51 protein-coding genes and 1 pseudogene (2 of these 52 only partly in view) are annotated in these 57,046 nt (G+C 63.6%); 34 read left to right on the top strand and 18 right to left on the bottom strand.

Features of this window, described 5'->3' with window-relative positions:
• Positions 1-571: the end of a CoA-acylating methylmalonate-semialdehyde dehydrogenase gene (locus GM668_RS06195; protein WP_155438057.1), read on the top strand. The gene continues 938 nt to the left of window position 1, outside the view; only the last 571 of its 1,509 coding nucleotides appear in the window; its start codon lies off the left edge, out of view; it ends in the stop codon at positions 569-571.
• A 9-nt stretch (positions 572-580) separates the two neighbouring features.
• Here the strand turns inward: GM668_RS06195 and GM668_RS06190 are convergent, their stop codons facing one another.
• Positions 581-1,180 carry a phosphatase PAP2 family protein gene (locus tag GM668_RS06190; RefSeq protein ID WP_170305510.1) on the bottom strand — a complete coding sequence of 200 codons (600 nt, stop codon included), beginning with the start codon at positions 1,178-1,180 and terminating at the stop codon, positions 581-583.
• 99 nt (positions 1,181-1,279) lie between these two features.
• The gene (locus tag GM668_RS06185; protein WP_155438055.1) at positions 1,280-1,966 is read right to left on the bottom strand and encodes a TetR/AcrR family transcriptional regulator; all 687 of its coding nucleotides are present in this window, start codon (positions 1,964-1,966) and stop codon (positions 1,280-1,282) included.
• Positions 1,967-2,098: 132 nt separating this feature from the next.
• On the opposite strand from GM668_RS06185, the gene GM668_RS06180 reads away from it, so the two are divergent.
• Complete coding sequence (locus GM668_RS06180; RefSeq protein ID WP_155438054.1) at positions 2,099-3,769, top strand: AMP-binding protein; 1,671 nt, start codon at positions 2,099-2,101, stop codon at positions 3,767-3,769.
• A gap of 3 nt (positions 3,770-3,772) precedes the next feature.
• On the opposite strand, the gene GM668_RS06175 is transcribed toward GM668_RS06180, so the two are convergent.
• Complete coding sequence (locus GM668_RS06175; RefSeq protein WP_155438053.1) at positions 3,773-4,786, bottom strand: AraC family transcriptional regulator; 1,014 nt, start codon at positions 4,784-4,786, stop codon at positions 3,773-3,775.
• A gap of 206 nt (positions 4,787-4,992) precedes the next feature.
• Between GM668_RS06175 and GM668_RS06170 the strand changes: the two genes are divergently transcribed.
• From GM668_RS06170 to GM668_RS06140, 7 genes are read left to right on the top strand one after another with little or no spacing between them, the layout of a single operon-like run.
• Complete coding sequence (locus tag GM668_RS06170; RefSeq protein ID WP_155438052.1) at positions 4,993-6,498, top strand: CoA-acylating methylmalonate-semialdehyde dehydrogenase; 1,506 nt, start codon at positions 4,993-4,995, stop codon at positions 6,496-6,498.
• Between the two features lie 15 nt (positions 6,499-6,513).
• The gene (locus tag GM668_RS06165; RefSeq protein ID WP_155438051.1) at positions 6,514-7,674 is read left to right on the top strand and encodes an acyl-CoA dehydrogenase family protein; all 1,161 of its coding nucleotides are present in this window, start codon (positions 6,514-6,516) and stop codon (positions 7,672-7,674) included.
• Positions 7,674-8,456: an enoyl-CoA hydratase gene (locus GM668_RS06160; protein WP_155438050.1), complete on the top strand. Its 783-nt coding sequence runs from the start codon at positions 7,674-7,676 to the stop codon at positions 8,454-8,456. The genes GM668_RS06165 and GM668_RS06160 overlap by 1 nt, the downstream gene beginning before the upstream one ends.
• Positions 8,456-9,607, top strand: a complete 1,152-nt coding sequence (locus GM668_RS06155; RefSeq protein WP_229498969.1) for an enoyl-CoA hydratase/isomerase family protein — start codon at positions 8,456-8,458, stop codon at positions 9,605-9,607. Before GM668_RS06160 ends, GM668_RS06155 begins: the two co-directional genes overlap by 1 nt.
• A 15-nt stretch (positions 9,608-9,622) precedes the next feature.
• Positions 9,623-10,510: a 3-hydroxyisobutyrate dehydrogenase gene (mmsB, locus tag GM668_RS06150; protein ID WP_155438049.1), complete on the top strand. Its 888-nt coding sequence runs from the start codon at positions 9,623-9,625 to the stop codon at positions 10,508-10,510.
• A 2-nt stretch (positions 10,511-10,512) separates the two neighbouring features.
• Positions 10,513-11,262 carry an electron transfer flavoprotein subunit beta/FixA family protein gene (locus GM668_RS06145; RefSeq protein WP_155438151.1) on the top strand — a complete coding sequence of 250 codons (750 nt, stop codon included), beginning with the start codon at positions 10,513-10,515 and terminating at the stop codon, positions 11,260-11,262.
• Between the two features lie 11 nt (positions 11,263-11,273).
• Complete coding sequence (locus tag GM668_RS06140; RefSeq protein WP_155438048.1) at positions 11,274-12,203, top strand: electron transfer flavoprotein subunit alpha/FixB family protein; 930 nt, start codon at positions 11,274-11,276, stop codon at positions 12,201-12,203.
• Between the two features lie 38 nt (positions 12,204-12,241).
• Here the strand turns inward: GM668_RS06140 and GM668_RS06135 are convergent, their stop codons facing one another.
• The 5 genes from GM668_RS06135 to GM668_RS06115 form a co-directional block, all read right to left on the bottom strand.
• Complete coding sequence (locus GM668_RS06135; RefSeq protein ID WP_170305509.1) at positions 12,242-13,654, bottom strand: aspartate kinase; 1,413 nt, start codon at positions 13,652-13,654, stop codon at positions 12,242-12,244.
• A 58-nt stretch (positions 13,655-13,712) separates the two neighbouring features.
• Positions 13,713-14,759 (bottom strand): porin, encoded by a 1,047-nt coding sequence (locus GM668_RS06130; RefSeq protein ID WP_155438046.1) that lies wholly within the window; start codon positions 14,757-14,759, stop codon positions 13,713-13,715.
• A gap of 153 nt (positions 14,760-14,912) precedes the next feature.
• The gene (locus GM668_RS06125) at positions 14,913-16,238 is read right to left on the bottom strand and encodes an MFS transporter (protein WP_155438045.1); all 1,326 of its coding nucleotides are present in this window, start codon (positions 16,236-16,238) and stop codon (positions 14,913-14,915) included.
• A gap of 77 nt (positions 16,239-16,315) precedes the next feature.
• The gene (locus GM668_RS06120; RefSeq protein ID WP_170305508.1) at positions 16,316-17,251 is read right to left on the bottom strand and encodes an NAD(P)-dependent oxidoreductase; all 936 of its coding nucleotides are present in this window, start codon (positions 17,249-17,251) and stop codon (positions 16,316-16,318) included.
• A gap of 8 nt (positions 17,252-17,259) precedes the next feature.
• Positions 17,260-17,955 carry an RraA family protein gene (locus tag GM668_RS06115; RefSeq protein ID WP_155438044.1) on the bottom strand — a complete coding sequence of 232 codons (696 nt, stop codon included), beginning with the start codon at positions 17,953-17,955 and terminating at the stop codon, positions 17,260-17,262.
• A 111-nt stretch (positions 17,956-18,066) separates the two neighbouring features.
• Between GM668_RS06115 and GM668_RS06110 the strand changes: the two genes are divergently transcribed.
• Positions 18,067-18,966 (top strand): LysR family transcriptional regulator, encoded by a 900-nt coding sequence (locus tag GM668_RS06110; RefSeq protein WP_170305507.1) that lies wholly within the window; start codon positions 18,067-18,069, stop codon positions 18,964-18,966.
• Here the strand turns inward: GM668_RS06110 and GM668_RS06105 are convergent.
• Positions 18,948-21,440, bottom strand: coding sequence for a TonB-dependent receptor (locus GM668_RS06105; protein ID WP_155438042.1), 2,493 nt, complete (start codon positions 21,438-21,440; stop codon positions 18,948-18,950). The two genes, GM668_RS06110 and GM668_RS06105, sit on opposite strands and share 19 nt — an antisense overlap.
• Before the next feature lie 261 nt (positions 21,441-21,701).
• On the opposite strand from GM668_RS06105, the gene GM668_RS06100 reads away from it, so the two are divergent.
• On the top strand, positions 21,702-22,058 hold the full coding sequence (locus GM668_RS06100) for a hypothetical protein (RefSeq protein ID WP_155438041.1): 357 nt from the start codon (positions 21,702-21,704) through the stop codon (positions 22,056-22,058).
• 9 nt (positions 22,059-22,067) lie between these two features.
• Here GM668_RS06100 and GM668_RS06095 read toward each other — a convergent pair whose 3' ends face one another.
• The 8 genes from GM668_RS06095 to GM668_RS06060 all read right to left on the bottom strand — a co-directional run bounded on the left by GM668_RS06095 (position 22,068) and on the right by GM668_RS06060 (position 32,114).
• Positions 22,068-22,940, bottom strand: coding sequence for a cupin-like domain-containing protein (locus GM668_RS06095; RefSeq protein ID WP_155438040.1), 873 nt, complete (start codon positions 22,938-22,940; stop codon positions 22,068-22,070).
• Positions 22,937-24,745 (bottom strand): AI-2E family transporter, encoded by a 1,809-nt coding sequence (locus GM668_RS06090; RefSeq protein WP_371868642.1) that lies wholly within the window; start codon positions 24,743-24,745, stop codon positions 22,937-22,939. Before GM668_RS06090 ends, GM668_RS06095 begins: the two co-directional genes overlap by 4 nt.
• Before the next feature lie 73 nt (positions 24,746-24,818).
• The gene (locus GM668_RS06085; protein ID WP_155438038.1) at positions 24,819-26,594 is read right to left on the bottom strand and encodes a sensor domain-containing phosphodiesterase; all 1,776 of its coding nucleotides are present in this window, start codon (positions 26,592-26,594) and stop codon (positions 24,819-24,821) included.
• A 123-nt stretch (positions 26,595-26,717) separates the two neighbouring features.
• Positions 26,718-27,170 (bottom strand): GNAT family N-acetyltransferase, encoded by a 453-nt coding sequence (locus GM668_RS06080; protein WP_155438037.1) that lies wholly within the window; start codon positions 27,168-27,170, stop codon positions 26,718-26,720.
• A gap of 8 nt (positions 27,171-27,178) precedes the next feature.
• On the bottom strand, positions 27,179-27,868 hold the full coding sequence (locus GM668_RS06075; protein WP_155438036.1) for a LolA family protein: 690 nt from the start codon (positions 27,866-27,868) through the stop codon (positions 27,179-27,181).
• Positions 27,869-27,983: 115 nt separating this feature from the next.
• The gene (locus tag GM668_RS06070; RefSeq protein ID WP_155438035.1) at positions 27,984-30,212 is read right to left on the bottom strand and encodes an NADP-dependent isocitrate dehydrogenase; all 2,229 of its coding nucleotides are present in this window, start codon (positions 30,210-30,212) and stop codon (positions 27,984-27,986) included.
• Between the two features lie 218 nt (positions 30,213-30,430).
• On the bottom strand, positions 30,431-31,069 hold the full coding sequence (locus GM668_RS06065) for a hypothetical protein (protein ID WP_155438034.1): 639 nt from the start codon (positions 31,067-31,069) through the stop codon (positions 30,431-30,433).
• Positions 31,070-31,076: 7 nt separating this feature from the next.
• Positions 31,077-32,114 (bottom strand): 5'/3'-nucleotidase SurE, encoded by a 1,038-nt coding sequence (locus tag GM668_RS06060; protein ID WP_170305506.1) that lies wholly within the window; start codon positions 32,112-32,114, stop codon positions 31,077-31,079.
• Positions 32,115-32,281: 167 nt separating this feature from the next.
• Here GM668_RS06060 and GM668_RS06055 point away from each other — a divergent pair, with 167 nt between their 5' ends.
• From GM668_RS06055 to GM668_RS06030, 6 genes are all read left to right on the top strand, one after another.
• Positions 32,282-33,502 carry an acyl-CoA dehydrogenase family protein gene (locus GM668_RS06055; RefSeq protein ID WP_155438032.1) on the top strand — a complete coding sequence of 407 codons (1,221 nt, stop codon included), beginning with the start codon at positions 32,282-32,284 and terminating at the stop codon, positions 33,500-33,502.
• Between the two features lie 86 nt (positions 33,503-33,588).
• A complete protein-coding gene (locus GM668_RS06050; RefSeq protein ID WP_155438031.1) occupies positions 33,589-35,235 on the top strand; it encodes an FAD-binding protein in 1,647 nt (548 codons plus the stop codon).
• Complete coding sequence (locus GM668_RS06045; protein WP_155438030.1) at positions 35,222-35,971, top strand: SDR family oxidoreductase; 750 nt, start codon at positions 35,222-35,224, stop codon at positions 35,969-35,971. The genes GM668_RS06050 and GM668_RS06045 overlap by 14 nt, the downstream gene beginning before the upstream one ends.
• Before the next feature lie 10 nt (positions 35,972-35,981).
• A complete protein-coding gene (locus GM668_RS06040) occupies positions 35,982-37,019 on the top strand; it encodes a ferredoxin--NADP reductase (RefSeq protein ID WP_155438029.1) in 1,038 nt (345 codons plus the stop codon).
• Between the two features lie 3 nt (positions 37,020-37,022).
• On the top strand, positions 37,023-38,624 hold the full coding sequence (locus GM668_RS06035) for a FadD3 family acyl-CoA ligase (protein ID WP_155438028.1): 1,602 nt from the start codon (positions 37,023-37,025) through the stop codon (positions 38,622-38,624).
• 60 nt (positions 38,625-38,684) lie between these two features.
• A complete protein-coding gene (locus GM668_RS06030) occupies positions 38,685-38,861 on the top strand; it encodes a hypothetical protein (RefSeq protein WP_155438027.1) in 177 nt (58 codons plus the stop codon).
• 84 nt (positions 38,862-38,945) lie between these two features.
• Here GM668_RS06030 and GM668_RS06025 read toward each other — a convergent pair whose 3' ends face one another.
• Positions 38,946-39,920 (bottom strand): flavin reductase, encoded by a 975-nt coding sequence (locus GM668_RS06025; protein ID WP_155438026.1) that lies wholly within the window; start codon positions 39,918-39,920, stop codon positions 38,946-38,948.
• A 176-nt stretch (positions 39,921-40,096) separates the two neighbouring features.
• Between GM668_RS06025 and GM668_RS06020 the strand changes: the two genes are divergently transcribed.
• From GM668_RS06020 to GM668_RS31570, 17 genes and pseudogenes are all read left to right on the top strand, one after another.
• Positions 40,097-40,993 carry a VOC family protein gene (locus GM668_RS06020; protein ID WP_155438025.1) on the top strand — a complete coding sequence of 299 codons (897 nt, stop codon included), beginning with the start codon at positions 40,097-40,099 and terminating at the stop codon, positions 40,991-40,993.
• A gap of 10 nt (positions 40,994-41,003) precedes the next feature.
• The gene (locus GM668_RS06015; RefSeq protein WP_155438024.1) at positions 41,004-41,879 is read left to right on the top strand and encodes a CoA transferase subunit A; all 876 of its coding nucleotides are present in this window, start codon (positions 41,004-41,006) and stop codon (positions 41,877-41,879) included.
• Between the two features lie 10 nt (positions 41,880-41,889).
• Entirely contained in the window at positions 41,890-42,651 is a 762-nt protein-coding gene (locus tag GM668_RS06010; protein ID WP_155438023.1) for a CoA-transferase subunit beta, read from the top strand.
• Positions 42,648-43,550 (top strand): enoyl-CoA hydratase, encoded by a 903-nt coding sequence (locus tag GM668_RS06005; protein ID WP_155438022.1) that lies wholly within the window; start codon positions 42,648-42,650, stop codon positions 43,548-43,550. Before GM668_RS06010 ends, GM668_RS06005 begins: the two co-directional genes overlap by 4 nt.
• Positions 43,547-44,644, top strand: a complete 1,098-nt coding sequence (locus tag GM668_RS06000; RefSeq protein WP_155438021.1) for an NAD(P)H-dependent flavin oxidoreductase — start codon at positions 43,547-43,549, stop codon at positions 44,642-44,644. Before GM668_RS06005 ends, GM668_RS06000 begins: the two co-directional genes overlap by 4 nt.
• Positions 44,641-45,414, top strand: a complete 774-nt coding sequence (locus GM668_RS05995) for an enoyl-CoA hydratase family protein (RefSeq protein WP_155438020.1) — start codon at positions 44,641-44,643, stop codon at positions 45,412-45,414. Before GM668_RS06000 ends, GM668_RS05995 begins: the two co-directional genes overlap by 4 nt.
• Before the next feature lies 1 nt (position 45,415).
• The gene (locus GM668_RS05990) at positions 45,416-46,573 is read left to right on the top strand and encodes an acyl-CoA dehydrogenase family protein (RefSeq protein ID WP_155438019.1); all 1,158 of its coding nucleotides are present in this window, start codon (positions 45,416-45,418) and stop codon (positions 46,571-46,573) included.
• Positions 46,574-46,583: 10 nt separating this feature from the next.
• The gene (locus tag GM668_RS05985) at positions 46,584-47,642 is read left to right on the top strand and encodes an acyl-CoA dehydrogenase family protein (protein WP_155438018.1); all 1,059 of its coding nucleotides are present in this window, start codon (positions 46,584-46,586) and stop codon (positions 47,640-47,642) included.
• Positions 47,639-48,793 (top strand): acetyl-CoA C-acetyltransferase, encoded by a 1,155-nt coding sequence (locus tag GM668_RS05980; protein ID WP_155438017.1) that lies wholly within the window; start codon positions 47,639-47,641, stop codon positions 48,791-48,793. Before GM668_RS05985 ends, GM668_RS05980 begins: the two co-directional genes overlap by 4 nt.
• 88 nt (positions 48,794-48,881) lie before the next feature.
• Positions 48,882-49,757: an SDR family oxidoreductase gene (locus tag GM668_RS05975; protein WP_155438016.1), complete on the top strand. Its 876-nt coding sequence runs from the start codon at positions 48,882-48,884 to the stop codon at positions 49,755-49,757.
• Positions 49,687-50,901, top strand: a pseudogene (locus tag GM668_RS31085) (acyl-CoA dehydrogenase family protein); the annotation flags it as partial. The gene GM668_RS05975 and the pseudogene GM668_RS31085, both read left to right, overlap by 71 nt.
• A gap of 72 nt (positions 50,902-50,973) precedes the next feature.
• Positions 50,974-52,107 carry an acyl-CoA dehydrogenase family protein gene (locus tag GM668_RS31080; RefSeq protein WP_371868648.1) on the top strand — a complete coding sequence of 378 codons (1,134 nt, stop codon included), beginning with the start codon at positions 50,974-50,976 and terminating at the stop codon, positions 52,105-52,107.
• Entirely contained in the window at positions 52,104-52,892 is a 789-nt protein-coding gene (locus tag GM668_RS05965) for an SDR family oxidoreductase (RefSeq protein WP_155438014.1), read from the top strand. The genes GM668_RS31080 and GM668_RS05965 overlap by 4 nt, the downstream gene beginning before the upstream one ends.
• 9 nt (positions 52,893-52,901) lie before the next feature.
• Positions 52,902-53,360 (top strand): MaoC family dehydratase, encoded by a 459-nt coding sequence (locus tag GM668_RS05960; protein ID WP_155438013.1) that lies wholly within the window; start codon positions 52,902-52,904, stop codon positions 53,358-53,360.
• 59 nt (positions 53,361-53,419) lie between these two features.
• On the top strand, positions 53,420-54,631 hold the full coding sequence (locus GM668_RS05955; RefSeq protein WP_155438012.1) for an acetyl-CoA C-acyltransferase: 1,212 nt from the start codon (positions 53,420-53,422) through the stop codon (positions 54,629-54,631).
• A gap of 88 nt (positions 54,632-54,719) precedes the next feature.
• Complete coding sequence (locus tag GM668_RS05950; protein ID WP_155438011.1) at positions 54,720-55,679, top strand: WD40/YVTN/BNR-like repeat-containing protein; 960 nt, start codon at positions 54,720-54,722, stop codon at positions 55,677-55,679.
• A gap of 32 nt (positions 55,680-55,711) precedes the next feature.
• Positions 55,712-57,046, top strand: partial view of an efflux RND transporter permease subunit gene (locus GM668_RS31570; protein WP_308506813.1) — the 5' end (the start) only. Its footprint extends 2,769 nt past the window's final position; 1,335 of the gene's 4,104 nt are visible here — the first part of the coding sequence; it begins with the start codon at positions 55,712-55,714; its stop codon lies beyond the right edge, outside the window.

Below are 57,046 nucleotides of genomic sequence, written 5' to 3'. Positions count from 1 at the left end.
GGGGCCGGGCACGGACAGCGGCAACGACATGGGACCATTGGTGACGCGCCAGCACTACGACAAGGTGTGCGGCTACGTGGCGCAGGGCGTGGCGGAAGGCGCCACCCTGGTGGTCGATGGCCGCAACGTCGCAGCGCAGCCGGGCTATGAAAATGGCTATTACCTGGGCGCGTGCCTGTTCGACCGCGTCAAGCCGGGCATGAAGATCTACCAGGATGAAATCTTTGGCCCGGTGCTGGGCGTGGTGCGCGCGCAATCGCTGCAGGAAGCGATGGACATGATCGATGCGCATGAATATGGCAACGGCACATGCATCTTCACGCGTGACGGCGAGGCTGCCCGCTACTTCACGGACAACATCCAGGTGGGCATGGTGGGCGTCAATGTGCCGCTGCCGGTACCGGTCGCGTATCACTCGTTTGGCGGCTGGAAGCGGTCGCTGTTCGGCGACCTGGGCGCCTATGGGCCTGACGGCGTGCGTTTCTACACGCGCCGCAAGACCATCACGCAGCGCTGGCCGTCGGCCGGCGTGCGTGAAGGAGCGGCATTCAGTTTCCCTTCCGCGCAGTGAGCCCCACGCCTAGAATGCTTTCCTGAACCCCACATACACGCCACGCGGCAGGGCCTTGACCACCCAAGGCCCGCGCTGGTGTTCCAGATAGCCGGTGGCGGCGCCGATCGCCGCGCCGGCAATCACGTCGCTTTGCCAGTGCGAGTGCGTTTTCACGCGCGACACCATTTCATAGGCGGGGATGGCGGCCAGCAGCCATACCATCGGATGGTCGTCTTTGTATTCCAGTATCAGCGGCGTGACGACGGATGCCGCGGCAGTCGTATGGCCGCTGGGGAAACTGCGGCCACCGGCAAACCATTTACCGGGATCTTGCGTTTCCGTTGGACGGACCCGGCCCGCCGCGACTTTCAGCACTTCCGTGACGGCGGCTGACACGGCCCACGCTTCGCTGCTTTGCCACAGCGTCCGGCCCAGCCGGTCTTCTGCGCCCAGCCACAGTGCGCCCGCCACGGCGCTGGCGACGGCAGTGTTGACGACCAGGTTGCCATGCTGCCAGAAAGGTCCTGCATTGGCTTCATTGAGACGCCGGTCGAAGTCTGCGGCGTAAGCAGCATGACAGGCGCAGGCCAGCATGGCGGCGGCAGCCAGGGCAGGGCGGAAGGTCATTGGCATACCTCAATGGAACTGATGTTGTTTCCAAAGATAGAGCCCGCCGTGTCAATAAGGCGTTAAAACCGCCGTAGGCCAGCGTTAATTGGCAACAGTTCAGCGCGGCGGCACAAACGTACATGAGCTGCCGCAAACGCCCCGCAGGCAGAAACTGATGATGGCGATCGCCTGCGCAGTCAGTGCCGGATCGTCCGCCGGGGCGTCCAGCGCCAGTGGCCCGACCAGCCCTTCAAACAGGCATCCGACGATACAGTCGGCCGACGCCTGCGCATCTTGCGCGGGGAATTCCCCGCCGCGCATGCCTTGTTCAATGATCGTGACAAACACGCGCGACAGCGCGCGGTGGTATTTCATGCGCACTGCCTCCACTTCCGGCTCCACGGGTTCGGCCACCAGCGCATGCGCCATGCGGCGGCCACGCAACGCGCGGCTGGCAAATGTCCATGCTGCGGCGCCCAGGCGTTCGGCGGCGCTTCCTTCGCCCATGGCCACACCGGCCACCACGTCGATTTCCCGCTGGCCCGACAAGTCCACGACTTCCATCATCAATTCGATTTTCGCAGGGAAGTAGCGATACAGCGTGCCGATGGCAATGCCGGCGGCATCGGCCACGGCCGACATTTGCACGTCGCGGAAGCCGGATTGCGCCACCAGGCGCCGCGCCGCGTTGAGGATCAGCGGATATTTGTCTGGCCCACGGTGGCGGATGCGCGGCCTGCGCGGCGCGCCATGCGCCTCGGCTGGATTGATGTCGTCGTCCACGCGGTTCCCCTGAATTGTCATGCGCGCGATTCTACGCCGGCCCGGTTTGCCCGTAAAGCGAACGATTGTTCACATAAAAATCCTTTGACAACATGAAAATGACCACATAACCTTAAGCGAAGATAGATTCTAATAACTACTTTGGAGACAGATATGGACTTTGCCGCCGCCAACACCACGCCCAGCCAGCGCATCACGCAATTGCTTGCCCAGTACGGCGCACCGCGCGTTTGCGCCGCGCACTTGCTGTGCGACCGCCACCATCCGGAATCCATCGCGTACCGTGTCGTCGCCAGCGACTTGTCGGTCGACGCTTTCACATATGGCGACTTGAAACTGCAGTCCGAACGGTTTGCCGCCGCGCTGGCCGCGCAAGGGGTGCGGCCAGGCGACCGGGTGGCGACGCTGATGGGCAAGAGCAAGGAATTCCTGATTACGCTGATGGGTATCTGGCGCCTGGGCGCCGTGCACGTGCCCCTGTTCACGGCGTTTGCGCCGGCCGCCGTGGCGCTGCGCCTGACGGGCAGCCAGGCCAAGGTGGTGGTGTGCGATGCGGGGCAGCGCGGCAAGCTCGATCCCGGCCCCGACATGCCGGCAGGCGCGCCATGGGCCATCATCACGGTGGGCGGCGCCGCCGGTGCGCGCGGCACCGGCTTCCAGCAAGCACTGGATGAACAGGCGCCAGGCTTCGAAGCGGCGACGCTGGGGCCGGACAGCCCGCTGATCCAGATTTACACGTCCGGCACCACAGGCCGTCCGAAGGGCGTTGTGGTGCCGGTGCGCGCGCTGGCTTCCTTCCACGCGTATGCGGAGTTGAGCCTGGGTTTGCGCCCGGACGACACTTATTGGTGCGCCGCCGATCCCGGCTGGGCCTACGGCCTGTATTTCGGCGTGCTGGGTTCCTTTACGACTGGCGTGTCCAGCGTGCTGCTGAAAGCCGGCTTCGACGCAGCGCTGACGTACAAGGTACTGGAACAGTGCGGCGTGACGAACTTCGCTGCCGCGCCGACCGTATACCGTTCCATGCTGGCATCCGATGCGAAGCCGGGTGCGTTGCGCATCCGCTGTGCATCCAGTGCGGGCGAACCGCTGACGCCGGAAGTCAACCAATGGGCCATTGGCGCGCTGGGCGTGCCGGTGTATGACCATTACGGCCAGACCGAAACCGGCATGTCGATTTGTAACCACCATGATCCGCGCCTGGCCGGCGCTGTGAAACCAGGCTGCATGGGCACGCCGATGCCGGGCTGGTCTGCCGCGGTGCTGGCCAAGGATGCCGACGTCCCTGCCGCCGTGGGCGAAGTGGGGCGCGTCGTGTTTGATTTGCAGGCCAGCCCGCTGGCCTGGTTCAGCGGCTATGAAAGCGAGCCGGAAAAAAGCGCGGAAAAATTCACGGCGGATGGCCGCTGGTATGTCACGGGCGACCTGGGGCAAGTGGATGCGGATGGCTATTTCCAGTTTTCGTCGCGTGAAGATGACGTGATCATCATGGCAGGCTACCGTATCGGCCCGTTTGAAATCGAATCCGTGCTGACTGTGCACCCGGCCGTCGCGGAGTGCGCCGTGATTGCCGTGCCGGATGCGGTGCGCGGTGAAGTCATCGAAGCGTACGTGGTGCCCCGCCAGGGCAATGGCGCATCGGACGCGCTGGAAAAGGATTTGCAGCGCTGGGTCAAGGAACGCTATGCGGCGCATGCGTATCCACGCAAAGTCCACTTTGCGCAGCAATTGCCAAAGACCCCGAGCGGCAAGGTGCAGCGCTTCGTGCTGCGTGAACAGCGCAGGCAAGCGCTGGAAAGAGAGGCGGCCCAGGCGGCAGCGTAAAGGTCAGCCCTGGCCGGTACCTTGCAGGCGGTACTGGCCAGGATTGGCGCCCGTCCATTTCTTGAAAGCCCGGTGGAAGGCGCTGGGCTCCGCAAAACCCAGTTGGACGGCAATGTCGGCCACGCTGCGCGTTGAATGGCTCAGCAAGTCCACCGCCATATCGCGCCGCAGCTGGTCTTTGATCAGCTGGAACGTCTGGCCTTCATCATCGAGGCGGCGGCGCAAGGTGGCCGGCGTCATCTTTAATTGCGCTGCCACGTCGTCGAATCCGGCCCAGTCGGCGGCGCTGGACGCGCGCAGGCGGCGCCGGATTTGCGCCGCCAGGCCATCCGTATTCTTGTATTTGATGACGATGTTGCCGGGCGCCTTGCGGACGAAAGCGCGCGCGTCCTGCTGGCTGCGGATGACAGGCAGTTCCAGCAGCGCGCGGGAAAAATGCAGCGCCGTCGCACCTTCGCCGAAGCGCAGGTTTTCCGAATACATGCGGTGGTATTCCGCGCTGCGGGGCGCTTCCGCATAGCAGAATGCTGCCGCGAGCACGGGAATGCGGCGGCCCACCAGCCAGCATGCCAGGCCGTGCTGCAGCATCAGCAGGGTTTCAAAGCCAAACACGCGCGGCGCATCATGCTGTCCTGCCGGGCGGATCGTCAGCAGCGCTTCACTGCCTTGGACTTCCAGCGCACAGTGAAAATCATCGAGCAGCAAATTGAAAAAGCGCGCCATGCGTTTCAAGGCGTCGCCAAGGGTCGCACAATCGGTCAGCATGTAGGCCAGCATGGCAAAGCTGCCGACCTTCATGCGGCGGCTGTCCTGGCCGAATAATTCATCATCGAGCGCCGCCGCCACGGCCAGCCACAGCTTGCTGAAGCTCTCCGGCGTCACCCGCCCATGCGGTGACTGCACGGTGGCCGGCGCAATGCCCGCATCCAGCAATAGCGCCTCCGCATCGATGCCGCGCACGCGCAAGGAATCCAGTGCCGACTGTACAAAGTAGACGGAGACGCTGCCTTTTTCCATGAAAGTAATTTTACCGAAGAGCAAAGTAAGCCTTATGCCATAAGGGCTGTAAGGTGCGGTGCATTCAGTATAAACAGTTGGCTCAGCTTCGGCAAAGTGGCAAATTCTCGCAGCAAGTTTGATTGTTTCCGGCATAGGCGTGGCGCAGTGTCGTGCGTATTCTGTTTTCCATCCCCACCACACTCACCACACCGACAGGAGACCACATGAGCACTGCCATCCCTACCGTTAAATTGCTGATCAACGGCGAATTCATCGAGTCGACCGCCACCGAGTGGCGCGACGTGGTCAATCCCGCCACGCAGCAAGTGCTGGCGCGCGTGCCGTTGGCCACCACGGCGGAAATCAATGCCGCCGTGGCAGCCGCCAAGAGCGCCTTTAAGACGTGGCGCCGCACGCCGATCGGCGCCCGCGCCCGCATCTTCCTGAAGTACCAGCAACTGATCCGCGAAAACATGAAAGAACTTGCCGCGCTGCTGACGGCGGAGCAGGGCAAGACCTTGCTGGACGCGGAAGGCGATATCTTCCGCGGCCTGGAAGTGGTGGAACACGCGGCCAATATCGGCACCCTGCAAATGGGCGAGATGGCCAGCAACGTGGCGTCCGGCGTGGACACGTACACGGTGCAGCAAGCCATCGGCGTGTGCGCGGGTATCACGCCGTTCAATTTCCCCGCCATGATCCCGCTGTGGATGTTCCCGATGGCGATCGCGTGCGGCAACACCTTTGTGCTGAAGCCTTCCGAGCAAGACCCGATGGTCACCATGCGCCTGGTGGAGCTGGCGCTGCAAGCCGGTATTCCGGCCGGTGTGCTGAACGTGATCCATGGCGGCGAAGCGGCGGTCAACGCCATCTGCGACCACCCGGACATCAGGGCCGTGTCGTTTGTCGGCTCCACCCGCGTCGGCACGCACGTGTACCAGCGCGCGTCGCTGGCCGGCAAGCGCGTGCAGTGCATGATGGGCGCTAAAAACCATGCCATCGTGCTGCCGGACGCCAACAAGGACCAGGCGCTGAACAATGTGCTGGGCGCCGCATTTGGCGCGGCCGGCCAGCGCTGCATGGCGTTGTCCGTCGTGGTGCTGGTGGGGGAAGCCAACAGCTGGATTCCCGAGCTGGTGCAAAAAGCCCGCGCCATGAAAATCAGCGGCGGCGCGGAGCCGGGCACGGACATCGGCCCGCTGATTTCGTGCGCGGCGAAGTCGCGCGTGGAACGCCTGATCGGCCAGGGCATAGAACAGGGCGCGAAGCTGGAACTGGACGGCCGCCAGCCTGACGTGCCGGGCTATGCCAGCGGCAATTTCGTGGGGCCGACGATTTTCTCCGGAGTGAAGCCCGGCATGGACATCTATGACGAAGAAATCTTTGGCCCCGTGCTGGCGCTGGTCTCCGCTGCCACGCTGGATGAAGCCGTCGCCTTCATCAACGGCAACCCGAATGGCAATGGCACGGCCATCTTCACGCAATCCGGCGCGGCGGCGCGCAAGTTCCAGGAAGAAGTGGAAGCAGGCCAGATCGGCATCAACGTGCCGATTCCAGTTCCGGTGCCGCTGTTCTCGTTCACAGGTTCCGGCGCATCGAAGCTGGGCGACCTGGGGCCATACGGCAAGCAAGTGATCCTGTTCTACACGCAGACCAAGACCGTGACGGCGCGCTGGTTTGAAGATGGCAGCGTGGCCGGCGGCGTCAACACGACGATTTCGCTGAAGTAGTCATCGGGAGGCATCATGGATTTCGAACTGTCCGAAGTGCAGGGCGCCTTCCAGCAAAGCGCCCGCGATTTTGCCGCGGGAGAAATGGCGCCGCATGCGGCGCGCTGGGACGCCGACTGCGAATTCCCGCTGGAGACCATCCGCAAGGCGGGGGAACTGGGCTTTTGCGGCATGTACACGCCGCATGAAATGGGCGGCCTCGGTTTGTCGCGGCTCGATGCGGCGCTGGTATTTGAAGAACTGGCGGCAGCCTGCCCGTCGACCACGGCCTACATCACGATCCACAACATGGTCAGCTGGATGGTGGCCACGTGGGCCGGTGACGAAGTGCGCGAACAGTGGGCGCCGCTGCTGGCCAGCGGAGAAAAACTGGGTTCGTATTGCCTGACGGAGCCGGGTGCGGGCTCTGACGCCGGCGCGCTGGCCATGCGCGCCGTGCTGAAAGATGGCTATTACCAGCTCGATGGCAACAAGGCTTTTATTTCCGGGGCCGGTTCCACCGACTTGCTGGTCGTGATGGCGCGCACGGGCGATGCGGGACCGAAAGGCATCAGCGCGTTTGCCGTGCCGGCTGATACCCCGGGCATCAGCTATGGCCGCAAGGAAGTCAAGATGGGCTGGAACAGCCAGCCCACGCGCGTCGTGAGTTTTGACGGCGTGCGTATTCCGGCCAATCACTTGCTGGGCAGCGAGGGAGAGGGCTTCCGCATCGCCATGCGCGGGCTCGATGGCGGCCGTATCAACATTGCCACCTGTTCCGTCGGCGCCGCGCAGGCGGCATTGAATGCGGCCCGCACGTATATGACGGAGCGGCGCCAGTTCGGCAACCGGCTGTCGGCCTTCCAGCACTTGCAATTCGAACTGGCCGATATGCAAACGGAACTGGTCGCCGCGCGCCAGATGGTGCGGCTGGCGGCATCGAAGCTGGATGCGAAAGCGCCCAATGCCAGCGTGTATTGCGCGATGGCGAAGCGGCTGGCGACGGATATCGGCTTCAAGGTATGCAACCAGGCGCTGCAAATCCATGGCGGCAATGGCTATATCCGCGAATACCCGCTGGAGCGCTACCTGCGCGACGTGCGCGTGCACCAGATCCTGGAAGGCACCAATGAAATCATGCGCGTCATTGTCGCGCGCCATTTACTCGAACAACCTGGCACTGAGGAGTTGCGTTGATGAACAGTTATACGAATTTACAGGTCGAAATCACGGGCCATACCGCCATTGTCACGTTGAATAATCCGCCGGCCCATACGTGGACGGCGGAAAGCCTGGCTGCGCTGACCCGGCTCGTCAACGATTTAAACGGCAACCGGGAAATCTACAGCCTCGTGGTGACGGGACAGGGCGAGAAATTCTTTTCCGCCGGCGCTGACTTGAAAGTGTTTGCTGACGGCGACAAGGCCATGGCCCGCACGATGGCGCGCCGCTTTGGCGAGGCATTCGAGACCTTGGCGCGTTTCCGTGGCGTGTCGATTGCCGCCATCAATGGCTATGCGATGGGCGGCGGCCTGGAATGCGCGCTGGCTTGCGATCTCCGCATTGCGGAAAGCCATGCGCAAATGGCGCTGCCGGAAGCGGCGGTTGGTTTGCTGCCATGCGCGGGCGGCACACAAAACCTCGCGTGGCTGGTGGGCGAAGGCTGGGCCAAGCGCATGGTGCTGTGCGGCGAACGGGTTGACGCGGAGACAGCGCTGCGTATCGGCCTGGTGGAGCAAGTGGTGCCGAAAGGCGAAGCGCTGGCGGCAGCGCTGGCGCTGGCCAGGTCGGCGGAAAAGCAAAGCCCGACCAGCGTGGCTGCCTGCAAGAAGCTGATCCAGGGCGCCCGCCAGGAAGCGCCTGCCCAGTGGCTGCCGGTGGAGCGGGAAATGTTTGTCGACTTGTTCGATACGGACGACCAGAAAGAAGGCGTGCAGGCATTCCTGGAAAAACGCGCGGCAAACTGGAGGAACAGCTGATGGACGGTTCGAACGACATGCAACGGGAAAGCACGCCGGTATTGGCGGAAACGCTGGCGGCGGCGAATGGCCGCCTGATCGGCGTGCTGACCCTGAACGCGGAAAAAAACCTGAACGCCGTATCGCTGCCGATGATTGCCTTGCTGGCGCAGCATTTGACGGCATGGGCGATGGATGACCGCGTAGCGATGGTTGTCATGCAGGGCGCAGGCAGCAAGGCGTTTTGCGCGGGCGGCGATTTGCAAAACCTGCACCGCACCATGCAGGCGCACCATGCTTCTGCCCAAAATGGCAACGTGCTGGGCAATGACTATGCGAATGCGTTCTTCGAGCGCGAATACCGGCTCGATTACCAGATCCATACGTATAAAAAGCCCATCCTGTGCTGGGGCCATGGCATCGTCATGGGCGGCGGCATCGGATTGATGGCGGGCGCAAGCCACCGCGTCGCCACGGAAAAAACGCGCATGGCCATGCCGGAAGCGGGGATCGGGCTGTTCCCGGACGTGGGCGGGTCGTGGTTCCTGAACCGCATGCCCGGGCATGCGGGGCGCTTCCTTGCGCTGACGGGCGCCAGCTTTGAAGCGGCCGACGCCCGCTACGCGGGTCTTGCGGATTACGTGCTGCCCCATGCCGTCAAGGCCGACGTATTGGAAGCACTGCTGATCCAGCCGTGGAGTGAAAATTGCGAGGCCAACCATGCACTGGCAGGCTATGTACTGCGCCGGGCCGAAGCGCGCCACGGCGACTATGGCTGGACGCAGGCGGGTCCATTGCGCCAGCACCAGGACTTGATAGATAACCTGTGCGGCCGCGATACGGTGGAAGAAGCGCTGGATGCGCTGGCCGCGCTGGAAACCAACAATCCCTGGCTGGCCAAGGCTGCCGCATCGAGCAAACGCGCATCGCCCGGCGCCTTGCGGCTGGCCTGGCGCATGCTGGAGGCGGCCAGACATTTATCGCTGGCCGATGTCTTCCGCCTTGAATATGGCGTGGCGCTGCATTGCGCGGCGCAGGGCGATTTCGCGGAAGGCATCCGTGCGCTGTTGATCGACAAGGACATGTCGCCGCGCTGGCAGCCGGCCGGCAGCAGCGCGGCTTTCCTCGACAGCCCGTGGAGCGTGCAACAGCACCCGCTGGCAGACCTTTGAATGACAGGAGACAAAATGAGCAATATCGCATTTATTGGCTTGGGCAACATGGGTGGCCCGATGGCGTTGAACCTGGTGAAAGCCGGCCATGCGCTGACGGTGTTTGACTTGTCGGCTGCGGCGCTGAAAACGCTGGGCGACGCGGGCGCGAGCGTGGCGCCGTCGGCCCGCGCGGCAGTGGAGGGCGCGGACACCGTGATTTCCATGCTGCCGGCCAGCCGCCACGTGGAGCAGCTGTACCTTGGCCGCGATGGCGTCATCGGCGCATTGCGCCCCGGTGCGCTGATCATCGATTGCAGCACGATTGCCGCGCAATCGGCCATTGCAGTAGCGGAAGCTGCGCAAGTGTCGGGGATGGAGATGCTGGACGCGCCGGTATCCGGCGGCACGGGCGGCGCGCAAGCCGGTACCTTGACGTTCATGGTGGGTGGCCCGGCCGATGTGCTGGAAAAGGCCCGTGGCGTGCTGCTGGCCATGGGCCGCAATATCTTCCATGCGGGCGCGCATGGCGCGGGCCAGAGCGCCAAGGTGTGCAACAACATGCTGCTGGGGATCCTGATGGCAGGGACGGCCGAAGCGCTGGCACTGGGCATGGCCAACGGCCTCGATCCCCGCGTGCTGTCTGACATCATGGTCAAAAGTTCTGGCCGCAACTGGGTGCTGGAACTGTATAACCCGGTGCCAGGCGTCATGGATAACGTGCCGGCGTCGCGCGGCTACAGCGGCGGCTTTGGCGTGGACTTGATGCTGAAAGACCTGGGGCTGGCGGCGGAAGCGGCAATGAACGCAAAATCCCCGGTGCCGCTGGGCGAACTGGCGCGCAACCTGTATGCGCTGCACAGCACGCGGGGCGCGGGGGCGCTGGACTTTTCCAGCATTCTTGATTTGCTGAAGAAGGCGTGAAGATGAAAGTTCTGGTACCAGTCAAGCGCGTGGTGGATTTCAACGTCAAGGTGCGGGTAAAAGCCGATGGTTCGGGTGTGGACCTCGCCAATGTAAAAATGGCCATGAACCCGTTTGATGAAATCGCGCTGGAAGAAGCCGTCCGTTTGAAGGAGACGGGCGAGGCAGCGGAAGTCGTGGCCATATCGTGCGGCGTGGCGCAGTGCCAGGAAACCCTGCGCACCGGCATGGCGATCGGCGCGGACCGGGGCATCCTCGTGGAGACAGCGGCCGAGCTGGAACCGCTGGCAGTGGCCAAGCTGTTGAAGGCGCTGGCGGACAAGGAACAGCCGCAATTGATCATCCTTGGCAAGCAGGCAATCGACGATGACGCCAACCAGACCGGCCAGATGCTGGCAAGTCTGCTGGGCTGGCCGCAAGCCACGTTTGCGTCGAACATCTTGCTGGAGGGAGGCAGAGCTATCGTTACCCGTGAAATCGACGGCGGCCTGGAAACCCTGTCGCTGGCGCTGCCCGCCGTCATTACAGCCGATTTGCGGCTCAATGAGCCACGCTACGTGACGCTGCCAAACATTATGAAGGCCAAGAAAAAGCCGCTGGAAACGGTCACGCCGGAAGCGCTGGGCATCGATGTGGCGCCGCGCCTGAAAACCGTGAAGGTGACGGAACCCGCCAAGCGTTCGGCGGGCGTCAAGGTGCCGGACGTGGCAGCCTTGCTGGCCAAGCTGCGCACGGAAGCCAAGGTGATTTGAAAGGAAAAACGATGGTTGCATTGGTTATTGCAGAACATGACAACGCGGGCTTGAAAGCCAGCACGCAGCATGCGGTGACAGCGGCGCTGCAATGCGGCGGCGGCGTGCACGTGCTGGTGGCTGGTTCGGATGCCGGAGGAGCTGCGGCACAAGCTGCACAGGTCGCAGGTGTCGCTAAAGTCTTGCTTGCCGATGCCGGGCATTTTGCGGACGGCCTGGCGGAAAACGTGGCGGAGCAAGTGCTGGCTGTGGCGGGCGGGTATGCGCATATCCTGGCCCCTGCGACAGCGTATGGCAAAAACATCTTGCCCCGCGTGGCGGCGCGGCTCGATGTGGCGCAAATATCGGACATCACGAAGGTCGTCAGTGCCGATACATTTGAGCGGCCTGTTTATGCGGGAAACGCGATTGCCACCGTGCAGTCGCCGGATCGCGTAAAAGTCATTACCGTGCGGACAACCGGCTTCGATGCGGCGGCTGCGGCCGGTGGCGTGGCACAGGTGGAAACCGTGGCGGCCGTGGCGGATGTCGGCAAGTCGGCGTTTGTCCGGCGTGCATTGGCGAAGTCGGACCGGCCGGAATTGACTGCTGCGAAGGTCATCGTGTCCGGTGGACGTGGCATGGGCTCCGGCGATGCTTTCAAGCTGCTGGAACCGGTGGCTGATAAACTGGGCGCTGCCATGGGGGCGTCGCGGGCGGCAGTGGATGCGGGTTACGTGCCCAATGACTGGCAAGTGGGGCAAACCGGCAAGATCGTTGCGCCGCAACTGTATATCGCGGTCGGCATTTCCGGTGCGATCCAGCATTTGGCGGGCATGAAAGATTCGAAAACCATCGTCGCCATCAACAAGGACCCCGAAGCCCCGATCTTTGCCGTTGCCGATTATGGCATCGTCGGCGACTTGTTCGAGGTGTTGCCGGAACTGGCTGCAAGCCTGTAAGCGGGGCGGGGAGGGCATGCCCTCCCATGCCTGCCGCGTTACTGCTTGCCGTCTCCAAAGAAATGGTCATGGATCGCCTGCAGCGCCAGCTTGCGGTCGCGGCGGTCCACCAGCATGTAGGCCGCCACTTCGCTGGCGCCTGCCGCCGCCAGCGTCACGCGCACGCCGCCCGCCAGCGCAGCCGACAGCGCCCGGCTGGCAATCGCGCTGCCCACATTCGACGCATCGAGCACGCCGTCGCCCACCACGGCGACTATGGCCACCGCATCATTGCGGCTGACTTCAACGACGCCGGGAATATGGTGCCCGGCCACGGCCTCATATGCGGCGTCGAGGTGGCCGCGCGCCAGCAGCACGTTAATCGCCGTCTGCGCCGTCAGCACGCTCTTGATATTGATGCCGCTGCGGTCCAGCGCGGACGTGACTTCCGCCAGGATACCGGGCTTGAAGCCCACGCCCGGCCCATGCAGCTTCAGGATTGCCACGTCATCGCTGGACGATACGCTTTTCACCACGTCGTGCGTGACCGTGCGTTCCGCATCGATGACGGTAAATGGATGCAGTCCCAGCTCCGGCTTCGTGATGTTGAGGATGCGGATCGGGATGCCCTGGTCGAACAACGGTTCGACCGTGCGCGGGTGCAGGATTTTCGCGCCGAAGTACGACAGTTCCGCCGCTTCCAGATAGTGCAGGCGGGCGATCGGCTGAGGCGCGCTGACAGCGCCCGGATCGGCGCTGAGGAAACCATCGACGTCCTTCCACACGTCCAGCGATTCCGCACCAATGCAGCGGGCAATCGATGCGGCGGAATAATCAGAGCCGCCGCGGCCGAACAAGGTCGGCTTGCCTTCGCGGCTGACGCCATAAAAGCCCGGCACGACGATCACGCCATCGCCCGCCAGTGCCTTGGCCACGGGCCCCGTGCTGGCGTCGAAATCGCACGCGGCATTGCCAAATACGCCATCGGACACGAGGCCGATATCTTCCGGCAGCGCTTCGCGGGCATTGATGCCGCGGCTTTGCAGCACGTCCGCCAGCAACAGGCTCGATAAACGCTCGCCATAACTGAGGATGGCGTCATTGACGAAATCCGGCACGTCGCCGATGTAATGGATACCGGTCAGGTAGCGCGTCAGCTGGTCCAGGCGGGCATTGAGCGCCGCCTCGGTTTTGGCGCGCTGCGCCGGGTCTTTGATGTTTGCTTCCAGGATTTCCTTTTTCAGCGCGCGCAGCGACAGCGTGTAATCCTGGCTTTCTTCCAGCGCCGAGATGGTGCCGGCGCCTTTGCGGGCCGCCTGTACGCATTCGATCAGTGCATTCGTGATGCCATAAAAGGCGGAAACCACCAGCACGAGGGGGCGGTTATAGGTTTGTACGACACCGGCCACGCGGTCGATGTCTTCAGGGCGCCGCAGGTTGGAGCCCCCGAATTTGACGACGATTTTTTTCATGTTCATTCCGATTGTTATGCGCCGGTTTGCAGTATAGCGGCAACCGGCGCATTCCCGGTCAGAACATGTGCGTCATGCCCATGGCGACGCCACGCTGGCTTGTCTGTTTCGATGCGGGGATCAGCGCGCCCCGGTACTGGTTGACGTCAAATTCCGCATACAGGTTGGTGCGCTTGGAAAAGTGGTAGCTGCCGCCCAGCAGGTACAAGGTGCGCGTGCCGTCAGCCTTGGCGCCGTCGTATTCCGAGCGGTATATTGCCGCCGTCAATTCCACGGGCGCCGACAGCTGGTAGCTGGCGCCGCCAAAGGCCGTGCGGTTTTGATAGACGGTGGTTGCCGCCTGCTGGCGCTCGCGCGACCAGCCAGCCTTGACCGTGAGCGCCTTGTACCTGGCGCCGCCGCCCAGCAGCACGGCATTGTTATCGAATCCGGCCGGGGTTTGCTTGTGCGTGTAGACGCCCGCCGCCAGCAAGCCATTGCCCGTGTAAGTAAAGCCCGCGGCGCGCGCCGTGCCCTTGCTGCTGTCGCCGGCCACTTCGCCTGGCGCATATTCCGCGCGCACGGTCAGGCCGCCAAATGTGCCCGTGTACTGGATATCGTTATTGAAACGCGTGCCGGACGATGATGAAGCGCTTAAGCCTGCCGCAGTGGCGGCCGCCGGCAGCGGCGTGCCGGCGCCGGACGACAGCGGCACCAGGCCCGTGTAGTGGTGGTTGAACGGGTCGAGGAACAGCTCGGTGCGGAAGCCGATCGTGTACTGGCGGCCCATGTCGATGGCGCCCCATGCGCCGCCCAGTCCCACGGCCGCCGTGCGGTTGAACAGCACGTTGCTGGTGTTATCCAGTGCGCCGGTCTTGCTGTTAAAGCCGCCTTCCAGCAGTACGCGGGCGGTCAGGCCGCCGCCCAGGTCTTCCGTGCCGCGGAAGCCGAAACGGTTGGAAAGATATTGGCCGGACCCCATCGACAACAGGCTGTTGCCCGCCGCGTCGACATGGGTCTGGTAGCGCAGGCCGGCATCGATGATGCCGTAGAATTGCACGCCGGTTTCGGCGAAGGCGCAGGGCGCCAGGGCGGCCAGGGTCAGCGCCACGATGGTTTTGTTCATGGTTGTCTCCGATTGTTATTGGTGATGCCGGGATGTAGGGCGGATTAGGCGGCGCAGCCGGCGTAATCCGCCGTGCGTGCGTTGCGGCGGCGCATGGCGGATTACGCGCTGCGCGCTAATCCGCCCTACAGCAACGGGTTACTGGATAGCGGCTTACGCTGCGGCGTTGGCCGGTGTATTGCGCGCCATCTGGCGCTTGCTGCTGCTGAGGGTCAGCAGCGTGATGATGCTGGCCAGGGCCAACACTGCGATGGGCGCCAGGGCAATGGCGTGGCTGCCGGTTTCTTCCTTGATCCAGCCGTACACGTTGACCATCAAGCCGCCGCCGATCAGGTTCGACACGGCATTGATGGCGGCCAGGCCGGCTGCTGCCGAGGCGGACGACAGCCAGTTGGAACTCAGCGCCCAGAACGGGCCCTTGAACGAATAGGCGCCAATCAGGACACACGACAGCAGCATCATCGTGGTGACCAGCGACGACGTGGCCAGCGTGCCCAGCATGCCCAGTGCAATCAGCACCAGCGGGATGGCCGTATGCAGGCGGCGTTCGTTTTTCTTGTCCGAGTGGCGGCCCCACCACACCATGGCGATGGACGCAATCACGTAAGGAATGGAATTGACGAGGCCCGTTTGCATGACGGTCAGGCCGAACGATTTAATCAATTGCGGCTGCCAGATACCCAGCACGGTGCCGGCCGACGACGCGGTGGAGCAAATCAGGGCCATGCCCAGTACTTCCTTGCTGCGGAACAGTTGCCAGATCGTCGGGTGTTTGCCGGCAGTCTTTTTCGCGGCGCGCTCCTGTTCCATGCGGGCCGACAGCCAGTTGCGCTGTTCTTCGCTGAGCCAGCGCGCCTGTTCCGGCCTGTCTGTCAGGTAAAACAGGCACACGAGGCCGAGCAGCACGGTCGGGATGCCTTCCAAAATGAACAGCCAGTGCCAGCCGCGCAAGCCCAGCGTGCCATCGATTTCCAGCAGCATGGCGGACAATGGCGAGCCAATAAAGCTGGCCATCGGCACCGCCACCATGAAGATGGCAATGATGCGGCCACGGTAGGCGGCAGGAATCCAGTACGTCAGGTACAGCAGCACCCCTGGGAAGAAGCCCGCTTCAGCGGCGCCCAGCAGGAAGCGCACGATGAACAGCGACGTTTGTCCCTGCACCAGCGCCGTGCTGGCCGTGATCAGGCCCCACGTGATCATGATGCGGGCAATCCATTTGCGGGCGCCGAACTTTTGCATGGCCAGGTTGCTGGGCACTTCAAACAGGAAATAGGAAATGAAAAACAGGCTGCCGGCAAAACCGAAAATCTTGGGCGTGATGCCCAGGTCGTGGTTCATTTGCAGCGACGCCATGCCGATGTTGCCCCGGTCAATGAAGGCCAGCAGGTAGCACACCATTAAAAATGGGATCAGGCGCCAGGTCACCTTGCGGATGGTTTCCGCTTCCAGGCGGGTGTTGTGTTCTTGACTAGTCATTGTCGTCCTCCATTACATTAAACCCGAAAGCGCGTCTTGGTGCGCGCTTTACGTTGTGCGCTGTATGCCGTGTATTGTCAGGCTGCCAACACGTTCAGGATATTGTTCGCTGCCGCAACGCCCATGCTGATGTACGCGTCGGCAGACACGCCGCCGACGTGCGGCGACAGGATGGCGTTGGCAATGCCGGCGAACGGATGGCCTGCGCGCATGGGCTCTTCCTGGAAGCTGTCCAGGCCAGCAGCCCGCAGCGCGCCGCTCTGCAGTGCGTCAGCCAGCGCCGCTTCATCGATCAAGCCGCCGCGCGCCGTATTGACGACGATGGCGCCGGGGCGCATAGTGGCCAAGGTGGCGGCATTGAGCATGTTGGCGTTGTCCGGCGTTAGCGGGCAATGCAGCGACAGCACGTCGCAGCCGGCAATGACATCGGCCAGCGGCAGCAGCGTGACGCCGTCCGGCGCCGATTGCGCATAGGGATCGTGGGCAATGACGTTCATGCCCATGGCCGCGCCGATTGCCGCCACGCGGGCGCCGATCGCGCCCAGGCCGACGAGGCCCAGGGTGCGGCCATTCATTTCCAGGCTTTTGTGGGTGGCTTTATCCCAATGGCCGGCGCGCATGCGCTGGTCCAGTTGCGTGACATTTTTTGCGCAGGCGAGAATCAGCGCCCATGCATGTTCGGCAACGGCGGCGGCGTTGGCGCCCACGGCAGCCTTGACGGCGATGCCACGGCGCGCAGCGGCGTCAAGGGCTATCGTGTCGAGGCCCGCGCCATGCTTGGCAATCACGCGCAAGTTGCTGCAGGCTGCCATGACGCGGTCCGTCAAACGGCCGTAGCGCACGATGATGGCGATCGGCTGGTGCTGGCGGCACAGCGCCACCAGCTGTTCTTCTTCCGGCTTGGCGCCGGCGTAGACGATGTTGAATTCCGACAGCAAGGCCAGTGCCTGGGGCGCCAGGTCGGTACCGGTCACGAGAATCACGCCGCATTGCGGCTGAAATACAGTATTCACCGCGGCGTTCACAGCGTTTCTCCTTCGGCCAGCACGCCCGCTTTGCGCAATGCGCCATCGAGCCACGACGGGCGCAATTGCGTGCCGCTGCGGATGCCTTCGATGCGGGCGGTTTCATCGGCCAGTTTCTTTTTCGCTAATTCCACGACCAGCGGCGCCTTCGCGGTTTCCACCACCACCACGCCATCCGCATCGGCCACGATCAAGTCGCCCGGACGCACCGTGACGCCGCCCACCGATACCGGCCAGTTGATGCGGCCTGGCACCAGCTTGGTCGGGCCGTTCGGGTTGGCGCCAATGGCATACATGGGGAAGCCCAGTTCGCGGATAGCTTGCGTGTCGCGCACGGCGCCATCGATGACGATGCCGGCAATGCCGATCGCCATGCATTGCGACACCATGATTTCGCCCATCAGTGCGGCGCTTTCATCGCCTTTGCCATCGATGACCAGCACGTCGCCGGGTTTCGCAATGGCCATGGCCGCGTGGATCATCAAATTGTCGCCAGGGCGCACGTCGACCGTGATGGCGGGTCCGGCAATGCGCATCGACGGCGCCAGCGGGGCGATGCGGCTGGACAGGGCGCCACGGCGGCCTGCCACGTCGGCCAGGATGGACGATGGGTACTTGCCTGCCTGGGCAATCAATTCTGGCGACACGCGCTCGATGTCGCGGATCACGTCGGGTGGGGTGGACTGGCTCATGTGTGCTCCTGTGTTATCGGTTGGTTGCTACTGGTGAAGCGAGTATAGGAAGCACGATCTATAATGTATATTCACTTATTTTTGAGTTTTTTAAACTTTGAGGAATGTATCGTGGATTTCCGCGACTTGAAGTATTTCGAAGTGATTGCCACCGAAGGCAGCCTGGCGCGGGCTGCCGAACGGGTGCACCGTACCCAGCCGGCATTAACCAAATGCATCGACCGGCTGGAAGAGGACATGGGCACGAAGCTGTTTGAAAAAGACGGGCGCGGTATGCGCCTGACGGCGGCCGGCCACGTGTTGCTGCGGCGCACGCGCCAGATGGCATTGATGGTGGAAGAAACCCAGCGGGAAATGCGCGATGTGGCGGGCGGCTTGCAAGGCGAGGTGCGGATAGGCTGCATGGCAACGCTGGCGGAACACTTGATGCCGGCGGTTTTCGAGCAATTGCTGGCCGATGCCCCGGGTATTACCGTGCACCTGGCGGTGGCCATGAACGATACGCTGGTGAACTGGCTGCGCGACGGGGAAGTGGACATGGCCGTGGGGCCGATGCTGGACGGCGATGTGGAACTGCAGTGCGAACAGATTGCCGAAGACACCATGGTGGTGATGGCCAGCGAACACCATCCCGTCTTCGCGTCGCCATGCACGTTGCCGGATTTATTGCAGTATCAATGGGTGATGCCTGCGCCCACGGTCGCGTCGCGCCAGTGGCTGGAACAGACGTTTGAGCGCCACGGCTTGCCGCGGCCCCGTGTGCAAATCGAATCAAATGTATTGAACACGATCTTGCCTGTGCTGGAGCGTACGCCGCTGCTGGGCTTCACCTCGCGTTTCAATTTGCTGGCGCAGCGGGCCCGCGTGCGGGAAGTCGCGGTGCCGGAAATGCAATTGCAGCGGCGCTTTGGGCTGGTGTACCGGCGGCAGGGCTATTTGCCGCCGGTGGCGGAACGGGTTGCGCAGCTATTGCGGGAGCGGGGCAAGGATTTTTATTTGCCGAACGCGTAGCGCAACCCCACCTTGATCATCGGCGGCGCACCCGGTCCATAAAACGTTGAAGACGTGACGGTGGTATTGTCGCCCTGCGCGGCATAGGGCCGCGCGATGAAATTGCCGCTGGCGGTAAAGCCCGTTGCACCCAGCTGGGCCGCTGTCGCGAAGCGCCGGTCAAACAGGTTGCTGATGCTTGCAAAGGCGCTCAGGCGCGGCGTGACTTGATAGCGGGTAGAGAAATCGAACACGGCGTATCCCGCCGAGCGCCCCGCGCCGATGAAGTATTTGCCATCCGGCTGGTGCAGGCTGTTTTCATTGCCGCGCGCCGTGGCGCCGGATACCGCCTGTACGCCGAGGCCCATTTTCCATTCCTGCGTCACTTGCCAGTCCGCCTGCGCCTTGAACACATGCGCGGGAACCAGCGGCAGGCGGTTGCCGGGGCGGATGGCGATGTTGCCATCGGCGTCCCTGCTGCTGTTGGCCGCGCCGTTGACCAGTTCCGCGCTGCGGAAAGTGGCGTCCAGCCACGTGTAGCTGGCGGAATACGCGACAGCGCCGGATTCGCCGCCGATGCCCAGTTCCACGCCCTGGCGGCGCGTCTTGCCGAAGTTGCGGAAGTAGCCGAAGCCCGCCGCATTGTCGGCGACAAACAGGATATCGTCCGCGTTGGCTGCACGGAACACGCCTGCCTGCCAGTGCAGCTGATAGCCGGCCTTGCCGCGCAAGCCCGCTTCCCACGTGCGCGTGACCACTTGCCGCAGCGGCGGGTCGCCTGCCATGGAGTTGGGCAGTTTGCATGGCGTGGCGGGATCGGCGCAGCCCAGTTCCACGGCGGTCGGCGTGCGGCTGCCTTCGCTGTAGCCGCCATACAGCGCGGTGTGCGGCGACCATTGCCACGCGGCGCCCAGTGCGGGATTGAAGCGGCTGAAATGGTGGTCGCCGTCCAGCGAGCCACTGGCGCCGCCTGGCGTGATGTGATCGCGGTTATGCACGCTGGTGCGGTTGTAGCGGCCTGACAGCGTGACGGCCAGCCGGTCTGTCACGCTGACGGTGTCTGTCGCGTACAGGCTCCACGTGCGCGTGCGGCCCGTCACATCAACGCGGGTGTCGACGGGCGCGCCGTCGTCGCTGATTTCCGCGCCATCCGCGTAAAAGTCCACGGGTTGGATGCTGTGGTCCGGATTCACATAGCCGAATTGCGTGGATTGCCGGAAGTCTGCGCGGCTCGTGTCCAGCGCGGCGCCCGCGGCGATGCGGTGCTGCATGGCTGCTGCGTTGCCTTGCCATGCGATCTGGCCGCCCAAGCCGGCCTGGCGCTGGATCGCTGCCGTGCGGTTGATCAAGCCATTGCACTTTTCAGACGGTTCATCCTGGCGCAACACGTTGGCGATGCAGCGCCAGTAAGGGAAGGGCGTATTGGCAGCATTGGCGCCGCCGGCCGGGTAGCCTGCGTAGCCGGCTGCCGCCAGTGCAGCGCGTTCTGCCGCGTTAGGCTGGTATAGCGATTGGCTGAGCGCATCGTCATTGACGTCGCCGTTGTAGGCCGACGTGCGGATGCGGCGCAGGTAGGCGTTGCCGGACAATAGCAGTGCGTCCGTCAAATGGCGGCTGGCCGTCAAGTTCAGCAGCGCGGAGCGGTTGCGCGTGATGTCCGGCTTCGTGTACACGCTGCGGTAGCTGTTTTGCAGCATGCGCTGTTCCTGCAAGCCATTGCCATGCAGGCGCGAACCGGCCAGCGCCATCGTCAGCGCGGCGTCCGTGGCGGCATCGCTCCAACCCAGTTTGCCAAACAGCTGGCCGGCACGCGATGGCGAATCTTCGCGCCAGCCTTGCTCCTTGAATCCATTCCCCGCCGCAAACCAGTGCCAGCCCTGTGCATTGTGGCCGCCATGCTCGAATTCCACCGTCTTGCGGCCAAAGCTGCCCACCACCGATTGCACCGCCGTGCCGCCATGTTCGCGTCCATCCTTGGTTTGCAGCGCCAGCGCGCCGCCCAGCGTATTCAAGCCAAACAGGGGATTTGAACCGGGCACCAAGGTGGCCGCCGCAATGGCTGAACGCGGGATCAAATCCCAGCTGACCACGTCGCCGAACGGCTGGTTCAGGCGCACGCCATCCATGTAGATGGACAAGCCTTGCGGAGTGCCCAGCAAAGGCGACGCTGTGAAGCCACGGTAGCTGACGTCGGCCTGGAATGGGTTGCCCTGGATATCGTTGATGACGACGCCGCCCAGGCGGTTTAGCAAATCCGGCATGGTGGCAAAGGCTGCATGGTCCAGCAGCGCGCTGTCCAGGGTCTGGGCGTTGGAGGGCATGTGCTGGCGCTGCAGGACGGCGCCCGGCAATGGCGTGGCGGAGATCACCACGATGGGCATGGGCAGGGCGGCAATGGCCGCCATTTCATCGGCGCTGGCCGCGCTCCAGCAGGCGGCCGTCATGGCGGCCATGATCGTCAGGCGCAAGCCATGGTGCGGTGTGTGCTGGTGCATGTGGTGTCTCCCTGTGGTGATGGCGCTGATTATTTTGTTGATTGCGGCGCACGGCTGGTGCGGTAGTTGCAATCCCCATGCCAAACACGAACGGAGGCTGGCTGCGGCTTGCGGCGCCGGCACTGTGCAGATTTGGCACACCCTGCTGCTCTTTTCTGCAACACCGCTGTTGCAGGCGGGAAGTTGTAACGATGTATGAACGCAGTTGTAAAAACATACATCGTCGTTACAATCAAAATTCCACAAAGCAACGAGTGCGATATGAAACGATTTTTCCTGCTGCCCGCCTTGCTGGCGGCGGTGTTGGCCGGAACGGCCCATGCTGAAGGCAATGGCTTCTGCAAGCCCTTATGCGAAACCGACAAGCGCGAGTGCCGCAGCGATGCGGCATCGGCAAGCGACGAAGAGGCGGCGCCATTGCTGGCAATGGCGGACAGGAATCCCCATGCGCGGGTGGCGAAAGGGCTGGAAGACAAGCCGTTTTCCGCCCAGGTGAAGCAGGGCTATGAAAGCCGCCGCGTGAAAATGCAGCGCACGTGCGACTCGCAATACCTGCGCTGCGTGCAGGCGTGTGCGAAGGAAGAGGCGGCGGCGCCGCCGCCGGTCAAGGCGCAGTAAGCGCCAGCATTACGGCTGCAGCGCAAACGGCACGCCGCGCGCCCAGCGGTTGGCGGACAGTGAAAACGTTTGCGCCCGCACCTGGTGGTACCAGCCGGCCGGCACGTACAGCATGTCGCCGGGCTGCACGATGCATTCAATGATATTGGCATGGCGCGCCAGCGGGAATTGTTCATAGTCCGGCGCTTCCGGATCAAACGGAGAGCCGAACAGCAAGGCGTTGGCTTCGCGCGGGTACAGGAATTCGTCGTGGTGGGGCGGCGCCAGGAAGATGCGTTTCGTGCCCCAGATTTGCGCGAAGATATTGTCGTCGTAGTCGCAGTGCAGCGGCGTCACGGTCCTGGCAGGGCCGATCCAGAAACGTGCCGGACCCATTTTGTTGAAGTACGTCGGCCAGTGGCACAGGTGGTTCAATTCCCGCAATTCCAGGTTGCCCACGTAAGGCGGCAAATTCGGCGTCAGGTTCGATGCGCCGGATGACGACAGCTCCAGGTATTCCACCATCGACATGTCATGCATGGCGCGGTCCGGCGCGAAAGCCGTGTTGACGTAATCGCCGACCCGGGCCCGCACGTGCAAATGGCCATATTGTTCGCGCAACTGCTGCGGCGTCAGTCCGCACAGCGGCCATTTATTGACGACACCTTCAATCAGGAATGGCAGTCCTTCGCCGGCCCGTGCGCGGAACACGGCGGCGCCTGGCTTGTTCAGACGGGCAACGTGCGAAATGGCCGGCGCAATCCGGCTCGCCTGCTTGATGGCTTCACGCATGTCGTGGATCGATGCGACGCCACGGATTTGCGCAGCTTTTTTTTCACGCGCTGCGCGCAGGACGGCCGAATCTTCCGGCAATGGCGGCAGGGTGGGGCGCGGGTCCGTCATACGCCGCTCTCCACAAAGGCGCGCGCCTGTTCGAACGACTGCACCACCAGGTCCACGGCTTTTTCCACTTCTTGCTGGCGCGTGACCCTGGCATCCAGTTGCAGCTTCAGCACGACGATGCACGCGTGCGGCATGCCGGCGCGCAGGTTTGCCACGGCCTCCAGCCACGCGTCGACGTCGGCTTCAAACGGGTACGGCAAAATCACGTTCGACACCAGTTGCGCCTTGTCGTCGCCCGGATTGTCTTCCGCCCGGTTCAGCACAACGCTGCGCGCATCGGCGCCGCCTTCGGCCAGCGCGCGCACCAGCAATTCACACAGGAAGTCATCGCGGTCGCTGCCCAGGCCCGCACACAAGGTCACGGAGTGGGCCGGGACATCGAGCGAGCCTTGCCACTGGCCCGTGCGGGACTGGCGCAGCTTGCGCAAATGCGAGCCGATATTCTTATCCATCAGCGGCACGCGCTTGCGCTTGCAAGGGCCGTCCGCGTTGGGCGCGGAAATTTCTTCCGTCACTTCGACGATGGTTTTGCGCAGCTGGTCGAGCTGCTGTTCCGCCACGCGGCCGCTTTCAATTTCAGGCACGGCCATGGCCATGCCGGGAATCAGCACCTTGTCGCAATACGCGGCCAGGCTGCCCCGTTTCAGGCGGGCTTGCCCGTCTCGCACGATGGCGGCAATGTCACCGGCCAGCGCGCGCTGGTAAAAGCGCTGCGCCGCGCCGACGCTGGGGGCCGCGCCCAGCAACGTGGTGAGCGGCGCCAGCGCCTGCACGTGGCGGCCTGCCACGACCAGGCACAAAGTCAACGGCGTCGACAGGATCAGGCCGACCGGCCCCCACAATGTGCCCCATACCAGCGCCGCAACAATGACGGCCAGCGGCGACAGGCCGGATGAGTGGCCATAGACGCGCGGCTCCACCAGGTAGGCGACGCCCACTTCCAGCACGAGGAACAATGCCGCGCAAGCCAGCGCCAGCGTCCAGCCCGGATCGACGGCTGCCGCAAACAGGGCAATAAACGCGCCTGCGATCAGCATGCCGAGATAGGGCACGAAGCGCAGCACTCCGGACAGCATGCCCCACAGGAAAGCGTGCGGCAATCCCATCAGCCATAAGGTCACGGCGACAGACAGCCCGAATGCAGCGTTGACGACGATTTGCGCAAAGAAGAAGCGGGAAATGCCCTGCGCCGCGTCGGCCAGCGTTTGCATGGTGCGGCTGATGGCGGTGTCGCCGGCCAGCCGGATCAGGCGGTCTTGCAGTGATTCGTGTTCCAGCGAGATGAAAATAAACAGGACCAGCACGATGCCGGCCTTGCCGACCGGGCCGGAAATCTGTGCCAGCAGCCGGCCTGCCGTGTCCTGCACGCTGGCGCGGGGCTGGGCGCCGGCCGCACTGGCTGCAATTTGCGCCGTGCGCGGCGCTGCCGCAGCCGGGGCCACGTCAACCACCTGCAGCCGCGCTTCCAGTGTGGCGAGCGGACGTTCCGCCAATTGCTGCAGTTGCCTGGTCTTGGCCCGTAACTCCTTGCGGTAGCTGGGCAAATCATCCGTCAGGCTGGCAAATTGCCCGACCATGACGGCACCCAGGCCGGCCAGCACCAGCGCAGCCAGCACCACTGTCACCAATGTGGCCGGCGCGCGGCTCAGGCCCAGGCGCGCAAAGCGGCGCGTCAGCGGGGCGACAGCGGTACTGAGGATGGCGGCCAGCGCGATCGACTGCAGCACGTCGCGGCCAAAATACAGGATGGCCAGCAGGCAGGTGGCGCTGATGATGTAAAGCGGGCGCGTAGGTACGGTGGGCACAGAAGACATCGGAGTGGCAAACGGTGTAGTAACCCGTCATTGTAACTGCGCCGCCCGCCGTGGCACAGGGGGCTTAATTCAAAGCGCAAGCCTGCACATGGGCGATAAACGCGTCCGGAGCTAATGGTTTGGCAAAGTGATAACCTTGCGCAATCTGGCAGCCCCAGCTGCGGATCAGCGACAGGGACTGTTCCGTCTCCACCCCTTCCGCCACCACGTCATAGCCCAGTTCCCGCGCCAAGGCAATCAGCGAGCGCACGATGCGCTGGTCCCGTTCATTCGTATGGACATTGCGGATCAGGGACTGGTCCACCTTGATGACGGTGGCCGGGATCTTTTGCAGGTAAGCGAAATTGCTGTATCCCGTGCCGAAATCATCGAGCGCGAGGCTCATACCCATCGCGCGGATCGTATTCAGCGTGGCCAGGATACCGGGGCTCTCCATCCACATGCCTTCCGTGCACTCGACTTCCACATAGCGGGGATCGAGGCCAAATTCCGTGCACGTATCGCGCAGGCGGCCGCAGATGTCCGGTTCTTCAAAGTTATAGGCCGACAGGTTGATGGCGACTTTGATGCAGTGTCCCTGTTGATGCCATTCGGCGGCCTGCCGGATCGCCGCGCGGATCACCCATGCCGTCAGGGGGCCGATCAGTGCGGTCTTTTCAATCAGCGGGATGAATTCCGCAGGCGACACAAAGCCCAGTTCCGGATGCTGCCAGCGCAGCAGCGCTTCGGCCGCGTGGCACGCACCGGTGAGCGCATCATGCTTGGGCTGGTACAGCATGTGGAAGGCATTGTTCTCCAGGCTGTGATGCACGCTGTTGAGCAAACGGAAGGCGCGCTGCTGGCCTTCATCCGATTGCGTGTCGTACGAACGCCAGCGCTGCTGCCCCAATAATGCCTGGTTGACGGCCGATGACGCCTTGCGGGGTGCATCTTTCGACGAGCTGGGACACAGTTTAAAGGGCACGATGCCGCCAAAGCTGGCCAGGTTCATCGGCACATTCATATCCATCAGTGGCTGCTGCAGCGCCGCTTCCAGGCTATGGGTGTATTCAATGAAAGCGTTGGTGTCGGCATCCTGCGACAGCACGGCAAAGCGCGCATCGGTAATGTGGTACACGGTGCCTTTGCCACGGAACAGGTGCGCCAGCTTGCGCGCCACGCCTCTGATTAAATCGTCATAGACCGTAATGCCGAGCACGCTGGCGATTTCAAACGCTTTGGCGGCATCCGGCATGTCGATATACAGCAGTACGCGCGGCTCGCCTTCCGCCACGGCGCCTTGGTCATCGAGGTCTTCATCGAGCTGGAATTTGTTCGGCATGCCGGTGATGGCGTCCACATGGCCGACTGCGCGGCGCAATTCAATATGCGCGACCACCAGCGCGGCCAAGCCTTGCAGCTGGCCGCGCTGCGCGGCGCTGAATGTGTGCGGCTCTTGGGCGATGACGCACAGGGCGCCGATCGCATAGCCGTCGCTGGTCAGCAGCGGTGCGCCGGCATAAAAATGGATCTGGTCGGGGCCCGTGACGGCGGGGTTGTTGCGGAATCGTTCATCGTTGCGGGTGTCTTCAATGACGAGGACTTCGGCGCCTTTGATGGTGTGGTTGCAAAACGATTCTTCACGCGAATCCCCCGGCGTGCAAAAGCCGGAACTGGCCTTGAGCCATTGCCGGTCGCGGTCTATCAGCGAAATATACGCGCCCGGCATGTTGAACACATCCATTGCCAGCCGCGTGACGCCGTCGAAGTATGCGTCGGTCTGGCTGTCGAGGATGCCCAGTCTTTCCAGCGCAGCGACCCGTTCTTCTTCGCTGTTACGGGGCATCAGTTGCGGTTCCATGGTGTGCGGCCTTTGGCTGTGTGGAATCTGTAAACTTTACCATAGGCTCCAAGGGGCGGCATCCCCCGGTTGAGGGGCGCGGGGGAAAGTACTCCGCTACCGCGTACTACCCGGTTCTATGCGTTAAGGCGTAAGGACCCGGAAACTGTAGCCATGCCGCTCAAAATCCAGCGAATCATAGAACTCATGCGCCCGCTCGCGCTTGAGGTTGGACGACAGGGCCACTTTGTAGCAGCCTTTTTCGTGGCCGACCTGAAGCGCGTGCCGCATCATCTTTTTTCCGATGCCGTGACCTTGCCATTGCGGATCAACTGCAACGTCTTCAATCACGCCGGACGGTGCGCCCAGGTGGCCCAGGTTGTCCATGATCAGCAGGGCAAAAGTCCCGACGATTTGCGCGTCGATGAGCGCCACATAAATCTTGTAATCCGGGTAGCGCGCGATGCGGTCAAACAATGCTTTTGCTTCCGTCAGGGATAAGACCTTGCCATCGTCCAGGTCTGGCTGGGCGTACAAGCGCAGGATTTCAGGCAGGTCGGATTCACAGGCCACGCGGCATTGAAACTGGCTATTCATCTTGTTTTTCATTTTTCCGACGCAAACGTACGCTCTGGAATCGCCACATTCACCTGGATATCCCGCCGTATCTCTTCAACCGGTATCCCCATCATCGCTATGGCTATCTTCCGGACCAGCATGTCGTCCTTTGCTATCCACATTTCATAGCGCCCCTTACGGGCGTGCTGCCCGGTGAGGTGGTAACAGGCGGCGCCTTCAAAGTTTTCAAGGACGGCCTCGCCGCTCCATTGGATATCGGCATCCAGCGTGCGCCCCATCATCTGCGGCAATAGCAGGCTGGCGATGGTATGTGCCGAACCGTGCGAGACACCGGTTGCCCCGGCAACGGCAAGATCAAGGCTGGGCCGCTGCTCCAGCTTTTCGCCACGGCCGCTGCGGTCGCTCCAGAAAAATGCGCCGTTTGCGTTGGACCAGATCACGCTGTTGTTCTTGATGTGGCGAAGCGGCGGATAGGGGTGATGCGTGGTCCATTCAAACCGGAACAAATCCGGGCGCACGAACACACTGCGGAAGACGGTTTCGTCCGGAGTTTCATTTTCGGGCATATGCGTCAATACGACGCCGGTATCCGAATAAGAGCGCAGCGATGCATAAGCTTCGTGCATTTGCGTGACGATTTGCTGCGGCGTCTCAGCGGCAAGCGCCATCGTGGCGTTGGCCAGCAGGGTAGTCAGAAGCAGGGCGCGCAAAAGCATAAGGAGATTGGTATAGTTATGTTGCTAAAAAGATAGCACGAAACTTACCGGAAGGCGAAAAAAAAGCAGCCCGGCTTTCACCGGGCTGCTTCCATACGCTACTGAACCGTGATGCTTAGATTGCGTTCAGCGCAGCGTTGAAGGTTGGGCTTGGACGCATGGCCGCCGAAGTTTTTTCCGGGCTTGGGTGGTAGTAGCCGCCAATGTCGACTTCCTTGCCCTGCACGGCGTTCAGTTCTTCCACGATCTTGGCTTCGTTTTCCGTCAGCGCCTTGGCCAGCGGTGCGAACTTCGCCGCCAGTTCAGCGTCGTCGGTTTGCGCTGCCAGTGCCTGCGCCCAGTACATCGACAGGTAGAAGTGGCTGCCGCGGTTGTCCAGTTCACCGGTGCGCGACGATGGCGACTTGCGGTTGTCCAGCAGCTTGCCGGTGGCTTCGTCCAAGGTCTTGGCCAGCACCTTGGCTTTTGCGTTGCCGGTCTTGATGCCCATGTCTTCCAGCGATACCGCCAACGCCAGGAACTCGCCCAGCGAATCCCAGCGCAGGTGGTTTTCTTCCACCAGCTGCTTCACGTGCTTCGGAGCGGAACCACCCGCGCCGGTTTCGTACATGCCGCCGCCAGCCATCAGTGGAACGATCGACAGCATCTTGGCCGACGTGCCCAGTTCCAGGATCGGGAACAGGTCGGTCAGGTAGTCGCGCAGGATGTTGCCGGTCACGGAAATCGTGTCCAGGCCGCGGAATGCGCGTTCCAAGGTGTAGCGCATGGCGCGGGTTTGCGACATGATCTGGATGTCCAGGCCCGTCGTGTCGTGGTCTTTCAGGTATTTCTGCACCTTCTTGATCACTTCATTTTCGTGCGGACGGTAGGTATCGAGCCAGAACACGGCAGGCATGCCGGAGTTGCGGGCGCGGGTGACAGCCAGCTTGACCCAGTCCTGGATTGGCGCGTCTTTCACCTGGCACATACGCCAGATGTCGCCTTCTTCCACGTTTTGCGTCAGCAGCACTTCGCCGGTGGCCAGGTCAACGATGTTGGCCACGCCGCCTTCCGGTACTTCGAAGGTCTTGTCGTGCGAACCGTATTCCTCGGCTTGCTGCGCCATCAGGCCCACGTTCGGCACGGTGCCCATGGTGGTCGGGTCGAAGTTGCCGTGCCATTTGCAGAAGTTGATCATTTCCTGGTAGATGCGGGCGAAGGTCGATTCCGGCATCACAGCCTTCACATCCTTCGGACGGCCATCGGCGCCCCACATTTTGCCGCCCAGGCGGATCATGGCCGGCATCGACGCGTCAACGATGATGTCGTTAGGCGAGTGGAAGTTGGTGATGCCCTTGGCGGAATCCACCATGGCCAGTTCCGGACGGTTGGCGTGGCAAGCGTGCAAGTCCTTCAGGATTTCTTCCTTCTGGGATGCCGGCAGCTTCTCGATTTTTTCGTACAGGTTGACCATGCCGTTGTTGACGTTCACGCCCAGTTCTTCGAACGTCTTGGCGTGCTTGGCGAACGCTTCCTTGTAGAAGATACGTACGCAGTGGCCGAACACGATCGGGTGCGATACCTTCATCATGGTGGCTTTGACGTGCAGCGAGAACATCACGCCGGTCTTGCGCGCGTCTTCCAGCTGGGTTTCATAGAACTCCAGCAGGGCTTTTTTGCTCATGAACATGCTGTCGATGATTTCGCCGGCTTGCAGCGAGACTTTCGGTTTCAGCACGATGGTCTTGCCGGACGTCGTCAGCAATTCCATTTTCACGTCGCGGGCTTTGTCCAGGGTCATGGACTTTTCGCCGTGGTAGAAGTCACCGTGGTGCATATGCGACACGTGGGTGCGCGATGCCTGGCTCCATTCGCCCATCGAGTGCGGGTTTTTCTTGGCGTATTCTTTGACAGCCTTCGGCGCGCGGCGGTCCGAGTTGCCTTCACGCAGCACCGGGTTTACGGCGGAACCAATGCACTTGCCGTAGCGGGCTTTCAGTGCTTTTTCTTCTTCAGTCTTTGCATCTTCCGGGTAGTCCGGCAGCTTGTAGCCCTGTGCCTGCAATTCGCGGATGCAAGCCATCAGCTGTGCCACCGAAGCGGAAATGTTCGGCAGCTTGATGATGTTGGTTTCCGGCTTCAGGGTCAACTGGCCCAGTTCGGCCAGGTTGTTTGGCACTTTCTGTTCGTCGGTCAGGTATTCCGGGAACTCGGCCAGCACACGGGCAGCCACGGAAATGTCGCTGGTCACGACATCCACGCCGGCCGGCGCCGTGAATTTCTGAACGATAGGCAGCAGCGAGTAGGTCGCCAGCAGTGGCGCCTCATCGGTCAGCGTGTAAATGATTTTGGAATTCTGGGTCATAGGTTTTCCCTCGTGTGCGGTCGAAGCCCGGGTGGTTAACTTTCTCAGCTCTCTTCAGTTGGACACAGCTTTTTGGCTGGAGCAGCGAGATTTTAGCAGATGGAATAACGTTCTACACTATGCAACTTGTATGTCTTATATAAGTTATATGTCTGAGCGTAAAAAAGCCCGGCATTTGCCGGGCTGAGGAACGGTTTTCTGTTGTTGTTGGAATTGCACTATTTCAACATTCCGTTGCTGATTGCATACCCATCGATGATCCGTTTCCCATCATCGGCCACCAGCCGGAATGCACCCGGCGCATAGTCCGCCGACCGGATCAGGTAACCATCGTACTTGCCCTCGGCGGTACAGCCGGAAATGGTGAGGGTGACCGGCAGCGTCCCCGGCACGCCGCCGCTGGCCTGTACGGCGCCGGACAATTGGCACGCGCCGCCCGCCGCCGTCAGCTTGCCATCGGCGTCGAGCTTGAAATCTGCCGCCAGTCCGCCCCATTGCACCGTATAACTGCCCGCCAGCTGCCCCGGCGCCACGGCGGACGTGCGTAAAGTCATCGTACTGGACTGGTTCAAGTTCACGGTACCCGTCAACGCGCCCGGCGAGCGCTGCACCGTGTCGCCATCGAAGCGGTATAGCGCCTGCGCGGGCTGGCCATCGCTGGGCCCCACGACGATAAAACCCTTGCCATCGGCATCCATGAACGCTTCGCCGTAATTGCCGGCCGGGTCGCCGTCCAGCAGGAAAGCCGTCGATTGGCCAAGGGCCGGCGCGCCGCCCATGACCACGTTGGAGTGCACGCCGCCGCCGTTGCAGGCGGCCAGGATCACGCATGCGGGCAAAAAGTAGGTGGCTCGCATGGTTGCCTCACTTGATGAAGTTGGCCAGCTTGGCGCGGATCGCGGCTTCCTGCGCGCGCGTGGCCTGGTGCGTACCCTGCATGACCGCCACGGCGATGGCGCCGGCATTGACGACGTTTTGTTCCGATTCCGGGTCGTTGTCAGGCACATAAGCCAGGCCGGCCGGGGCAGGCGCCGGATTGACCAGCAAGGTCACGCCAGGCAGTGGCGGCACTCCGGTGGGGAAGGCGCGCGCCAGGTAGCTCTGCGCCAGCGCATCTTTCGACAAATCTTCAATAAAATAAGGCAGCGCAATGGTGGCCAGCCCCAGTTTCGCGTACTTGAACTTCAGCGCCGCCGCGCCGCCCTTGGCGAATTTCGGCAAATTCACGTTCAGCCCCACACCTTGCGGCAGCAAGCCGTCACCCACGGATTTGCGCTTTTCCAGCTCGCCCACGAGGCGCACGACGACGTCCGCAATTTCATATTCCGGGTCGCCATCGGCCAGCCTGCTGTAAGGGCGGTAATCGGTTGGCTGTTCCGCACTGACGGCAATGGCAGGCACGCCCCGGTTGATGGCAATCAGCGCCGCATTCACGGTGCCGGAACCGTTGTTGATCATGCCTGTGTTATTGCCGTAATTTGGGCCGGAAACCACGAGGTCCGGCGCCTTGCCCCAGGCTTTTTTTGACGCGATATCGATGCCGTATAACGTGGCCGCCACCGGCGTGCTGTTCACGTAATACGCGAACGGCATGCCGGGCAGGGTGCCGACGCCGGGGGCGCCGGCCGCCAATGCGCCGCCACGGCTGGGCGCCGCCCCGCAATTGGTCGCCGTCAGGGGACCGATGGGGCGCAAAAATCCCAGCGCGCCGCCCTGGCCGCTGTTGTCGCACACCTCGGATGAAATGATCACGTTGTGTCCTGCGGCGCTCAGGCGCTGTTGCAGCGCGTGGACAGTGGACGATTCCGTGCCGTCGTCATTGGTGACAAGGATGTTCAGCGCCTGCGACGGGCTTGCAAAAGTGGCAAGCATCAGTGATGCCAGCATGGTCAGTCGTTTCATTGGGTCTCCTGTGTAGTTATCGGTGCACAAGTTGTGGTGCGCGAACGTTGCCGCGTCGGCCCCAGAGTCCCCCATCAGCCGCATCCCCTCATCGTCTGTTCGGACGATGTTGCAGTTTGCCCGTTGCGTGAACATGGCTTTCAGACACTCACCAAACAGGAGCAGACATGCAACAGAACGTGGCCTCGTTACCCCTTCCAGCAGAGCGGCTGGATAGTCCCACTCCCGCTGAGCTGGTCGAGCGCGCCCGCGCCTTGCTGCCCGCGCTGGCGGAACGCGCCGCCCAGGCCGAGCGGGACATGAAAGTTCCGGACCAGACCATTGCAGACTTCCAGCAGGCCGGCCTGTTCCGCGTGCTGCAGCCGAAGCGCTATGGCGGCTATGAAATGGACCCGCAAGTGTTTTTCGACATCCAGCTGGTGATCGCCGAAGCGTGCATGTCCAGCGCGTGGGTATATGGCGTGGTGGCCGTGCACAATTGGCAGCTGGCGCTGTTCGACGACCGCGCGCAGCACGATGTGTGGGGTGAAGATGACAGCGTGCTGACGTCGTCCACCTATATGCCGGTGGCGAAAGTCGTGCCGGTGGAAGGCGGCTTCCAGTTTTCCGGCCGCTGGGGCTTTTCCAGTGGCAGTGAACATTGCCAGTGGGTGCTGCTGGGCGGCCTGGTGCCGCCCAAGGAAGCGGGCCAGCCGCCGGAATACCGTACGTTCCTGCTGCCGCGCAGCGATTACCGCATCGAGCGTAATTGGGACGTGCTGGGCCTGCGCGGCACGGGCAGCCATGACATCGTCGTTGACGGCTGCTTCGTGCCCGAATACCGCACCCATAAATCGTCGGACGGCTTCCAGTGCAACAGCCCGGGCAACGCCGTCAACACGGCCCCGCTGTACCGCCTGCCGTTCGCGCAAATCTTCGTGCGCGCCGTGTCCACCGCGTCGCTGGGCGCGCTGCAGGGCGCAATCAACCAGTTCCGCGCCTACTCGGCAAAACTGGTGAGTATCAACACGGGCCAGAAAACCACGGAAGACACGGGCGCGCAAATGGCGTGCGCCGAAGCGCAGGCGGCTGCCGATGAAATGCGCGTGGTCTTGCAGCGCAACTTTGCGAACCTGATGGCGCTGGCCCGTGAAGGCAAGCCGCTGCCGCTGGAAACCCGCGTGGAATACCGCTACCAGTCGGCTGCCGTGCCGGAGCGCTGCGCCGCCCAGGTCAACCGCCTGCTGCGCTATTGCGGCGGCCGCGGCATTTATTTGACCAACCCGCTGACACGCATTTTCCTCGACACCCACACGGCGCGCGCCCACGTGGCCAACAACCTCGATCCCTATGGCCGCAATTACGGCGGCATGCTGATGGGGCAGAACAACCGCGACTTCTTTGTGTGAGCGGGCCATGGATCAATTATTGCAACTTAATTACGGCGGCATGCTGATGGGGCAGAACAACCGCGACTTTTTTGTGTGAGCGGGCCATGGACCAGCCATTGCAGCTAAGCGCCACTGCTTGTCACATCTGGGATGACGAGTGCGATGTGCTGGTGCTGGGCTTCGGCGCTGCCGGAGCCTGTGCGGCGCTGGCCGCGTCGGAAAGCGGCGCGCGCGTGCTGGTGCTGGACCGCTTCAACCGGGGCGGCGCCAGCGCCAAGAGCGGCGGCGTCGTCTATGCGGGCGGCGGCACGCCGCAGCAGGTTGCAGCCGGCGTGCAGGATACACCGCAAGCCATGTTTGACTACCTGTGCCAGGAAACGGGCGATGCGGTCAGCGCCGCCACCTTGCGGGCTTTTTGCGAAGGCAGCCGCGATATGGTGGCATGGCTGTCGGGCCATGGCGTGCAATTCGATTCCGCCATGCCGCCCGTGAAAACGTCGTATCCGCAAGACGGCTATTACCTGTATTACTCGGGCAGCGAAGCGGTGCCCGCATTTGCGCAGCATGCAAAGCCGGCGCCGCGCGGCCACCGCGTCAAAGGCAGCGGCATGTCCGGCGCCGTGCTGTTCAAAGTGCTGCGCGAAGCAGTAGCGCGCGCCGGCATTACCGTACAGGGACTAACCACCGCACGCCGCCTGATCACTGACCGCGCGGGCCATGTCATCGGCGCCGAAGTGGGCCAGTTGAGCGGCATGGCAGGCTGGCTGCACCGTCAGCTGGAGCGCTTTGCCGATGCGTCGCACAACCTGGCGCCCGGACTGGCCGATGGCGCACGCGCCGCGCTGGCCGCGCTGGAATCGCGCTACGCGGCAGTGCGCCACGTGCGCGCCCATGGCGGCGTCGTGCTGGCGACCGGCGGCTTTATTTTCAACCGCGCGATGCTGGGGCGCTACGCTCCCCGCTACCTGCGCGCGTGGCGGCTCGGCACGACAGGCTGCACCGGCAGCGGCATTGCGCTGGGCGAATCCGTGGGCGGCGCCAGTTCGCACATGCACAAGGTGTCCGCCTGGCGCTTCATCAACCCGCCATTTGACTGGGCGCGCGGCATCGTCGTGGACCGGTCGGGACAGCGCATTTGCAATGAAGAAGTCTACGGCGCGCGTCTTGGCCACGCGATGTGTGAACAGGCCGATGGCCGCGCGTGGCTGATACTCGACAGCCGCTTGCGCAGCGCGGCATTGTGCGAATGCCGCAGCGGCAAGCTGTGGCTGTTCCAGAGCGGCCCGGCCATGCTGCTGATGCTGTTTGGCGCCGTCAAGGCAGCCAATGCCGCCGCGCTGGCGGAAAAACTCGGCATGCCCGCCGCGCAATTGCAGCAGACCGTTGACGCGTATAACGCGGCAGCGCGCGGCGATGCGGCTGATGCGCTGGGCAAATCCAAGGCCATGCTGGCGCCGCTGGAAGGTCCGCTGTATGCGATCGACATTTCCATGGACAGCAAATTATTCCCGTGCCCCGCCATCACGCTGGGCGGCTTGCGCGTCAATGAAAACACGGGCGCCGTGCTGCGTGCCGATGGCCGCGCCATTGGCGGCCTGTATGCGGCCGGGCGCACGGCATTGGGTATCGCATCGAATCAATACGTCAGCGGCTTGTCGCTGGCGGACTGCGTGTGGTCCGGCCGCCGTGCCGGGACCGCCGCACAACTATCCAATTTAAAACAACGAGGAGACAAATATGGGCAGGGTTAAGGGAAAAGTCGTACTGGTCACCGGCGCGGCCAGCGGCGTAGGCCGTGAAAACGCAATACTGCTGGCAGCCGAAGGCGCCAAGGTGGTGCTGACGGACGTAAATGAAGCGGGCGTGCAGGCAGTGGCGGCGGAAATCGGCGACAACGCCTATGCGCTGGCCCACAACATTGCCAGCGAAGGCGACTGGCAGCGCGTGGTCGTGGCGACGCTGGAGCGCTTTGGCCGTCTCGATGTGCTGGTCAACAATGCCGCCATCCTGGCCATGGGCACGATCGAGTCCACCACGCTGGAAGACTGGCAAAAAATACAGCGCGTCAATGCGGAAGGCTATTTCCTTGGCTGCAAATACGGCGTGCAAGCGATGAAGCAGCACGGCGGCGCCATCATCAACATGGCTTCGCTGGCGGCGCTGGCCGGCATGGCGCACTTCTGCGCCTACAGCGCATCGAAAGGCGCGGTGACGGCGCTGACGCGCAGCGTGGCAGCACACTGCAAGCAGCAGCGCTACAACATCCGCTGCAATTCCGTACACCCGGACGGCATCCTGACGCCGATGGTGACGAATTTGATGGGCGCGGCAAGCGCGGAAGTCAACGTCGAAGGCGACCCGATGGCCCGTATGTGCCTGCCCAGGGACATCGCCAACCTCGTGCTGTTCCTTGCGTCGGATGAATCGCGTTTCATCAACGGTTCGGAACTGCGCATAGACAACGGCCAGTTGTCCATCGATTCGTAAGGAGGCCAGCATGAACGCCGCGCTGCCTACCTACCACGCGTTGAAGGTCGCCCGCATCGTGGCGGAAACCGCCGATGCGACGTCGGTCGAACTGGACGTGCCGCCCGCGCTGGCGCCGCTGTTTGACTACCGGCCCGGCCAGTTCCTGACGTTGCGGGTCGCGCATCCGGACGGCGAGCTGGCGCGCTGCTATTCACTGTCCAGCAGCCCGGGCATCGATGCGAAGCCGCGCGTCACCATCAAGCGGGTGGCGGGCGGCCGGGCGTCGAACTGGCTGTGCGACCAGCTGCAGGCTGGGGCGCAGGTAGACGTGATGGCGCCCGCCGGTGTCTTTGTGCCGGCGCGGCTGGACGGTGATTTCACGTTATTGGCAGGCGGCAGCGGCATTACGCCGATGCTGTCGATCATCAAGGCCGTGCTGGCGAAAGGCAGCGGCAGGATCTGGCTGCTGTATGCCAACCGCGATGCGGACGCCATTATCTTCCGCAGCGAGCTGCAAGCGCTGGCGCAGCAATACCCGCAGCGGCTGGTGGTGCAGCATTGGCTGGACCAGGTGCAGGGCATCCCCAGCCTGGAACAAATGCAGGCGCTGCTGGCCCGCCATGGCGCGGACCAGTATTTCATTTGCGGCCCCAAGCCGTTCATGGATGGCGCGCAAGCGGCATTGAAGGCGCTGGGCGTGGAACGCGGCAAGGTGCGTGTCGAGCGGTTCGTGTCGCTCGATGCACCGGGCGCCATGCCGGAAACCATTGAATTGTCCGGTGACGTTCCCGGCGCGGCGCTGTGCGTGTCGCTGGATGGGGAGGAACACCGTTTGACCGTGCCGCCCAACGCCACCTTGCTCGACGCCATGGCGGCCGCCGGCCTGAATCCGCCGCACTCGTGCCGCAGCGGTTCGTGCGGCGCCTGCATGTGCAAGGTGGAGGAGGGCAGCGTGACCTTGAAACTCAACGCAGTGCTTGACGATGACGACCTGGCCGATGGCTGGACACTGGCTTGCCAGGGCGTGCCTGCCAGCGCCGCGCTGCGTATCCGTTTTCCCGATTAAATCATGAACCATTCCAACTCCTTGCTGGCCAGTGAACCCGCGGCTGCGCAGACGACGCCGCAAATGCTGTCTGCCGCCGCCGCGCGCTGGCCGCTGGCGCGCGCCATGTATGAACCCGGCCACACGCTGACTTATGCCGGCCTCGATGCGCTGCGCTGGCAAGCCACGCGCGCGCTGATGGCCTCCGGCATCGAACGGGGCGACCGCGTCGCGATCTGGGCGCCGAATAGCCACCAGTGGATTGCCGCAGCGTTGGCCATTCACAGCGCCGGGGCCGTGCTGGTGCCTGTCAATACGCGCTTGCGCGGCATCGAGGCAGGCGGCATTTTGGCCGACAGCGGTGCGCGCCTGCTGTTTTGCGCGGGCGACTTCCTCGGCGAATATTACCCGGCGCTGCTGGACGGCCACCGTCCCGCCACCTTGGAAAAGATCGTTGTGCTGGGGACGGCGCGCCCCGGCCCCGGCGTCGAAGACTGGTTTGACTTCCTGGCCCGCGCGCACTGCGTGCGGTGGGAACAGGCGGCGGCCCGCGCTGCGGACGTCAAGCCGGGTGACTTGTCGGATGTGATGTTCACTTCCGGTACCACGGGGCGGCCCAAGGGCGTGATGGCGGCGCATGGGCAAAACTTGCGCGCCATTGCTTCGTGGGGCGCGGCAGTGGGGCTGCAGCCGGGAGAGCGCTACCTGATTGTGTCGCCGTTTTTCCACGCGTTTGGCTATAAAGCCGGCTGGCTGGCCGCGCTGATGCATGGCTGCACTATCGCCCCCCACCAGGTGTTCGATGCGCAAGCGATCCTGGAACGCATCGCGGCGGAACGCATCCACGTGCTGCCTGGGCCGCCGACGTTGTACCTGTCGATGCTGGCGCATCCTCAACTGGCGCAATACGACCTGTCCAGCCTGCGTGCCGCCGTGACGGGCGCCGCCGCCATTGCGCCATCGCTGATCGAGCGGATGCGCAAGGAATTGGGTTTCCGCACCGTGCTGACGGGTTACGGCCTGACGGAATCGTGCGGTTTCGCCACGCTGTGCGATGGCCGTGACACGGCGGAACTGGTCGCAACGACCTGTGGCCGCCCCATGCCGGGCGTGGAATTGCGCTGCGCGGATGCCGAGGGCCATGCCGTGCCGCCCGGCGTTGCGGGCGAAGTGCAATTGCGGGGCTACAACGTCATGCAAGGGTATTTCAATGACGGCGCCGCGACCGCACGCGCACTGACCGAAGACGGCTGGCTGCGCACGGGCGATATCGGCGTCATCGACGAGCAGGGTTACCTGCGCATCACGGACCGGCTGGGCGACATGTATATCTGCGGCGGTTTCAATTGCTATCCCGCTGAAATCGAACGGCTGCTGGCTGCGCATCCGGCCATCGCCCAGGTGGCCGTGATTGGCGTGCCGGATGAGCGGATGGGAGAAGTGGGTAAAGCGTGCATCGTGCTGCGGCCCGGCGCCAGCCTTGCGGAAGGGGAGCTGATTGCGTGGGCACGGGGGCAGATGGCCAATTACAAGGTGCCGCGCGCCGTGGACTTCCTGGACGCGCTGCCGCAAAACGCTTCGGGCAAGGTATTGAAATTTCAACTGAAGCAAAGCGCCCCGGCTTGACGGAACATGCCGCAAGCCGGGGCGGCACAAAGACCCGGCACTTATAAAGGAGACACCAACATGACTACCTTGCCCAGCGCTGCGGTACAACTGGAATCCGTCTTGCGCACCATTATGAATGCCTTGATTTCTCCGGGAGCGTGGCTGCTGGACAGTTGGCCGTCGCTGCTGGTGGCGACGGGGATGGCGGCGGCTGCGGCGTCGCTGGCTTTCTTGTTGAGGAGGCAGATCGGATAAAGACCGGCAGCCCGCGCCATAGGCCGCGGGCAGGACCCGGCCAGCATGGATCCCCGCGCTCGCGGGGATGACACGTTCCCGGTATCAAGCCGTCCATGGGTGCGCCAGACCAGGATCCGTATGCAAAATAAACTGCTTCAGCAAGTTCTTCAGCGCCGCCGCATCCGCTTCCCCCAGCTTGCCCAGCATATCGGCTTCCAGCGCCTTGGCCGCTGCAATGATGCGCAACGTCAGCGCCCGTCCTGCTTCGCTCAGGTAGCACAGCTGCTGGCCGGCCGGACCGGCCGTGCGCACATAACCCTTCACTTCCAGCCGCGCAACCAGCTGCGGCGTCACCTGGTGTCCCGTGTACGAAAAGCGCTCATTGAAATTCGCAATGCTGCGCCCATCGCGCACCACCAGCACGCTTAGCACGAAATATTCGCAATCGCTAAGCCCATGCTGCTGCAAGTGGCTGCGCAACTGGCTGTAGAACTGGAAATGCGCACGCGCCAGCAGGTAGCCGGTGAAATTCTCGCTGAAGCTGGCGTCTTCATCCTGCACATCGTCCGTCAATGCTTGCGCCGCGGTCTTGGCCGTCGCAACCGCATAGCGGCCTGCCTGGAACACCAGCGGCGGCGCATCGCGGCGGTCCATGGCAATGACTTCGCCGACAAAAATAATGTGGTCGCCCCCTTCATACTGGAACGCCGTGCGGCATTGCAGCCGCGCCACGCAGCCCGTCAGCAGCGGTACGCCGCCCGCGCCGTGCTCCAGGTTCAATCCGGCGAATTTATCGGCGCCGCTCTTGGCAAAGCGGTTCGACAGCGCGTCCTGGTCCAGCGCCAGGATGTGCACGGCGAAATTCTGGCTCTGCGTGAATGCCGTCAGGCTGCGGGAACTCTTGGCAAGACTCCACAGCACCATGGGCGGGTCCAGCGACACGGAATTGAAGCTGTTGGCGGTCACGCCCACCGGGGCGCCATCGCTGCCTACCCCGGTAATGACGGTCACGCCGGTGGTGAACGCGCCCAGCGCCTTGCGGAATTCCTGTTGATCGAACGGGGTATCGGTTGCCATGGCAATGTCTCCTGAGGTGAGTGTACGCACTATACGGACCAGTTTCGCGCTCCGGCATGGCGCAGGCATCGTCTGGGCGGACTACCCCGCCACGGCTAGTCTTAAAAGACGATGTTGCCTCTTTTGCTTTTCCCCAGAATCGGTTCCATCTGCTAACAAATTCAAGGGGTGCAAGCATGATCGAACTACGTGGACTGGGGTATATCGTGGTGGAATCCACCAATACCGCGGCGTGGCGCCAGTACGGCGAGCAGGTGCTGGGCATGATGGCCTCCGACGCTCCTGATGGCGGCCTGGCGCTGAAAATGGATGAGCGGGTCAGCCGCATCCATATCGTCAACGGTGAACAAGACCGCTACCTGGCGTCGGGCTGGGAATTGGCCGGCGAACAGGCGTTCCAGGCTGCCCAGGATTCGCTGCGCAAGCGCGGCGTGCCATACCAGCTGGCCGACAGCGCCATGTGCGCGCTGCGCCACGTGCAGCAAATGCTCACCGTGACCGACCCTTCCGGCAACCGCCATGAACTGTACTGGGGCGTCAAATCCGACTTCCGCCGCTTTACGTCGCCGATCGGCGTAGCCGGTTTCGTCACGGGGGAGCTGGGCCTGGGCCACGTGGTGCTGCCGGCCCCTGACTTTGACGCCACCTATGGCTTCCTGAAAGACGTGCTGGGTTTCGGCCTGTCCGATATGTTCCGCATGCGCTTTACGCCGGATCCGGCTGAACCTGAAAAGCGCATCTATTTCCTTCATTGCGCCAATGGCCGCCACCACAGCCTGGGTATTTTCGACATGCCATCGGCGTCCGGCTGCGTCCACGCGATGGTGGAAGTGCAATCAATGGATGAAGTGGGCCGTGCGCTGGACCGCGTGCGCCAGCATGGCGTGAAAATGTCCGCCACGCTGGGCCGCCATTGCAATGACCGCATGACGTCGTTCTACATGAAAACGCCGGGCGGCTTCGATATGGAATATGGCCACGGCGGCCTCGTGGTCGACTGGGAGCAGCACAGTGTGTATGAAGCCACGGCAGTCAGCCTGTGGGGCCATGACTTTTCCATCGGTTTTCAATAAGGGGGCGCTCATGGACAAGCAATTATCTGCTGCCGAAGCCGTGGCGCAACTGGAAGACGGCATGACCATCGGCATTGGCGGCTGGGGCCCGCGCCGCAAGCCGATGGCGCTGGTGCGCGAATTGCTGCGCTCTCCCGTCAAGGATTTGACCGTGGTGGCGTATGGCGGCGCCGACGTCGGCATGCTGTGCGCTGCAGGCAAGGTCAACAAGCTGATTTTCGCATTCGTGTCGCTGGACTTCATTCCACTGGAGCCGTATTTCCGCGCCGCCCGCCAGCAGGGCGCCATCGACGTGATGGAAATCGATGAAGGCATGCTGCTGCTGGGCTTAAAGGCTGCCGCCATGCGCATCCCGTTCATCCCGACTGCCGTCGGATTGGGCACGGATGTGCTGCGCCACAGTCCCGGCATCGCCGTCATTGATTCGCCTTACGACAGCAAGCAGTGGGTGGCGATGCCCGCGCTGAAGCTCGATGCGGCGTTGCTGCACGTGGACCGCGCCGACGTGCGCGGCGTGTGCCAGGTCAAAGGGCCGGACTTGTACATGGATGACTTGTTTGCCCGCGCGGCCCGCCGCACGTACGTGTCATGCGATGAACTGGTGGACAGCAGCTATTTCGCCGATGGCGAAGAAGCGCGCCACGTGCACTGGGAACGCGCAGTGACCACGGCAGTGGTCCATCTCCCTTGCGGCGCCCACCCCACGTCGTGCGCGCCGCTGTATGGCTTCGACCAGGCCCACTTCAGGCAATACGCGGCAGGCGCCCGCGAGCCGGACGGCTGGCAGCAATACCACGAGCGCTACATCGCTTGCGGCGAGGACGAATACCTGCGCCGCGTGGGCGGCATCGACGCAATCCGCAAGCTGGCCTTGCCCGTGTTTTAAGGAATTCAACATGACTACCACCTTGATCGATACCATAGTCTGCGCCGCGGCGCGGGCCTGGCAGGGCGATGGCGAAGTGCTGGCGACGGGCATCGGCGTGTTGCCGCGGCTGGCCGCGTCGCTGGCCATGAAGTCCGTCAACCCGGATTTGATGATGACGGACTCCGAAGCGTGGCTGTTGTCCGAGCCTGCACCTTTAGGCCCGCGTGGCGGCTACCAGCTGAAGCGCGAAACGTGGATGGGCTTTGCCCGCATCTTTGACAACGTGTGGAGCGGCCGCCGCCACGCGATGGTGGCGCCCACGCAAATCGACCGCTTCGGGCAAGCCAATATCTCGATGATCGGCAACGATTACAGCAAGCCTGCCGTGCAAATGCTGGGCGTGCGGGGCTTCCCGGGCAATTCCATCAGCCATGCGAATTCCTTCTTTGTGCCGAACCATAGCCGCAAAGTGTTTGTCGAAGGCGAAGTGGATATGGTGGCGTCGATCGGCTATAACCCGGCGCGCCTGCCGCGCGGCTACCAGCTCGACGACATCGCCATCCGGTTCGTTGTCACCAACCTGTGCGTGATGGATTTCGGCGGCCCGCAAAAGCAGATGCGCATCGTGTCGCTGCATCCCGGCGTCACGGCGCAGCAGGTGCAGGACGCCACCGGCTTTCCGCTGCATTTGCCGGACGTCATTCCGGAAACCGCTGCACCGTCCGGTGCGGAGCTGGCGCTGATTGCGCAGCTCGATCCCCATAACCTGCGTGCCACGGTGCTGGCATGAATACGCTGGCCGATACCCAATTCGTCGAGCGCGAAGACACGTCCGTGTATGAGACGGGTGAGCCCGTGCTGTATGCGGCGGCGGACGGCATTGCCACGGTCACGCTGAACCGTCCGCAATTCCACAATGCACAGAATTCGCAAATGACGTACGCCTTGGACGCGGCGTTCCAGCGCGCCGTCGATGACGACCAGGTCAAGGTCATTGTGCTGCGCGGCGCGGGCAAGCATTTTTCTGCAGGCCATGACATCGGCACGCCGGGCCGGGACATCAATAAATCGTTTGACCGCGTGTCGGGCTGGTATGACCACGTCAACAAGCCGGGCGGCGAGTTCCTTTATGTCCGGGAACAGGAAGTTTACCTGGGCATGTGCCGCCGCTGGCGCGATTTGCCCAAGCCGACCATCGCCATGGTGCAGGGCGCCTGCGTGGCGGGCGGCCTGATGCTGGCGTGGGTATGCGACCTGATTATCGCGTCGGAGGACGCCTTCTTCAGCGATCCTGTCGTGCGCATGGGCATTCCCGGCGTCGAATACTTTGCCCACCCGTTTGAAATGCATCCCCGCATTGCCAAGGAATTCCTGTTTCTCGGCGAACGCATGGGCGCCACCCGCGCCTGTGAACTGGGCATGGTGAACCGCGTCGTGGCGTCAAGCGGGCTGGAACAGGCCACCTACGATATCGCGCGGCGCATTGCCGCCATGCCCCGCATGGGCCTTGCGCTGGCCAAGCAAGCCGTCAACCACGCGGAAGAACTGGGCGGCAAGCGCGCCGCGATGGATGCGGCGTTTGGCTGGCACCACTTTGCCCATGTCCACAATGAACTGGTGTCCGGCGACAAGCTGGGCGGCTACGATGCGCGCGGCATGGCCGCGTCGCAGCGCGGAGACAACAAATGAGCGGACCACTCGACACGGTGCTGTGCCGGATACTGGGCTGCCGTTATCCGATTGTGCAAACGGCAATGGGCTGGGTGGCCGATGCAAAACTGGTGGCGGCCACCGGCAATGCCGGCGGCTTCGGCTTCCTGGCCGGCGCCACCATCGAACCGGACCAGCTGGAAGGGGAAATCCTGCGCGTGAAAGCGCTGACGGATGCGCCATTCGGCCTGAACTTCCATATGTTCCAGCCGAATGCGCAACAAGCCATCGATCTCGCCATCAGGCATAAGCTGCGCGCCGTCAGCTATGGCCGGGGCCCGGACAAGCGCGCCATTGCGCGCCTCAAGGATGCCGGCGTGCTGTGCATGCCGACCGTGGGCGCCGTCAAGCATGCGCAAAAAGCCATTGAACTGGGGGCCGATATCGTGACCGTGCAGGGCGGCGAAGGCGGCGGCCATACGGGTTCCGTGCCGACCACGCTGCTGTTGCCGCAAGTGCTGGACGCCGTGCAAGTGCCGGTGGTGGCAGCCGGCGGCTTTTACGATGGCCGTGGCCTGGCGGCAGCGCTGGCCTATGGCGCGGCCGGCATTGCCATGGGCACGCGCTTCCTGATGACGACGGATTCCCCCGTGCCGGCCGCCACGCTGGCGCAATACGTGGCCGTGCGCGACCCGGCCGCCATCCGCGTGTCGCTGGCCGTTGATGGCTTGCCGCAGCGGATGATAGCCAACCCCTACCTGACCCACCTGGAACAGGCAGGTACGTTGAAGCGCGTATTGCTGGCGCTGGGTACGGCGCAGCGCTGGCGCAAGCATACGGGCATGGGCTGGGGCGCCATGCTGCGCACGGCCGCGCTGGCGCTGCGCGGCGAAGGCATGAATGCCGCGCAAACGCTGATGGCCGCCAACGCGCCCGTGCTGATCCAGCGCGCCATGGTCGATGGCATGCCGGATGAAGGCGTGCTGCCCAGCGGGCAGGCGGCGGCGGCCATCGGCAGCCTGGAATCGTGCGCCACGCTGATTGAACGCATTGCGGCGGATGCTGAACAGCGATTGTCCGCCTGCTTTACCTCGAATTTGATGAACGACACCACCCGGAGGCAAACCGCATGAGTAATCCATTTCAAATCACGGTCGCGGACGGCATTGCCGAACTGGTGATCGACAGGCCGCCGGTCAATGCGCTTGACTGCGCGGGCTGGCAATTGCTGGCCGATACGCTCGACGCGCTGGGCTTGCGCGGCGACGTGCGTGTCATCGTGCTGCGCGGCGCCGGCCGGGGCTTTTGCGCCGGCGTCGATATCAAGGAACTGGCGGCCCATCCGCAGCGCATCGTCGCCGTCAATGCCGGCAACTACGCGTCGTTCCGCGCCGTGCACCGCAACCCCAAGCCGGTCATCGTGGCGGTGCATGGTTTCGTGCTGGGGGGCGGCATCGGCTTGTCCGGCGCAGCCGACATCGTCGTGGCTTCCGAATGCGCGCGTTTCGGCGTGCCGGAAATCGACCGCGGCGCCATGGGCGGCGGCGCGCATTTGCAGCGCCTGTTCCCCGTGCAAAAGGTGCGCCACATGTACTTCACGGGCGAAATGATCACGGCGCACGAAGCGTACCGCCTCGGCTCCATCGAGCGCGTGGTGCCGCTGGCGGACTTGCGCGAATCCGCGCTGGAAATTGCCCGCAGCATTGCCGCCAAGAGCCCGCTGATGGTGCGCCTGGCCAAGGAATCGCTCAATGGCGTGGAAGACGGCAGCCTGGAAGACAAGTACCGCTGGGAACAGGGCTTCACGCTGCAGGCTTACATGAGCGCGGATTCCGGCGAAGCGCGCGCCGCCTTCGTGGAAAAGCGCGGCGGGCAATTTGCTGGTGCGGAAAACGGAGGCTGACATGGACTTGCGCTATACCGATGCGGAACGCGCGTTCCGCGCTGAAATCCGCGAGTGGCTGGCCAAACACGTACCTGCCAGGCCGTTGAAAAGCTTTGATACGGAAGAAGGCTTTGCCGAGCACCGCGCGTGGGAACGGACGCTGTATTCGGGCCGGTGGAGCATGGTCACGTGGCCGCGCGAACTGGGCGGCCGTGGCTGCAGCCTGATTGAATGGCTGATTTTCGAGGAAGAATACTGGCGCGCCGGTGCGCCGCTGCGTGTCAACCAGAACGGCGTGTTCCTGCTTGGGCCGACCCTGATGGACGTGGGCACGCCGGAACAGCAGGCGCGCTTTTTGCCGCGCATCGCGTCCGGCGAAGATATCTGGGCGCAGGCGTGGTCGGAGCCCAATGCCGGTTCCGACATGGCGGCGATCCGCTGCAGCGCGCGGCTCGACGGCGACCACTACGTCGTCAATGGCCAGAAAATCTGGTCCACCCGCGCCGTCTGGGCTGACTGCGCGTTTGGCCTGTTCCGTACGGACCCGCAGTCGAGCCGCCACCATGGCTTGTCGTTCCTGCTGACGCCACTGGACACACCAGGCATTACCGTGCGCCCGATCCGCCAGTTGAATGGCCAGACGGGGTTCGCAGAAATCTTCTTTGACGACGTCCGCATCCCCGTCGCCAACCGCCTGGGCCAGGACGGCGCGGGCTGGCAAGTTGCGATGGCAACGGCGGGCTTTGAACGGGGCTTGATGCTGCGCTCACCGGCGCGCTTCCAGGAAACCGCACGTGCATTGGCGGCGCTGTACCACCAGCAGGGCTGCCATGACGGCGCGCTGGCGGACGACGTGGCGCGCGGCTGGATGGATGCGGAAGCGTATGCACTGTCGACTTACATGACGGCCAGCCGCCTGCAAAAGGGCGGCCACATCGGCGCGGAATCGTCGACCAACAAGGTGTTCTGGTCTGAGCTGGATATCCGCCTGCATGAAACCGCGCAGCGCCTGGCCGGCCCATTTGCCGAGCTGACGGCCGGCGCGCCGCTGGCGCTGGACCATGGGCGCTGGCTGGAAGGCTACATGTTCGCCCAGTCCGGCCCGATCTATGCGGGCACCAACGAAATCCAGCGCAACATCATTGCGGAACGCATGCTGGGCATGCCGCGCGCATAAGGAGGAATTCATGGATTTTACGTTTGCAGAAGACCAGGTGCTGCTGGCCGACGCCGTGCGCCGCTTCCTGGTCAATGAAGTGTCGCCGGAATTGATACGCGAACTATGGAACCGCCCCGGCGGCCGTTCGCAGGATTTGTGGAAGCAGCTGGCGGAACAGGGCTTGACCGGCCTGTCGGTGCCAACGGAACACGGCGGCATGGGCATGGGCGACGTGGATTGGATCTTGCTGGCGCGCGAATGCGGCTATCACGGCGTGCCTGCGCCGCTGCTGGAATCGTCGTGGGTGGCGGCCGGCTTGCTGGCGCAATTGCCGCCCAGCGAATTGCGCGGCCGTACCTTGGAAGGGATTGCGGACGGCAGCCTGCGCGTGGCGCTGGGCCATGCGCATAGTCCGCTGGTGGCCGACGCGGACCAGGCCAACCTGGTGCTGCTGGAGCGCGACGGCCGCCTGTTTGCCGTGCCATCGAGCCGCATCGCAATGACGGCGCAGGCGAGCATCGATCCGTCGCGCCGCCTGTTTACCGTGCAGTGGGATTGCGAGCCGCAATATTGCATCGCCGAACAGGCAGCCGGTTTGATGGAACAGGCTTTCCAGCGCGGCGCACTGGCCGCCAGCGCGCAATTGCTGGGCCTCGCGCAGCGCATGCTGGACCTGGCCATTGATTACTCGGCGCAGCGCAAGCAGTTCGGCAAGCCGATCGGCATCAACCAGGCGCTCAAGCACCACCTGGCCGACGTGGCCGTGAAACTGGAATTCGCCCGCCCGGTCGTGTTCCGCGCCGCGCATGCGATTGCAAATGGCGCGCCGGAATGCGCGGTGCACGTGTCGCATGCCAAGGTGGCGGCCAGCGAAGCGGCGCTGCTGGCCGCGCGCAACGCCATGCAAGTGCACGGCGCCATGGGCTACACGTGGGAAATGGACTTGCAGATATTCATGAAGATGGCCTGGGCGCTGGACGCCGCGTGGGGTGACCGCAGCCTGCACCTGGCGCGGGTGCGCGCCCATGTGCTGGCGCAAGACGCCGCGCTGGGGCCGGGCTGCACCTTCAAGGAGGAACAACAATGAAACGAACGGACGCATATATCGTCGATGCGCTGCGCACGCCCGTGGGCAAGCGGCGCGGCAGCCTGTCGCACATGCATGGCGCGGACCTGGGCGGCTTTGTATTGAAAGCGCTGGTGGAGCGCAACGGCATTCCCGCGGAAGACTATGACGACGTCGTATTTGGCTGCGTCGACACCATCGGCCCGCTGGCCGGCAATATCGCCCGTTCCAGCTGGCTGGCGGCGGGCCTGCCGTTGAGCGTACCCGGCGTGACGGTGGACCGCCAGTGCGGCTCGTCGCAGCAGGCGCTGCACTTTGCCGCGCAAGCCGTGATGAGCGGAACGCAGCACGTGGTGGTGGCGGGCGGCGTGCAAACCATGAGCAGCATCCCGATTTCGTCGGCCATGGTAGCGGGCCAGGCGCTGGGCTTTGCCGATCCGTTTTCCGGCAGCACGGGATGGCAGGCGCGCTTTGGCAACCAGCCCATGTCGCAATTCCATGCGGCGCAAATGATTGCCGAGCGGTGGCATTGCAGCCGCGCGGACATGGAAGCGTATGCGCTGGAGAGCCATCGCCGCGCGTTGCTGGCGGTCGCCGAAGGGCGCTTTGAACGTGAAATCGTGCCGTGCGCGGGACTGTCGCATGACGAGACGCCGCGCACTACGTCGCTGCAAAAGATGGCGGAACTGGAGCCGCTTGGGGAAGGAAGCTGGCTGACGGCCGGTGTCGCCAGCCAGACGTGCGACGCGGCGGCTGCGTTGCTGGTGGTGTCGGAAGAAGCGCTGAAGCGCTACAGCCTGGCGCCGCGCGCCCGCATCCACCACTTGTCCGTGATGGGCGACGACCCGGTTTGGATGCTGACGGCGCCAATTGCCGCCAGCAAGAAAGCGCTGCAGCGCTGCGGCATGCGCTGGGGCGATATCGACCTGGTGGAGGTCAATGAAGCGTTTGCCAGCGTGGCGCAGGCGTGGCTGAAAGAGACGGGCTATCCGCATGAGCGCACCAACGTCAACGGCGGCGCCATTGCGCTGGGCCACCCGCTGGGCGCAACAGGAGCGCGGCTGGCCACGACCTTGCTGCATGAACTGGAACGCACCAATGGCCGCTTCGGCCTGCAAACCATGTGTGAAGGCGGCGGACTGGCGAACGTCACCATCATTGAACGTATATAGGGCTTCGCTTCGCCAAGCCGCTCCCACGTGATAAGGGGAGATTGACTGGCGAACGTGACCATCATTGAACGAATCTGAGGGCGGCATCATGAAAATCTGTAATGGCAGGACTGTGATTGTGACGGGCGCCGGCGGGGGCTTGGGACGTGCTTATGCGCTGGCGCTGGCGCAATCGGGCGCCAATGTCGTGGTCAACGATATCCGCGTGGAAGCGGCGCAGGCAGTCGTGGACGGCATCGCGGCGCAAGGCGGCGTGGCGCTGGCCAATGGCGGCGACATCACCAGCATGGCAGGTGCGGAAAGCATCGTGGCGGCGGCGGTGGCGGCCTATGGCGAAGTACATGCGGTCGTCAATAATGCGGGCATTTGCCGCGACCGCATGTTTGCCAGCATGGGCGAATCGGACTGGGATGACGTCATGCGCGTGCATTTGAAAGGGCACTTTTGCCTGGCCAATGTGCTGGCGCGGCGCTGGCGCGATGCATCGAAGGCGGGCGAGCCGGTTGCGGGCCGCATTATCAACACGAGTTCCGGTGCGGGGCTGGCGGGATCGGTCGGCCAGTCGAATTATTCTGCAGCCAAGGCGGGGATTGCCGCGCTGACGCTGGTGCAGGCTGTTGAACTGGCGCGCTATGGCGTGACGGCCAACTGCCTGGCGCCGGCCGCACGCACCGGCATGACGGAAGACGTGTTTGCGGCCATGATGAAAGCGCCGGAACGGGGCTTTGACTACTACGACCCGGCCAATGTGGCGCCGCTGGTCGTGTGGCTGGCCAGCGAAGCATCGTCGGACGTGACGGGCCGCACGTTTGAAGCGGCAGGCGGAAAAATTTCACTGGCTGAAGGCTGGCAGGTTGGCCCGGCCCGCGACAAAGGCGCGCGCTGGCTGCCGCATGAAATTGGCGGCGCCGTGGCGCAGCTGGTGGCGCAGGGCCGCGCGGCGCAGCCAGTCTACGGCGCGTGAGGCCATCATGGACTTCACGCTCAATGAAGAACAGCAAATGATACGGGACGCCGCCAGCGCCTTCCTGGGTGAACGCAGCAGCTCGGCCAGCTTGCGGGCCGTGCTGGACAAGGCATGCGAAGCGGCCGGCGGTACCGGCCTGGCCGCCGGCTCGGCCCATGATGCGGCGCTGTGGCAGGAAATGGGAACATCGCTGGGCTGGTGCGCGCTGACCGTGCCGGAATCCAGCGGCGGCATGGGGATGGGGCAAGTGGAGCGCGCACTGTTGATGGAACAGATGGGCCGCCGTTTGCCCGCCGTGCCGTACTTTGCCAGCGCCTGCCTGGCAGCCGATGCGCTGCAGTATGGCGCACCGCAGGCAGGCCGGCATTGGCTGGAACAAATGGCGGCGGGCGCCGTGACGGCAGCGCTGGCATTGCCGCAACTGGCGCGCTGGGATGCCGCCGATTGCAAGGCCGTTGCGCAGCGCGCCGGCCATGGCTATGTATTGAATGGCTCGTTTGCGCAAGTGATGGGCGGCGCGCAAGCGGATGTGCTGCTGGTGCCCGCCTGCACGGACGAAGGGGGGATTGCGCTGTTTGCCTTGCGCCGCGCTGCGCAAGGCGTCGATGTCACGCCGCTGAACACGCTGGACATGACACGTCCCATCGCGAGTATGCAATTAACGAACGTGCAGGTGAGCGCGGATGCCTGGCTGGCAGCGGGGGAGGCATTGCAGGACGGCTTGCGCCGCACGGCCACCCTGGCGGCGCTGGCGCTGGCGGCGGAACAGGTCGGGGCGGCGCGCCAGTGCCTGGAACTGACGCTGGCGTATGCCGGCGAGCGCGTACAGTTTGGCCGCGCGATAGCGTCGTTCCAGGCCGTCAAGCACCGCTGCGCGCACATGATGGTGGCGCTGGAATCGGCGGCGTCGATGGTGTATGGCGCGGCGCGGCTGGCGGACAGCGGCGGCGATGGCCTGGAAATGGACGTGGCCTGCGCCAAGCATGCGGCCAACCACGCACTGTTCTTTTGCGCGCAAGAGGCCATCCAGCTGCATGGCGGCGTGGGCTTTACGTGGGAATATGACCCGCACCTGTACTTCAAGCGCGCCCAGGCTGCGCGCAGCTGGTTTGGCAGCGATAGTGCATGCCTGCAGCAGGTGGCCCAGCAATTGGCCGACGGCGCGGCGCCAGCGCCTGAAGGCCACGCAGCGCACAGTGAATTCGAACAGTGGCTGGAAGCGCAACTGTCCGGTGAATTCTCGCCACTGCGCCACCGTGGCGGCCCAGGTGATGAAGATGCGTTCCCGGAAGAACGCAAGCAGTGGGAACAGGCGCTGGCCCGGGCCGGGTGGACGTGCGCCGGCTGGCCCAAGGAATACGGCGGCCGGGGCCTATCGCTGTCGGAGCAGGTGGCGCACCACGAACAATATGCACGGGCTGGCGGGCCGGGACGGGCCGGCCATATCGGCGAAGGCTTGATCGGCCCGACCTTGATTGCATTGGGCACGCCAGACCAGCGGCAGCGCCATTTGCCGGGCATCGTGGCAGGAACCACGCTGTGGTGCCAGGGTTATTCCGAACCCAATGCGGGTTCCGACCTGGCCAACGTGCAGACGCGCGCCGTGCGGGATGAAGCGACGGGCGACTGGATCGTCACGGGCCAGAAGGTGTGGACGTCGCTGGCCCACGAATCGCAATGGATCTTTGTCGTGGCCCGCTGTGAACCGGGTTCGCGCGGCAGCAAAGGCTTGATTTTCCTGCTGATGCCGCTCGACCAGCCGGGTATCGGCATCCGTCCGATCCGCCAGATCAGCGGCAGCGCTGAATTCAATGAAGTGTTCTTTGACGGCGCCCGCGCCAAGGCATGCGACGTCGTCGGCAAGCCGGGTGAGGGCTGGCGCGTGGCGATGGCGCTGCTGGGCTTTGAGCGGGGCTTGTCTACGCTGGGCCAGCAAATGCAATTCATGCATGAGCTGGACCTGGTCATTGCCACGGCCCGCGAAAACGGCGCGTGGCATGACCGCGCTATCCGCGACCGCCTTGCCCGTGCGTGGATCGGCTTGCGCACCATGCGCTGCAATGCGCTGCGCATGCTGTCCGGCGCGGACAGCGGCCGGCTGGCGCCGGAATCGCTGATTTACAAATACCACTGGTCGAACTGGCACCGCGACCTGGGCGAACTGGCGATGGATGTGCTGGGCGCGGAAGGCAACGTCGTTGGCGATGACCATCACCGCCAGCGGCTGCAAACGCTGTTCCTGTTCAGCCGCGCCGACACGATCTATGCCGGTTCCAATGAAATCCAACTCAACATCATTGCCGAGCGTGGCCTCGGCATGCCAAAAGAAGCAAGGGGTAACGTATGAAACCTGCAATCCCGGAATATGTCCAGGGCCACGGCCTGCTGGCCGGTCAATCCGTATTGATCACGGCAGCGGCCGGCGGCGGTATCGGTTTTGCCGCTGCCCGCCGCGCTGCGGAAGAGGGCTGCCGCGCGCTGATGATTTCCGATATCCACCCGCAGCGGCTGGAAACCGCCGTTGCGCAATTGCGTGAACAAACGGGCCTGCAGGAAGTCTATGGCCAGCTATGCGACGTCACGCAGGAAGAGCAGGTGCAGGCACTGATTGCGAAGGCGGAAGAGCGCTTGAATGGCGCCGATGTACTGATCAATAACGCGGGCCTGGGCGGCAGCCGCCGCGTGGTGGACATGACAGATGCGGAATGGAGCCGCGTGCTGGACATCACTTTGACGGGGACGTTCCGCATGACGCGCGCCATGCTGCCTGCCATGCAGCGGCGCGGCAAAGGCGTCATCGTCAATAACGCCTCCGTGCTGGGCTGGCGCGCGCAGAAGGAACAGGCGCATTACGCGGCTGCCAAGGCTGGCGTCATGGCGCTGACGCGCTGCAGCGCGCTGGAAGCGGCGGAGTACGGTGTGCGCATCAATGCCGTGGCGCCCAGCATTGCGCTGCACGATTTCCTGCGCAAGGCCGCGCCCCAGGATTTGCTGGACCACCTGGCGTCGCGCGAAGCGTTTGGCCGCGCGGCGGAAGTGTGGGAAGTGGCCAACGTCATGATGTTCCTGGCCAGCGATTATGCATCGTACATGGTGGGCGAAGTAGTGCCGGTCAGCAGCCAGCATGCTTAGGAGCGCGGCATGAGCACAATTTTATGCAGCAGCGGCGAATTCCTGTCCGGTGTGGGAAAGGAACTGGGCGCCAGCCCGTGGCTGACGGTGGACCAGCGCCGCATTGACTTGTTTGCGGAAGCGACGGGCGACCACCAGTGGATCCACGTCGACCCCGTGCGGGCGGCGGACGGTCCGTTTGGCGCGTGCGTCGCGCACGGCTATTTGACGCTGTCGCTGGTGAACCTGTTTTTGCCGCAAGTGCTGACAGTCGAGGGCATGACGATGGGCGTCAATTATGGCTGCGAGCGCGTGCGGTTCCCTGCACCGCTGCGGGTGGGCAGCCGGGTGCGGGGCGTATGCCAACTGGTGCATGCGGAAGCGCTGACCGGCAACGGCGTGCAAGCCACGGTCCGCGTGACGGTGGAAATCGAAGGCCAGCCCAAGCCAGCCTGTGTCGCGGATGCGATCAGCCGCTATTACTTTTAAGTTCATGGGTGCAGGGCCTTGAGGCCCGGCATCCTCATCTTTGGAACAAGGAGTTCACGATGCAAGAAGCAGTCATTGTTTCCACCGCCCGCACGCCGATCGGCAAGGCATTCCGCGGCGCGTTCAACGATACGGAAGCCCCCGCGCTGGGCGGCCACGTGATCCGGTCGGCGCTGGCGAAAGTGCCGGATATCGAAGCCCATGAAGTGGAAGATGTGCTGATGGGCGCCGCCGCGCAGCAGGGGACGCAGGGCTACAACATCGGCCGCCTGAGCGCCATTGCAGCGGGTTTGCCTGCCTGCGTGCCCGGCATGGCGCTGGACCGCATGTGTTCATCCGGCTTGATGGCAATTGCGTATGCGGCGAAATCCATCATGTGCGGCGAAATGGACATCGCCGTGGCAGGCGGTGTGGAATCCATCTCGCTGACGCAAAACAAGCACAAAAACACGTTCCGCAACCAGGCGCAGGCTGTGCTGGCCCATGATCCGGCAGCCTACATCCCCATGATCGAGACGGCGGAAATCGTCGCGCGCCGCTATGGCATAAGCCGCGCCGCGCAAGATGACTATGCTTTGCTGAGCCAGCAGCGCGTGGCCGCCGCCCAGCGCGCGGGATTGTTCGATGCGGAAATCGTACCGATGGCCAGCGTGCACCAGCTGTTTGACCGCGATGGCAACCCGAATGGCAGTGAAGTCATGACGCTGGTGCGCGATGAATGCGCGCGCAGTTCGACGGATGCGGCATCGCTGGCTGCATTAAAGCCCGTGTGGCACGGCGGGCAGTGGGTACAGCAGGGGGAATTCGTCACGGCGGGCAATGCGTCGCAGCTGGCGGACGGCGCGTCGGCCTGTGTACTGACCAGCGCCGCGCTGGCGCGCGCCCGTGGCCTGGCGCCGCTGGGAGCTTATCGGGGCATGGCAGTGGCGGGTTGCGCTTCCGATGAGATGGGGATCGGGCCGGTCTATGCGATTCCAAAGTTGTTAAAACGGCACGGCATGACAGTGGCGGATATCGGCTTGTGGGAATTGAACGAAGCGTTTGCCAGCCAGGTGTTGTATTGCCGCGACCAGCTGGGCATACCTGGCGACCGGTTGAACGTCAATGGCGGGGCGATTGCGATGGGGCATCCATTTGGCATGTCCGGCTCGCGGCTGGCCGGGCATGCACTGCTGGAAGGGCGGCGCCGGGGCGTCCGGCATGTGGTGGTCACCATGTGCATCGGCGGCGGCATGGGGGCGGCCGCACTGTTCGAAGTGTTGTCGCCATAGTCCAAAGTGACGATGTTGCGAGGGCCGAATCGCAGTGTACTAAGCATATGAAAAACGCAGCCGCAGAGCTGCCCAGGAGACAACTATCATGAATTCTCTGCGTCGCGCCAGCCTGGCGCTGGCCATCGCCGTCGCGGCGGGCGCGGTCTACGCGTTCGCCATGCGTCCCCATCCCGTCTTTGCCGCTACCGCCGTGCGGGCCGACCGTTTGCACGTGAATGCGCTGGCGCATGCGGGCCAGCGCGTCGTGGCAGTGGGCGAGGCGGGCCATATCCTGTATTCCGATGACGGCGGCCGCCAGTGGCGCGATGCCGTGGTGGACAGGCAGCCCGGTTCCACGCTGACGCAAGTGGCGTTCAGCGATGCCCGCCATGGCCTGGCGGTGGGCCACGACGGCGTTGTGCTGGGCACGGACGACGGCGGCGAACACTGGCAACAGCTGCGTTTCGACACGGAACATACGGACCCGCTGCTGGACGTGGCGCTGCGCAGCGATGGCAGCGCGCTGGCCGTCGGCAGTTTTGGGCGCTTTCTCATATCGAAAGATGGCGGCAGCCAGTGGCAGCCGGCCGCCACGCCACCTGCCATCGGCGACGGCCATGCGAATGCGCTGGTGCGCAGCGCTGGAAACGCCATGCTGCTGGCAGGTGAAGCAGGCATGCTGCACCGGTCCAATGACGGCGGCGCGACGTGGGAACAACTGGCCTTGCCCTATAAAGGTTCGCTGTTTGGCGGGCTCGCATTGAAAGACGGCGCGTGGCTGGTCTTCGGCATGCGCGGCCACGTGTTCCGCAGTGCAGATTTCGGCACGACGTGGGAAGCCGTGGACACAGGCTTGCCGACATCCTATTTCGGCGGCGCGCAACTGAACGATGGCCGCGTGGTGCTGGCCGGGCAGGGCGGTGCGGTCGTGCTGTCCGCCGATGGCGGAAAAACCTTCCGCATCCACCGGGTTGGCGGACGCGCCAGCCTTGCTGCTGTGGCGGAAGCAGGCGATGGCCACGTGCTGCTGGCCGGCGAAGCGGGTATTACGCGCGAAGCGCTGTAACGCGATTTGAACCATTTTTTGCGAGAGACACCATGAGCCAGTCCTCATCTTCCCGCCTGGGCGCCTTGATCCGCGCCTGCAGCACGGCGTTGCTGCGTCACCGTTTTATCCTGCTGTGCCTGTTCTTGCTGGCCACCGTGGCCCTGGGCTTTTCCGCCACCCGTGTGCGGCTCGATCCCGGCTTTGCCAAGACTGTCCCGCTGCAGCACCCGTACATGCAGACTTATACGGAATTTGCGCGCCAGTTTGCCGGCGCCAACCGCATCCAGGTCAGCCTGCGCTGGCGGGGCGAAGGCGATATCTATAACGCGCAATTCCTTGCCGCGCTGCGTGAAGCCACGGATGACGTATTCTTCGTGCCGGGTGTCGTGCGCAGCCGCGTGGCGTCGCTGTTCACACCCAACACCCGCTATACGGAAGTCACGGAAGCGGGCTTTTATGGCGACGTCGTGGTGCCGGCCCGCTTTTCGGGTTTGCCGGATGAACTGGCGCTGGTGCGCACCAACGTGGCGCGCTCCGGCCAGATCGGGCAGCTGGTATCGAATGATTTGAAGTCTGCCATGGTGCAGGCGGAGTTGCTGGAAACGGATCCCGCTACCGGCAAGAAACTCGATTACGTGGACGTGGCGCGCCGCCTGGAGCAATTGCGCGCCAAATACGCGGCCCGCAATATCGACGTGAATATCACCGGCTTTTCCAAAGTCATTGGCGACGTGATGGAAGGGATCAACGGCGTGCTGGGTTTCTTTGCCGTGGCGTTTGCCGTGACGGCGTTGCTGCTGCTGGCCTATACACGCTCGCTGCGCATGAGCGCGCTGGCGCTGGCCGTGGCGCTGATGCCGGTGATCTGGCTGTTGGGCATCTTGCCGCTGATAGGCTTTGGCATAGACCCGATGTCCATCCTCGTACCATTCCTGATTTTCTCCATCGGCGTGTCGCATGCCGTGCAAATGACGAATGCGTGGCGCCAGGCAGTGCACGGCGGCGCCGGCCGCCGCCAGGCAGCCGCCGATGCGTTCAGCGCGCTGTTCGTACCGGGCACGCTGGCGTTGCTGACCAATGCGCTGGGCTTCCTTGTCATCATGTCGATTGACATCGCCATCGTGCGCGAACTGGGCGTGACGGCATGCATCGGCGTGCTGCTGATGATATTGACGAACAAGATGTTCTTGCCGGTACTGCTGTCGTACACGAGCGAGCGCGCCGCCGGTCCCGCGCCGGACCAGCGCGCCGGCCGCAGTGCGTTCTGGTGGACCATGTCCGCCGCGGCATCGCCCCGCGTGGCGCCATGGGTGATGGCGGCATGCGCCGTGCTGCTGGGCGCAGGCGCTTACGGCGCGCGCAGCCTGCACATCGGCGACATCGGT

Origin of the sequence: Pseudoduganella ginsengisoli, from assembly GCF_009720865.1 — a bacterium.
Taxonomy (GTDB): domain Bacteria; phylum Pseudomonadota; class Gammaproteobacteria; order Burkholderiales; family Burkholderiaceae_D; genus Rugamonas; species Rugamonas ginsengisoli.
The sequence above is the reverse complement of the archived record's forward strand: the minus strand, read 5'-3'. Positions and strand labels throughout refer to the sequence as shown.

Bases quoted from the DNA above. Each gene is read 5' to 3' on its own strand.
- GM668_RS06190 (WP_170305510.1), bottom strand. From the start codon at position 1,180: ATGACCTTCCGCCCTGCCCTGGCTGCCGCCGCCATGCTGGCCTGCGCC.
- GM668_RS06185 (WP_155438055.1), bottom strand. From the start codon at position 1,966: ATGACAATTCAGGGGAACCGCGTGGACGACGACATCAATCCAGCCGAG.
- GM668_RS06180 (WP_155438054.1), top strand. From the start codon at position 2,099: ATGGACTTTGCCGCCGCCAACACCACGCCCAGCCAGCGCATCACGCAA.
- GM668_RS06175 (WP_155438053.1), bottom strand. From the start codon at position 4,786: ATGGAAAAAGGCAGCGTCTCCGTCTACTTTGTACAGTCGGCACTGGAT.
- GM668_RS06170 (WP_155438052.1), top strand. From the start codon at position 4,993: ATGAGCACTGCCATCCCTACCGTTAAATTGCTGATCAACGGCGAATTC.
- GM668_RS06165 (WP_155438051.1), top strand. From the start codon at position 6,514: ATGGATTTCGAACTGTCCGAAGTGCAGGGCGCCTTCCAGCAAAGCGCC.
- GM668_RS06160 (WP_155438050.1), top strand. From the start codon at position 7,674: ATGAACAGTTATACGAATTTACAGGTCGAAATCACGGGCCATACCGCC.
- GM668_RS06155 (WP_229498969.1), top strand. From the start codon at position 8,456: ATGGACGGTTCGAACGACATGCAACGGGAAAGCACGCCGGTATTGGCG.
- mmsB (WP_155438049.1), top strand. From the start codon at position 9,623: ATGAGCAATATCGCATTTATTGGCTTGGGCAACATGGGTGGCCCGATG.
- GM668_RS06145 (WP_155438151.1), top strand. From the start codon at position 10,513: ATGAAAGTTCTGGTACCAGTCAAGCGCGTGGTGGATTTCAACGTCAAG.
- GM668_RS06140 (WP_155438048.1), top strand. From the start codon at position 11,274: ATGGTTGCATTGGTTATTGCAGAACATGACAACGCGGGCTTGAAAGCC.
- GM668_RS06135 (WP_170305509.1), bottom strand. From the start codon at position 13,654: ATGAAAAAAATCGTCGTCAAATTCGGGGGCTCCAACCTGCGGCGCCCT.
- GM668_RS06130 (WP_155438046.1), bottom strand. From the start codon at position 14,759: ATGAACAAAACCATCGTGGCGCTGACCCTGGCCGCCCTGGCGCCCTGC.
- GM668_RS06125 (WP_155438045.1), bottom strand. From the start codon at position 16,238: ATGACTAGTCAAGAACACAACACCCGCCTGGAAGCGGAAACCATCCGC.
- GM668_RS06115 (WP_155438044.1), bottom strand. From the start codon at position 17,955: ATGAGCCAGTCCACCCCACCCGACGTGATCCGCGACATCGAGCGCGTG.
- GM668_RS06105 (WP_155438042.1), bottom strand. From the start codon at position 21,440: ATGCACCAGCACACACCGCACCATGGCTTGCGCCTGACGATCATGGCC.
- GM668_RS06100 (WP_155438041.1), top strand. From the start codon at position 21,702: ATGAAACGATTTTTCCTGCTGCCCGCCTTGCTGGCGGCGGTGTTGGCC.
- GM668_RS06095 (WP_155438040.1), bottom strand. From the start codon at position 22,940: ATGACGGACCCGCGCCCCACCCTGCCGCCATTGCCGGAAGATTCGGCC.
- GM668_RS06085 (WP_155438038.1), bottom strand. From the start codon at position 26,594: ATGGAACCGCAACTGATGCCCCGTAACAGCGAAGAAGAACGGGTCGCT.
- GM668_RS06080 (WP_155438037.1), bottom strand. From the start codon at position 27,170: ATGAATAGCCAGTTTCAATGCCGCGTGGCCTGTGAATCCGACCTGCCT.
- GM668_RS06075 (WP_155438036.1), bottom strand. From the start codon at position 27,868: ATGCTTTTGCGCGCCCTGCTTCTGACTACCCTGCTGGCCAACGCCACG.
- GM668_RS06070 (WP_155438035.1), bottom strand. From the start codon at position 30,212: ATGACCCAGAATTCCAAAATCATTTACACGCTGACCGATGAGGCGCCA.
- GM668_RS06065 (WP_155438034.1), bottom strand. From the start codon at position 31,069: ATGCGAGCCACCTACTTTTTGCCCGCATGCGTGATCCTGGCCGCCTGC.
- GM668_RS06060 (WP_170305506.1), bottom strand. From the start codon at position 32,114: ATGAAACGACTGACCATGCTGGCATCACTGATGCTTGCCACTTTTGCA.
- GM668_RS06055 (WP_155438032.1), top strand. From the start codon at position 32,282: ATGCAACAGAACGTGGCCTCGTTACCCCTTCCAGCAGAGCGGCTGGAT.
- GM668_RS06050 (WP_155438031.1), top strand. From the start codon at position 33,589: ATGGACCAGCCATTGCAGCTAAGCGCCACTGCTTGTCACATCTGGGAT.
- GM668_RS06045 (WP_155438030.1), top strand. From the start codon at position 35,222: ATGGGCAGGGTTAAGGGAAAAGTCGTACTGGTCACCGGCGCGGCCAGC.
- GM668_RS06040 (WP_155438029.1), top strand. From the start codon at position 35,982: ATGAACGCCGCGCTGCCTACCTACCACGCGTTGAAGGTCGCCCGCATC.
- GM668_RS06035 (WP_155438028.1), top strand. From the start codon at position 37,023: ATGAACCATTCCAACTCCTTGCTGGCCAGTGAACCCGCGGCTGCGCAG.
- GM668_RS06030 (WP_155438027.1), top strand. From the start codon at position 38,685: ATGACTACCTTGCCCAGCGCTGCGGTACAACTGGAATCCGTCTTGCGC.
- GM668_RS06025 (WP_155438026.1), bottom strand. From the start codon at position 39,920: ATGGCAACCGATACCCCGTTCGATCAACAGGAATTCCGCAAGGCGCTG.
- GM668_RS06020 (WP_155438025.1), top strand. From the start codon at position 40,097: ATGATCGAACTACGTGGACTGGGGTATATCGTGGTGGAATCCACCAAT.
- GM668_RS06015 (WP_155438024.1), top strand. From the start codon at position 41,004: ATGGACAAGCAATTATCTGCTGCCGAAGCCGTGGCGCAACTGGAAGAC.
- GM668_RS06010 (WP_155438023.1), top strand. From the start codon at position 41,890: ATGACTACCACCTTGATCGATACCATAGTCTGCGCCGCGGCGCGGGCC.
- GM668_RS06005 (WP_155438022.1), top strand. From the start codon at position 42,648: ATGAATACGCTGGCCGATACCCAATTCGTCGAGCGCGAAGACACGTCC.
- GM668_RS06000 (WP_155438021.1), top strand. From the start codon at position 43,547: ATGAGCGGACCACTCGACACGGTGCTGTGCCGGATACTGGGCTGCCGT.
- GM668_RS05995 (WP_155438020.1), top strand. From the start codon at position 44,641: ATGAGTAATCCATTTCAAATCACGGTCGCGGACGGCATTGCCGAACTG.
- GM668_RS05990 (WP_155438019.1), top strand. From the start codon at position 45,416: ATGGACTTGCGCTATACCGATGCGGAACGCGCGTTCCGCGCTGAAATC.
- GM668_RS05985 (WP_155438018.1), top strand. From the start codon at position 46,584: ATGGATTTTACGTTTGCAGAAGACCAGGTGCTGCTGGCCGACGCCGTG.
- GM668_RS05980 (WP_155438017.1), top strand. From the start codon at position 47,639: ATGAAACGAACGGACGCATATATCGTCGATGCGCTGCGCACGCCCGTG.
- GM668_RS05975 (WP_155438016.1), top strand. From the start codon at position 48,882: ATGAAAATCTGTAATGGCAGGACTGTGATTGTGACGGGCGCCGGCGGG.
- GM668_RS05965 (WP_155438014.1), top strand. From the start codon at position 52,104: ATGAAACCTGCAATCCCGGAATATGTCCAGGGCCACGGCCTGCTGGCC.
- GM668_RS05960 (WP_155438013.1), top strand. From the start codon at position 52,902: ATGAGCACAATTTTATGCAGCAGCGGCGAATTCCTGTCCGGTGTGGGA.
- GM668_RS05955 (WP_155438012.1), top strand. From the start codon at position 53,420: ATGCAAGAAGCAGTCATTGTTTCCACCGCCCGCACGCCGATCGGCAAG.
- GM668_RS05950 (WP_155438011.1), top strand. From the start codon at position 54,720: ATGAATTCTCTGCGTCGCGCCAGCCTGGCGCTGGCCATCGCCGTCGCG.